This window comes from Rhizobium sp. CAU 1783 (genome assembly GCF_054551725.1).
Genome location: NZ_JBTOLM010000002.1, coordinates 1,293,294 through 1,348,106, shown reverse-complemented (window position 1 = coordinate 1,348,106; position 54,813 = coordinate 1,293,294). Strand labels below are relative to the sequence as shown.

60 protein-coding genes, 1 tRNA gene and 1 pseudogene (2 of these 62 running past the window's edge) are annotated in these 54,813 nt (G+C 62.6%); 34 read left to right on the top strand and 28 right to left on the bottom strand.

Annotation, left to right across the window (positions count from 1 at the left end):
• The 3 genes from ACX93L_RS13420 to ACX93L_RS13410 all read left to right on the top strand — a co-directional run.
• Positions 1–284 carry the end of a phosphatidylserine decarboxylase gene (locus ACX93L_RS13420; RefSeq protein WP_169589197.1) on the top strand. Its footprint begins 415 nt before the window's first position, so the window shows 284 of its 699 coding nt (coding positions 416–699); the start codon falls outside the window, past its left edge; its stop codon occupies positions 282–284.
• A 22-nt stretch (positions 285–306) separates the two neighbouring features.
• A complete protein-coding gene (locus ACX93L_RS13415) occupies positions 307–1,158 on the top strand; it encodes a CDP-alcohol phosphatidyltransferase family protein (RefSeq protein ID WP_459405287.1) in 852 nt (283 codons plus the stop codon).
• Positions 1,159–1,342: 184 nt separating this feature from the next.
• Positions 1,343–1,477: a hypothetical protein gene (locus tag ACX93L_RS13410; RefSeq protein ID WP_459405286.1), complete on the top strand. Its 135-nt coding sequence runs from the start codon at positions 1,343–1,345 to the stop codon at positions 1,475–1,477.
• A 7-nt stretch (positions 1,478–1,484) separates the two neighbouring features.
• Here the strand turns inward: ACX93L_RS13410 and ACX93L_RS13405 are convergent, their stop codons facing one another.
• A complete protein-coding gene (locus tag ACX93L_RS13405; protein ID WP_459405285.1) occupies positions 1,485–2,249 on the bottom strand; it encodes an SOS response-associated peptidase in 765 nt (254 codons plus the stop codon).
• A gap of 165 nt (positions 2,250–2,414) precedes the next feature.
• Between ACX93L_RS13405 and ACX93L_RS13400 the strand changes: the two genes are divergently transcribed.
• The 8 genes from ACX93L_RS13400 (at position 2,415) to ACX93L_RS13365 (ending at position 7,556) form a co-directional block, all read left to right on the top strand.
• Complete coding sequence (locus ACX93L_RS13400) at positions 2,415–2,834, top strand: NUDIX hydrolase (RefSeq protein ID WP_459405284.1); 420 nt, start codon at positions 2,415–2,417, stop codon at positions 2,832–2,834.
• Positions 2,835–2,899: 65 nt separating this feature from the next.
• Positions 2,900–3,331 carry a TIGR02301 family protein gene (locus ACX93L_RS13395; protein WP_459405283.1) on the top strand — a complete coding sequence of 144 codons (432 nt, stop codon included), beginning with the start codon at positions 2,900–2,902 and terminating at the stop codon, positions 3,329–3,331.
• Between the two features lie 100 nt (positions 3,332–3,431).
• Positions 3,432–3,689 carry a hypothetical protein gene (locus ACX93L_RS13390; RefSeq protein ID WP_169589206.1) on the top strand — a complete coding sequence of 86 codons (258 nt, stop codon included), beginning with the start codon at positions 3,432–3,434 and terminating at the stop codon, positions 3,687–3,689.
• Between the two features lie 20 nt (positions 3,690–3,709).
• Positions 3,710–4,483 carry a hypothetical protein gene (locus ACX93L_RS13385; RefSeq protein ID WP_459405282.1) on the top strand — a complete coding sequence of 258 codons (774 nt, stop codon included), beginning with the start codon at positions 3,710–3,712 and terminating at the stop codon, positions 4,481–4,483.
• Between the two features lie 112 nt (positions 4,484–4,595).
• Positions 4,596–5,435, top strand: coding sequence for a CAF17-like 4Fe-4S cluster assembly/insertion protein YgfZ (gene ygfZ, locus ACX93L_RS13380; protein WP_459405281.1), 840 nt, complete (start codon positions 4,596–4,598; stop codon positions 5,433–5,435).
• Positions 5,436–5,480: 45 nt separating this feature from the next.
• Complete coding sequence (locus ACX93L_RS13375; RefSeq protein WP_459405387.1) at positions 5,481–6,059, top strand: YfbR-like 5'-deoxynucleotidase; 579 nt, start codon at positions 5,481–5,483, stop codon at positions 6,057–6,059.
• Positions 6,060–6,063: 4 nt separating this feature from the next.
• Positions 6,064–6,597 (top strand): tyrosine phosphatase family protein, encoded by a 534-nt coding sequence (locus ACX93L_RS13370; RefSeq protein ID WP_459405280.1) that lies wholly within the window; start codon positions 6,064–6,066, stop codon positions 6,595–6,597.
• Positions 6,594–7,556, top strand: a complete 963-nt coding sequence (locus ACX93L_RS13365; protein ID WP_459405279.1) for an NUDIX hydrolase — start codon at positions 6,594–6,596, stop codon at positions 7,554–7,556. Before ACX93L_RS13370 ends, ACX93L_RS13365 begins: the two co-directional genes overlap by 4 nt.
• Before the next feature lie 102 nt (positions 7,557–7,658).
• Here the strand turns inward: ACX93L_RS13365 and ACX93L_RS13360 are convergent, their stop codons facing one another.
• From ACX93L_RS13360 to nadA, 4 genes are all read right to left on the bottom strand, one after another.
• On the bottom strand, positions 7,659–8,096 hold the full coding sequence (locus ACX93L_RS13360) for a hypothetical protein (RefSeq protein ID WP_459405278.1): 438 nt from the start codon (positions 8,094–8,096) through the stop codon (positions 7,659–7,661).
• A gap of 243 nt (positions 8,097–8,339) precedes the next feature.
• Complete coding sequence (gene nadC, locus ACX93L_RS13355; protein ID WP_459405277.1) at positions 8,340–9,245, bottom strand: carboxylating nicotinate-nucleotide diphosphorylase; 906 nt, start codon at positions 9,243–9,245, stop codon at positions 8,340–8,342.
• Between the two features lie 21 nt (positions 9,246–9,266).
• On the bottom strand, positions 9,267–10,859 hold the full coding sequence (locus ACX93L_RS13350) for an L-aspartate oxidase (RefSeq protein WP_459405276.1): 1,593 nt from the start codon (positions 10,857–10,859) through the stop codon (positions 9,267–9,269).
• 34 nt (positions 10,860–10,893) lie between these two features.
• The gene (nadA, locus tag ACX93L_RS13345) at positions 10,894–11,976 is read right to left on the bottom strand and encodes a quinolinate synthase NadA (RefSeq protein ID WP_459405275.1); all 1,083 of its coding nucleotides are present in this window, start codon (positions 11,974–11,976) and stop codon (positions 10,894–10,896) included.
• Here nadA and ACX93L_RS13340 point away from each other — a divergent pair.
• The 7 genes and pseudogenes from ACX93L_RS13340 (at position 11,968) to ACX93L_RS13310 (ending at position 19,187) form a co-directional block, all read left to right on the top strand.
• Positions 11,968–12,135, top strand: a complete 168-nt coding sequence (locus tag ACX93L_RS13340) for a hypothetical protein (RefSeq protein ID WP_459405274.1) — start codon at positions 11,968–11,970, stop codon at positions 12,133–12,135. The two genes, nadA and ACX93L_RS13340, sit on opposite strands and share 9 nt — an antisense overlap.
• Positions 12,136–12,206: 71 nt before the next feature.
• Entirely contained in the window at positions 12,207–14,987 is a 2,781-nt protein-coding gene (locus ACX93L_RS13335) for a DUF2339 domain-containing protein (RefSeq protein WP_459405273.1), read from the top strand.
• Between the two features lie 70 nt (positions 14,988–15,057).
• The gene (locus tag ACX93L_RS13330) at positions 15,058–15,711 is read left to right on the top strand and encodes an HD domain-containing protein (RefSeq protein WP_459405272.1); all 654 of its coding nucleotides are present in this window, start codon (positions 15,058–15,060) and stop codon (positions 15,709–15,711) included.
• An 8-nt stretch (positions 15,712–15,719) separates the two neighbouring features.
• A complete protein-coding gene (locus ACX93L_RS13325) occupies positions 15,720–16,571 on the top strand; it encodes an MOSC domain-containing protein (RefSeq protein WP_459405271.1) in 852 nt (283 codons plus the stop codon).
• Between the two features lie 466 nt (positions 16,572–17,037).
• Positions 17,038–17,148: pseudogene (locus tag ACX93L_RS13320) on the top strand (flagellin); the annotation flags it as partial.
• Positions 17,149–17,311: 163 nt separating this feature from the next.
• A complete protein-coding gene (locus tag ACX93L_RS13315; RefSeq protein WP_459405270.1) occupies positions 17,312–18,532 on the top strand; it encodes an MFS transporter in 1,221 nt (406 codons plus the stop codon).
• A gap of 403 nt (positions 18,533–18,935) precedes the next feature.
• On the top strand, positions 18,936–19,187 hold the full coding sequence (locus ACX93L_RS13310; RefSeq protein WP_459405269.1) for a hypothetical protein: 252 nt from the start codon (positions 18,936–18,938) through the stop codon (positions 19,185–19,187).
• Here the strand turns inward: ACX93L_RS13310 and recO are convergent.
• On the bottom strand, positions 19,115–19,888 hold the full coding sequence (gene recO / locus ACX93L_RS13305) for a DNA repair protein RecO (RefSeq protein ID WP_459405268.1): 774 nt from the start codon (positions 19,886–19,888) through the stop codon (positions 19,115–19,117). The two genes, ACX93L_RS13310 and recO, sit on opposite strands and share 73 nt — an antisense overlap.
• Positions 19,889–20,069: 181 nt before the next feature.
• Here recO and ACX93L_RS13300 point away from each other — a divergent pair, with 181 nt between their 5' ends.
• Complete coding sequence (locus ACX93L_RS13300) at positions 20,070–21,170, top strand: AbrB family transcriptional regulator (protein WP_459405267.1); 1,101 nt, start codon at positions 20,070–20,072, stop codon at positions 21,168–21,170.
• 6 nt (positions 21,171–21,176) lie between these two features.
• Here the strand turns inward: ACX93L_RS13300 and era are convergent, their stop codons facing one another.
• From era to rpoZ, 9 genes are all read right to left on the bottom strand, one after another.
• A complete protein-coding gene (era, locus tag ACX93L_RS13295; protein WP_459405266.1) occupies positions 21,177–22,121 on the bottom strand; it encodes a GTPase Era in 945 nt (314 codons plus the stop codon).
• Between the two features lie 9 nt (positions 22,122–22,130).
• Complete coding sequence (gene rnc / locus ACX93L_RS13290) at positions 22,131–22,853, bottom strand: ribonuclease III (RefSeq protein ID WP_459405265.1); 723 nt, start codon at positions 22,851–22,853, stop codon at positions 22,131–22,133.
• The gene (gene lepB / locus ACX93L_RS13285; protein ID WP_459405264.1) at positions 22,850–23,593 is read right to left on the bottom strand and encodes a signal peptidase I; all 744 of its coding nucleotides are present in this window, start codon (positions 23,591–23,593) and stop codon (positions 22,850–22,852) included. The genes rnc and lepB overlap by 4 nt, the downstream gene beginning before the upstream one ends.
• A 98-nt stretch (positions 23,594–23,691) precedes the next feature.
• Positions 23,692–24,096, bottom strand: a complete 405-nt coding sequence (gene acpS / locus ACX93L_RS13280; RefSeq protein ID WP_459405263.1) for a holo-ACP synthase — start codon at positions 24,094–24,096, stop codon at positions 23,692–23,694.
• A gap of 30 nt (positions 24,097–24,126) precedes the next feature.
• Positions 24,127–24,708, bottom strand: coding sequence for a DUF2062 domain-containing protein (locus ACX93L_RS13275; RefSeq protein WP_459405262.1), 582 nt, complete (start codon positions 24,706–24,708; stop codon positions 24,127–24,129).
• A gap of 120 nt (positions 24,709–24,828) precedes the next feature.
• Entirely contained in the window at positions 24,829–24,981 is a 153-nt protein-coding gene (locus ACX93L_RS13270) for a DUF3563 family protein (protein WP_169589251.1), read from the bottom strand.
• Positions 24,982–25,124: 143 nt separating this feature from the next.
• Complete coding sequence (locus ACX93L_RS13265; RefSeq protein ID WP_459405261.1) at positions 25,125–25,706, bottom strand: hypothetical protein; 582 nt, start codon at positions 25,704–25,706, stop codon at positions 25,125–25,127.
• Between the two features lie 97 nt (positions 25,707–25,803).
• On the bottom strand, positions 25,804–28,026 hold the full coding sequence (locus ACX93L_RS13260) for a RelA/SpoT family protein (RefSeq protein WP_169589255.1): 2,223 nt from the start codon (positions 28,024–28,026) through the stop codon (positions 25,804–25,806).
• Positions 28,027–28,120: 94 nt separating this feature from the next.
• The gene (gene rpoZ / locus ACX93L_RS13255) at positions 28,121–28,522 is read right to left on the bottom strand and encodes a DNA-directed RNA polymerase subunit omega (protein WP_169589257.1); all 402 of its coding nucleotides are present in this window, start codon (positions 28,520–28,522) and stop codon (positions 28,121–28,123) included.
• A gap of 299 nt (positions 28,523–28,821) precedes the next feature.
• Here rpoZ and ACX93L_RS13250 point away from each other — a divergent pair, with 299 nt between their 5' ends.
• Positions 28,822–29,403 (top strand): LabA-like NYN domain-containing protein, encoded by a 582-nt coding sequence (locus ACX93L_RS13250; protein ID WP_459405260.1) that lies wholly within the window; start codon positions 28,822–28,824, stop codon positions 29,401–29,403.
• Between the two features lie 375 nt (positions 29,404–29,778).
• Positions 29,779–31,293: a methyl-accepting chemotaxis protein gene (locus tag ACX93L_RS13245; protein ID WP_459405259.1), complete on the top strand. Its 1,515-nt coding sequence runs from the start codon at positions 29,779–29,781 to the stop codon at positions 31,291–31,293.
• An 83-nt stretch (positions 31,294–31,376) separates the two neighbouring features.
• On the opposite strand, the gene ACX93L_RS13240 is transcribed toward ACX93L_RS13245, so the two are convergent.
• The 3 genes from ACX93L_RS13240 to dapA form a co-directional block, all read right to left on the bottom strand.
• Positions 31,377–31,793, bottom strand: coding sequence for a DUF3830 family protein (locus tag ACX93L_RS13240; protein ID WP_459405258.1), 417 nt, complete (start codon positions 31,791–31,793; stop codon positions 31,377–31,379).
• A gap of 4 nt (positions 31,794–31,797) precedes the next feature.
• A complete protein-coding gene (smpB, locus tag ACX93L_RS13235; RefSeq protein ID WP_459405257.1) occupies positions 31,798–32,277 on the bottom strand; it encodes an SsrA-binding protein SmpB in 480 nt (159 codons plus the stop codon).
• A gap of 142 nt (positions 32,278–32,419) precedes the next feature.
• Positions 32,420–33,304, bottom strand: coding sequence for a 4-hydroxy-tetrahydrodipicolinate synthase (dapA, locus tag ACX93L_RS13230; RefSeq protein WP_459405256.1), 885 nt, complete (start codon positions 33,302–33,304; stop codon positions 32,420–32,422).
• A gap of 221 nt (positions 33,305–33,525) precedes the next feature.
• Here dapA and ACX93L_RS13225 point away from each other — a divergent pair, with 221 nt between their 5' ends.
• Both ACX93L_RS13225 and ACX93L_RS13220 read left to right on the top strand, forming a co-directional pair.
• Entirely contained in the window at positions 33,526–35,595 is a 2,070-nt protein-coding gene (locus ACX93L_RS13225; protein WP_459405255.1) for a lytic transglycosylase domain-containing protein, read from the top strand.
• A gap of 62 nt (positions 35,596–35,657) precedes the next feature.
• Positions 35,658–36,545, top strand: coding sequence for an alpha/beta fold hydrolase (locus ACX93L_RS13220; protein WP_459405254.1), 888 nt, complete (start codon positions 35,658–35,660; stop codon positions 36,543–36,545).
• A gap of 148 nt (positions 36,546–36,693) precedes the next feature.
• Here the strand turns inward: ACX93L_RS13220 and ACX93L_RS13215 are convergent, their stop codons facing one another.
• Together ACX93L_RS13215 and ACX93L_RS13210 are read right to left on the bottom strand one after the other, a co-directional pair.
• Positions 36,694–37,680, bottom strand: coding sequence for a porin (locus ACX93L_RS13215; protein WP_459405253.1), 987 nt, complete (start codon positions 37,678–37,680; stop codon positions 36,694–36,696).
• Between the two features lie 222 nt (positions 37,681–37,902).
• A tRNA-Ser gene (locus ACX93L_RS13210) sits at positions 37,903–37,993 on the bottom strand.
• A 643-nt stretch (positions 37,994–38,636) separates the two neighbouring features.
• On the opposite strand from ACX93L_RS13210, the gene ACX93L_RS13205 reads away from it, so the two are divergent.
• Both ACX93L_RS13205 and ACX93L_RS13200 read left to right on the top strand, forming a co-directional pair.
• Positions 38,637–39,632, top strand: a complete 996-nt coding sequence (locus ACX93L_RS13205) for a porin (protein WP_459405252.1) — start codon at positions 38,637–38,639, stop codon at positions 39,630–39,632.
• Positions 39,633–39,933: 301 nt separating this feature from the next.
• Positions 39,934–40,845, top strand: coding sequence for a tyrosine-type recombinase/integrase (locus ACX93L_RS13200; protein WP_459405386.1), 912 nt, complete (start codon positions 39,934–39,936; stop codon positions 40,843–40,845).
• Positions 40,846–41,071: 226 nt separating this feature from the next.
• On the opposite strand, the gene ACX93L_RS13195 is transcribed toward ACX93L_RS13200, so the two are convergent.
• Both ACX93L_RS13195 and ACX93L_RS13190 read right to left on the bottom strand, forming a co-directional pair.
• Positions 41,072–42,289, bottom strand: a complete 1,218-nt coding sequence (locus tag ACX93L_RS13195) for an NAD(P)/FAD-dependent oxidoreductase (RefSeq protein ID WP_459405251.1) — start codon at positions 42,287–42,289, stop codon at positions 41,072–41,074.
• A gap of 178 nt (positions 42,290–42,467) precedes the next feature.
• Positions 42,468–42,908 (bottom strand): glyoxalase superfamily protein, encoded by a 441-nt coding sequence (locus tag ACX93L_RS13190; RefSeq protein ID WP_459405250.1) that lies wholly within the window; start codon positions 42,906–42,908, stop codon positions 42,468–42,470.
• Between the two features lie 322 nt (positions 42,909–43,230).
• Here ACX93L_RS13190 and ACX93L_RS13185 point away from each other — a divergent pair, with 322 nt between their 5' ends.
• Positions 43,231–43,578 carry a hypothetical protein gene (locus ACX93L_RS13185; protein WP_169589279.1) on the top strand — a complete coding sequence of 116 codons (348 nt, stop codon included), beginning with the start codon at positions 43,231–43,233 and terminating at the stop codon, positions 43,576–43,578.
• A gap of 88 nt (positions 43,579–43,666) precedes the next feature.
• Here the strand turns inward: ACX93L_RS13185 and ACX93L_RS13180 are convergent, their stop codons facing one another.
• On the bottom strand, positions 43,667–44,119 hold the full coding sequence (locus tag ACX93L_RS13180; protein ID WP_459405249.1) for a baeRF12 domain-containing protein: 453 nt from the start codon (positions 44,117–44,119) through the stop codon (positions 43,667–43,669).
• Positions 44,120–44,483: 364 nt separating this feature from the next.
• Between ACX93L_RS13180 and ACX93L_RS13175 the strand changes: the two genes are divergently transcribed.
• Both ACX93L_RS13175 and ACX93L_RS13170 read left to right on the top strand, forming a co-directional pair.
• Positions 44,484–44,867: a PilZ domain-containing protein gene (locus tag ACX93L_RS13175; protein ID WP_459405248.1), complete on the top strand. Its 384-nt coding sequence runs from the start codon at positions 44,484–44,486 to the stop codon at positions 44,865–44,867.
• A gap of 120 nt (positions 44,868–44,987) precedes the next feature.
• Positions 44,988–46,097 carry a pyridoxal phosphate-dependent aminotransferase gene (locus ACX93L_RS13170; RefSeq protein ID WP_459405247.1) on the top strand — a complete coding sequence of 370 codons (1,110 nt, stop codon included), beginning with the start codon at positions 44,988–44,990 and terminating at the stop codon, positions 46,095–46,097.
• Between the two features lie 179 nt (positions 46,098–46,276).
• Here the strand turns inward: ACX93L_RS13170 and ACX93L_RS13165 are convergent, their stop codons facing one another.
• Positions 46,277–46,543, bottom strand: coding sequence for an SEL1-like repeat protein (locus ACX93L_RS13165; protein ID WP_169589286.1), 267 nt, complete (start codon positions 46,541–46,543; stop codon positions 46,277–46,279).
• Between the two features lie 538 nt (positions 46,544–47,081).
• Between ACX93L_RS13165 and ACX93L_RS13160 the strand changes: the two genes are divergently transcribed.
• Complete coding sequence (locus tag ACX93L_RS13160; protein WP_459405246.1) at positions 47,082–47,423, top strand: DUF2147 domain-containing protein; 342 nt, start codon at positions 47,082–47,084, stop codon at positions 47,421–47,423.
• Positions 47,424–47,499: 76 nt separating this feature from the next.
• Here ACX93L_RS13160 and ACX93L_RS13155 read toward each other — a convergent pair whose 3' ends face one another.
• Together ACX93L_RS13155 and ACX93L_RS13150 are read right to left on the bottom strand one after the other, a co-directional pair.
• Positions 47,500–48,192: a glutathione S-transferase family protein gene (locus ACX93L_RS13155; protein ID WP_459405245.1), complete on the bottom strand. Its 693-nt coding sequence runs from the start codon at positions 48,190–48,192 to the stop codon at positions 47,500–47,502.
• A gap of 138 nt (positions 48,193–48,330) precedes the next feature.
• A complete protein-coding gene (locus ACX93L_RS13150) occupies positions 48,331–48,876 on the bottom strand; it encodes an acyloxyacyl hydrolase (RefSeq protein WP_459405244.1) in 546 nt (181 codons plus the stop codon).
• A 226-nt stretch (positions 48,877–49,102) separates the two neighbouring features.
• Between ACX93L_RS13150 and ACX93L_RS13145 the strand changes: the two genes are divergently transcribed.
• The 3 genes from ACX93L_RS13145 (at position 49,103) to ACX93L_RS13135 (ending at position 51,098) form a co-directional block, all read left to right on the top strand.
• Entirely contained in the window at positions 49,103–49,276 is a 174-nt protein-coding gene (locus ACX93L_RS13145) for a hypothetical protein (protein WP_459405243.1), read from the top strand.
• A 22-nt stretch (positions 49,277–49,298) separates the two neighbouring features.
• Positions 49,299–49,475 (top strand): hypothetical protein, encoded by a 177-nt coding sequence (locus ACX93L_RS13140; RefSeq protein WP_459405242.1) that lies wholly within the window; start codon positions 49,299–49,301, stop codon positions 49,473–49,475.
• Positions 49,476–49,595: 120 nt separating this feature from the next.
• Positions 49,596–51,098 (top strand): AMP nucleosidase, encoded by a 1,503-nt coding sequence (locus ACX93L_RS13135; RefSeq protein ID WP_169589304.1) that lies wholly within the window; start codon positions 49,596–49,598, stop codon positions 51,096–51,098.
• A gap of 20 nt (positions 51,099–51,118) precedes the next feature.
• Here ACX93L_RS13135 and ACX93L_RS13130 read toward each other — a convergent pair whose 3' ends face one another.
• The gene (locus ACX93L_RS13130; protein WP_459405385.1) at positions 51,119–52,096 is read right to left on the bottom strand and encodes a lysylphosphatidylglycerol synthase domain-containing protein; all 978 of its coding nucleotides are present in this window, start codon (positions 52,094–52,096) and stop codon (positions 51,119–51,121) included.
• An 88-nt stretch (positions 52,097–52,184) separates the two neighbouring features.
• Here ACX93L_RS13130 and ACX93L_RS13125 point away from each other — a divergent pair, with 88 nt between their 5' ends.
• Together ACX93L_RS13125 and ACX93L_RS13120 are read left to right on the top strand one after the other, a co-directional pair.
• Complete coding sequence (locus tag ACX93L_RS13125) at positions 52,185–53,189, top strand: glycosyltransferase family 2 protein (protein WP_459405241.1); 1,005 nt, start codon at positions 52,185–52,187, stop codon at positions 53,187–53,189.
• A 1-nt stretch (position 53,190) separates the two neighbouring features.
• A complete protein-coding gene (locus ACX93L_RS13120) occupies positions 53,191–54,690 on the top strand; it encodes a glycosyltransferase family 39 protein (RefSeq protein ID WP_459405240.1) in 1,500 nt (499 codons plus the stop codon).
• Positions 54,691–54,705: 15 nt separating this feature from the next.
• Here the strand turns inward: ACX93L_RS13120 and ACX93L_RS13115 are convergent, their stop codons facing one another.
• Positions 54,706–54,813: the final stretch of an OsmC family protein gene (locus tag ACX93L_RS13115; RefSeq protein WP_459405239.1), read on the bottom strand. 366 nt of this gene lie beyond the right edge of the window; 108 of the gene's 474 nt are visible here — the last part of the coding sequence; its start codon lies beyond the right edge, outside the window; its stop codon occupies positions 54,706–54,708.

Below are 54,813 nucleotides of genomic sequence, written 5' to 3'. Positions count from 1 at the left end.
AAAACGAACGCAACGGCCTCGTCATCGAGACGACACATGGTGAAATCGGCGTGGTCCAGATCGCCGGCCTCGTCGCCCGCCGCATCGTCTGCTGGGCCAATCCCAGCGATCCGCTGGCCGCTGGCGAACGCTTCGGCCTGATCCGCTTCGGCTCGCGCCTCGACGTCTTCCTGCCCGTCGGCGCCGAACCGCGCGTCGCGCTCGGCCAGACGGCCATTGCCGGTGAGACGGTCATCGCCGAGTTCGGCTCCTCGAAGGGGCCGGTGGTCAGCCGCCGCAGCTGAACGCAGCACAGGAAGAACAATCATGCTGAGGCCGAAGCCGCAGAACGGTGAAACCGACGAGAACGACAAGGGGCGCGGACCGCGCCTGCGCGAAATACCGCTCCGTCTGGTCGTTCCGAACCTCATCACGGTGCTCGCGATCTGCGCCGGCCTGACCGGCGTGCGGCTGGCCTTCGAAAACCGCTACGAGCTTGCCGTCGGCATGGTGCTGGCGGCGGCCTTTCTCGACGGCATCGACGGGCGGATCGCCCGCATGATGAAGGCGACATCGAAGTTCGGCGCGCAGATGGATTCGCTCGCCGACATCGTCAATTTCGGCGTCGCCCCTGCCCTCGTGCTTTACGTCTTCATTCTCGACCAGGCCCGCTCCTTCGGATGGATCGCCGCCCTGATCTATGCGATTGCGGCCGGCCTTCGCCTGGCACGCTTCAACGTCATGGAAGACCGCGAGACCAAGGTTCCGTGGCAGTCCGAATACTTCGTCGGCGTGCCGGCGCCGGCCGGCGCCATGCTCGTGCTCCTGCCCGTCTATCTCGGCTTCCTCGGCGTTCCGCCGAGCGCGCCCGTCGCCTATGCCGGCGCCACCTACACGGTGCTGATCGCCTATCTGCTCGTCAGCCGCCTGCCGGTCTGGTCCGGCAAGTCCGGAAAGAGCCGCATCCGCCGCGACCTCGTCCTGCCGATGATTCTCGGCGTGGTGCTCTATGTCGCACTGCTGATGAGCTTCACCTGGGAGGTGCTGTCGCTGACGGTGCTTGCCTATCTCCTGTCGCTGCCCTTCGGCGCCCGCTCCTGGCACCGTCGCTACGGCACGCTGACGATCGGCGAAGAAAGTGCGGAAAGCGGGCTTTCTGAGATCGATCGGGGCCTCTGAGCTCCCAAAAGCCGAGAACCACGGCCGATTCGAAGTGAAATCGGCCAAGATTCGCAAATCTTGGTCGATTCTCTTCAAATTTGATTTGCGTCATGGCGAGCGTCACGCTTTTGTCATGTTCTGCTCAGACAGAGCAAAAAAAACAAATCACAAGAAACGACCGGAAACACTTCAGGAGCATGACATGACCACCAAGGCCCCCGCCGAGGCGAAGCCGAAGACCGAGACGCTGACGGCGAATTACCGTCCGCTTGGCCTCAAGGCCGTAATCGCCGCAGCATTGATGCTGAAGCGAAAGCCCGCAGCCAAGGTCGCCTGAGCGACCTTCAGAAGAGGCTCATCTGGCCGTTGCCGGACGCCTTCTTTTCCGGCCTGGCAATCTCCAGGCTCTCCCCGACCGGGGCCTGAACCTCCGGTCCGGTATTCGCGACCTTGTTGACGAGGTCGGACACGGGCACGGCCTCGAAGAAATCCTCCTCGGCCGGGACCAGAAGATCCTCGACATGACGCGGCTCGCCTGACTTGCAGTCCAGCCAACGTTCGAAATCCTCGGGCTTTATCACCACCGGCATGCGGTCGTGGATGCGGCCGATCGTGCGATTGGCCCCGACCGTCAGGATCGCGCCGGTATCCACCTCCGAGCCGTCTGCCGACGACCAGGTTTCCATCAGGCCGGCAAAGGCGACAATCCTGCCGTGGCGCGGTTTGATCCAGTAGGCTTGTGGCTTTTCACCGCTTTCCTTGGGCGGCCGATGCCATTCATAAAAGCCTGACGCCGGCACCAGCACGCGGCGATGACGCATGGCTGCCCGAAAAGAAGCCTTGCCGATCGCCGTTTCCGACCGGGCGTTGATCAGCAGCGGAAAATCCTTGGGATCCTTGACCCAGCCGGGCATCAGCCCCCAGCGCACCAGGAGCGCCTTCCTCTGCGGCAGGTTGCTCCCCGGATCCTGCCGATCGGAAGCAATCACGACGAGGATGGGCTGGGTCGGGGCAATGTTGTAGCGCGCCGGAAAGCCCTCGAGATCCAGAAGATTGAGGAATTCCTGCACCTCTTCAGGTGTCGCCGTCAGTGAGAAGCGTCCGCACATGGCCAATCCATGGCACCAGCGGCCGGACGGGTCAAGGTGGGGGCAAAGGGGACGAACAAACCTTGCGACGCCTTGCAAAACTGGCGATAGTCGAACCTCAGACGGTGCTTCGCGCGCCGCCTCTCCCCAGCATTCCCAAACCCATCGACAGGAGACCGGTCACCGATGCAGCCCCGCCCACGCCTCGCCTCCTCGGCGATCGTCGAACGCGAAGGACGCTTTCTGTTGGTGAGACGCCGCAATCCGCCGGCCGCCGATCTCTATGCCTTTCCGGGCGGGCGCGCCGAGCCCGGCGAAACGCCGGAGGAGACTGCGATCCGCGAGCTTTTCGAAGAAACCGGACTTTTGGGACGCGAGCCACGCCTGTTCGAAACCGTCGAACTCCTGCCCGAGGACGGGCGGCCGGAAAGTCACTTCCTGCTCTCCGTGTTCCGGGTCGAGACAGCACCCGAGACCGAGGCCGTCGCCGATGACGACGCGCTGGAGGCCGGCTGGTACCTGCCGGAGGAGATCGCCCTCCTGCCGGTGCCGGAGAGCGTTCGGGCATGCGTCGAAAGGCTGGTCAGCATCGGCGAAGCGGGCTAATGATCGGTAGGTGCTTCGGCATCCATGGCGACACGGGCAGCGGCAACAGGGCAGACGGGATGCGCATGACCAGACTTTCCGGCAGGGTTCTCCTCGCCGTCGCATGGCTTGTCTTGTCCCTCGCCCCCTCGGCCAGCGTTGCCCAGGAGGTGCAGGACGTCCCGCCGGTCGCGACAGAGCCGACGGAAAAACCGGCTCCCTACGACGCCAAGCTCGCCCGCCTTTCCGAAGTGATGGGCGCGGTCCACTACCTGCGCAATCTGTGCAACAAGGACGGCGAGCCGGAATGGCGCCAGGCCATGCAGCAGCTGATCGACGCGGAAACCGGCACCGAGCCGAAGCGCAAGGCGCAGATGATCTCCGCCTACAATCGCGGCTACCGTTCCTTTGCCTCCGTTTACACGACCTGCACGGCCTCCGCGGTCGCAGCCGAGCAGCTTTACCGTAACGAAGGGGCAACACTGGCTGTCGAAATTGCCGCCCGCTTTGGAAATTAACGAATAATTCACCTGTTTTAGTCTGAGGCCGTGTCGTTTTGGCAAAAGGCTGATAATGTTGTTAACAGGTGAGTAAGGACTTACGCTCTGAGGAATGACGATGGAACCGCGCCGCAACGAGATCGACGAGATGATCGTACACGAGAAGACGCAGGCTGCGCTGGAGTACCAGAACGAAGCCTGGGCCGACGGCATCGCGGACGGGATTGAGCCGGAGATCATCGCGGATGCAGCCTTCGCGCTGGCGATGCGGGAAACGATCCGGATTCATGGCGAAGACGGTGCAGAGGCCATCCTCGAATCGCTACGCAGCCGCATGCTGGCCGGCGAGTTTTCTCCCGAGCGGCGTTTCCAGTAACGAGATCCAGAGGCAGGACAATGCTGAGCAGGCCGGCGCCCTTGTGGCATCACAGCCTCGTGGGCCTTTCAGCCGTCGCAACGATAGTCACGTCGTTGGCTGGCAGCCCGCGGGCCGCCTGGGCGCTCTCCGACATTCCACAGATCCCCGGACAGCAGCAGACGGAAGAGCCTGACAGTTCGACGGCACCGGAACCGACCGAGGACGAGAAGCCGGACGATGATGCCGCAGATCCCGGTCTCACCGGCATTCCGGATCCCGATCCTCTGATCAACAAGCCGGGCGAAGATCAGACCGATGCCGACTCCGCCGAGCCGCAGAAGCCGCCACCGGAGGTGATCTACGACATATCGAAGGCGCCCGAGCCGGTGCGCCGCATGCGTGAACTGATGATCGAGGCGGCCGCCTCCGGCGACATCGAGCGCCTCCGCGCCTTGATGAACCCCGGCCCGAACCAGACCCAGATCCAGCTCGGCACAGACGAGAACGACCCGGTCGCCAAGCTCAAGTCGTTGTCCGGCGACCCGGACGGCGTCGAGATCCTCGCCATCCTGATCGACATCCTGTCGACCGGTTTCGTGCACGTCGACGCCGGGACGCGGGACGAGGCTTATGTCTGGCCCTACTTCGCCGAGAAGCCGCTGTCGCTTCTCACTCCGCCGGAAAAGGTCGAACTGCTGCGCATCGTCACCGCCGGCGACGTCGCGGAGATGGAGGAACTTGGCAACTACAACTTCTTCCGTCTCGGCATTTCGCCGGACGGGCAATGGAAGTTCTTTGCCGCCGGCGACTGAGCCGCGACAGCCTCCGTTCGGTAAATCAGTTGCGGTCAACCGATCGAATCGATTCCCTTTTGCGGCGCGATGTTCTAACTCTCGGACAACGACCAACCGGATGGGAGCGACAATGCCCTCTGCCCTCTTGCCCGACCGCGCGCTGATCCAGGTTTCCGGCGGCGATGCCGAGCATTTCCTGCACAATCTCGTGACCACCGACATTGCCGGCCTGCCACAGGGCGAGGCGTGGCCCGGCGCGTTGCTGACACCACAGGGCAAGATCCTCTTCGACTTCCTGATTTCGCGCGATGGCGAAGGCTTCCTGATCGATACGGCCCACGAGCAGGGCGAGGCACTGATCAAGAGGCTCAGCATGTACAAGCTGCGGGCAGCGGTCGTCATCGCGGCGCGCGAAGAGCACGGCGTTTCGGTGAGTTGGGGCGAGGATATCGACGAGGAAGGCTTCGTGGATCATCGCTTCGCCGTCGCCGGGATCCGCGTGACCCGTCGTCCGGGCGGAGCCGCGCCTGCCAACCTCAAAGGCTATGATGCGCTGCGCGTCCTTGCCGGCATTGCGGAATCCGGGCGGGACTTCGCGCTCCAGGACGCTTTCCCGCATGACGTCCTCTTCGACCTGATGGGCGGCGTATCCTTCAAGAAGGGGTGCTATGTCGGCCAGGAGGTCGTGTCCCGGATGCAGCACCGGGGAACGGCGCGTCGTCGTATCGTGCTGGTGAGTGCAGATACAACGCTGCCCTCCCCCGGCACCGAGCTTACGGCCGGGGGAAAACCTGTCGGCACGCTCGGGACCGTTGCCGGCGCGCGGGCCCTCGCCATCCTGCGGATTGACCGGGTCGGAGAGGCGCTCGCCAGCGGCACGCCGATCCTCGCCGGCGAAACCGTGGTCATTGTCACCCTTCCGGCATGGTCGGGGCTTGCCTTTCCCGCCACGTCCACCGAGGAGGGCTGAAGCGTGAGCGAGGCGGCGATCCCTTCGGCCCGGGCCTGGCAGCGCATGCTGTCCGGCCGCCGGCTCGACCTGCTCGATCCCTCGCCGCTCGACGTCGAGATCTCGGATATCGCCCATGGCCTTGCCCGCGTCGCGCGCTGGAACGGCCAGACCTTCGGCGACCACGCCTTTTCCGTCGCCCAGCACAGCATCATCGTCGAGGCGATTTTCCGACGCCACAATCCGAAGGCCACGCCCGACGAGTTGCAGATGGCGCTGCTGCATGACGGCCCCGAATATGTGATCGGCGACATGATCTCGCCCTTCAAGGCGGTGGTCGGCGGTGGATACAAACTGGTGGAACGGCGGCTCGAAGCGGCGATCCACCTGCGCTTCGGCCTGCCGGCACACCCGACGCGGACGCTCAAAGACCAGATCAAGAAGGCAGACAAGGTTTCGGCGTATTTCGAGGCGATCGAACTTGCCGGCTTTTCCGAGGCCGAGGCCCGCAAGTTCTTCGGCCAGCCGCGCGGGATCACGCGAGACGTGCTGCCGATCGAGCCGCTGCCGGCTTTCCAGGCACAGGCCCTGTTCATGGAGCGTTTCGAAGCGATCGAGCGCCTGCGCGGCAGTGGGAAAAGGTGACGCCATGAGCCTGATCGTCGTTTCCCCGCTCTCGCGCATCGCCGAACTCGCCGTCCGCCACAAGGCGCGGGAGATGATCAGCCTGATTGCCGAAAAGCAGGATTTTCATCGTCCCGCGGTGATTTCGGCCGGGCGCCATCTCAAGCTCGGCGTCAACGACATCACCTTTGCCGGCACCGGAGACCTGATCGCGCCACAGGAGCGCCACGTCCTGGAAATCATCGATTTTGCCCGCAGCTGGGATCGTTCGGCCCCCTTGCTGATCCATTGCTGGATGGGCGTCTCACGGTCGCCGGCAGCGGCACTGATTGCCAGTCTTGCCGTCGCTCCCGATGATGACGACGAGGCACTGGCGCAGAGGCTCCGCGCCGCCTCGCCCTATGCGACGCCCAATTCCCGCCTCGTCGAGATCGGCGACAGCCTGTTGTCTCGCGGCGGTCGCCTCGTCGCGGCGGTGAAAGGGATCGGGCGGGGCGCGGATGCCGACGGCAACGCGCCCTTCACGCTTTGCCTACCCGAGGCGGGCGGCACGCCATGAGCACGTCGGTCGAAATCGGCCTCAATGCCGCGATCGTTTCCGTCACCGGCGGCAATCCGCGCATCCTGGTGGTCGACGACCCGGCAAGCCGGCTGGACGGTCTGCCCTTCGGCCCCTTCGATCCGGTTCGCCACCGCACCATGGAAATGTCGCTGCGCACCACGGTCACGGCCCGCACGGCGCTGCACATGGGCTATATCGAGCAGCTCTACACCTTCGGCGACCGGGGCCGCTACAAGATGGCGGGAGACGTGGGTCCCCATGTCGTTTCGGTCGGCTATCTGGCGCTGACCCGGATGGACGCTGCCGGCGAGGCAAGCCTCGACGCAGCCGGGGTGCACTGGCGTGACTGGTACAGCTACCTGCCGTGGGAGGACTGGCGCCATGGTCGTCCGCCGGTGATCGACCAGGTGATCCTTCCGGCGCTTGCCGAATGGGCCGAGGAAAACCCGGCCGAGGACAAGGTCGAGATGCGCCCGTCGAGGCGGTCGCGGCTGAAGCTCGCCTTCGGCCTCGACGATTTTCCCTTCGACGAGGAGCGCGTACTCGAACGCTACGAACTGCTCTACGAGGCGGGATTGGTGGAGGAAGCGGTTCTCGACGGACGAGCGGCCCGCCGGCGGGTTTCGGTGCCGCTCGGGATCGCCATGCGCTTCGATCACCGGCGCATCGCGGCGACCGCGCTTGCCCGACTGCGCGGCAAGATCAAATATCGGCCGGTGGTCTTCGAACTGATGGCCGAGGAATTCACCCTCACCGAATTGCAGACCACGGTCGAGGCGATTTCCGGCCGTCACTTGCACAAGCAGAACTTCCGCCGGCTCGTCGAGGGTGCAGAACTGGTGGAGCCCACCGGGGGAACGCTTGCGACCGGTGGCCGGCCGGCGGCGCTCTTCCATTTCCGCCGCCAGATTCTCGAGGAGCGCCCGGCGCCCGGGCTGAAGGTCGGCGGTCGCTGAATCGAGTGGTTGGCCGGTTCTATCGCCACGGCGCGCGAGAAAGGGGCGCAGAGGACGGGCGGGACGCCTTTGCCGACCAGCCCCTTCGCGGACGGCACCAGATCAGAGCGTGATGTCGGCCTTCTCGACAACCTCGGCGTCGCCGGTTTCGGCAGTTCCATAGGCGGAATAGGCGGCAATCACCTGACTCATTTCGTCAAGCACGTCGAAAATGCTGACAGTGTCGTCGTCGCCGTAACTGTCTGCGGCAACGCGGTCGACGGGCCCGACCTCATCGTCGTGAGGCCGGTCTTCGGACTGGGTTTCGTCTCCGGCATGGGCAAGCAGCATGGCGATCATGTCGCCGGTGATCTGGCCGGAAACGCCGCTTGCAGCGTTTTCGTTCTCGACGGTCGGGTCCTGCGTGCGCTTGCGCGCTGCCGACTGTTCGGCAGCCGCCCGCTCCTCGGCGGAGACAATACCGTCCCCGTTGGTGTCCAACCCGGCAAGCGAAGTCGAATACAAAGCGTTGCCGCTGAGCGACGAAGATACACTGGTCATACAAACCTCCGCAAATATCGGCTCAAATGTCTGTATCCGCAGTACGCAATACCAAGAACAACGGGCATCTCCGGGCTAGGAGATTCTCGAAAACCGGTCAAAACCAATAATTATCTATGATAAGTATTTTGCGTATCTTCTAAAATATTTCAATACCTTGAAAGACACAGGAATTCCGTCACCCGTTGTGACGGACGACACGCAGATCGGCAGTTACATCCGATACGAAATAGCTAACTTTCGTCAGTCGATATCCACATCCAGGCCGATATCGAGCGTCGGTGCGGCCATGGTGATCTTCGACGTGGAGATGAAATCAACGCCGGTCTCGGCGATTGCCCGCACCGTCTGAAGATTGACGTTGCCGGATGCCTCGAGCACGACACGGCCCGCAGTGGCGACATAATCCGCCTCCGAAAGCCCGTGATGGGCACGGTTGATGCCGACCGCTTCGGCCAGCAGCTCCGGCCCCATGTTGTCGAGCAGGATGGCATCGGGACGCGCGGCGAGCGCCGCGCGCATCTGGTCCAGATTGTCGACTTCCACCTCGATCTTCACCAGATGGCCGGCATAGGCACGGGCAGCGCTGATCGCTGCCGCCACGCCGCCCGCAACGGCGATGTGATTGTCCTTGATGAGGACCGCATCGTCGAGCCCGAAACGATGGTTCGAGCCGCCGCCGAGGCGCACCGCGAACTTTTCGACGGCCCGGAGGCCCGGCAAGGTCTTGCGCGTGCAGGTGACGCGGGCACGGGTATGGGCGATCTCGGCGGCGAAGCGGGCCGTGTAGGTCGCGACGCCGGAGAGATGCATCAGGTAATTGAGCGCCACGCGTTCGGCAGAGAGGATGGAACGGGCCGGCCCTTCCACGCGGATGAGCGCGTCGCCAGCTCTCACCAGGTCACCATCGCCGACCCCGGCATCGAAGACGACCGAAGGATCGACCAGGCGAAAGGCGGCGCGCGCCAGCTCGACGCCGACGATCACGCCGTCCTCGCGGCTGTTCAGCGCAGCGCGCGCCCGCTTTTCGGGCCCGATCGTCGCATAGGTGGTGATGTCGCCGGCCCGCCCTAGATCCTCGAGAAGGGCCGCCCTCACCTGTTCTTCGGCCATCAGCGGAAGCAGAACGGGACGGAATGGTTCGGTCATCGGTGGTTCCTCCGTCTCGGGTCAGCCGGCGATCTCGGCCGCAATGCGATCGGCATCCTTGAGCGTCATAAAGGTGCGGTGGCGGAACGCCTCCACCGGCTCCGGACAATCGGAACGGTAGTGGCCACCGCGGCTTTCCTCGCGCAGCAACGCCGCGGTGGCGATCAGCTTCGCGGTTGCCGCCATGTTGGAGAGGCGAACCCGCTTCGTGCCGCGCTCGAGCTTGACGATATGGCGGATCAGCCCCTTCAGTCCATCGGCATCGCGGATGACGCCGGCATGGGCCGACATCTCGCGGCGGAGCCGGGTCAGGTCGGGGCTGTCTTCCAGTGTGACGAGGTCATCGTTCTCGCCGGCATTCTTCGGCCATTCGTAGAGCGTGGACTCGGGCAGCATGCCCTTGATGCTCTCGGCAATGCGCGCGGCGAAGACGACCGCCTCGAGCAGCGAGTTGGAGGCGAGACGGTTGGCGCCGTGGACGCCCGTCGAGGTTACCTCGCCGGCTGCCCAGAGACCGTCGATCGACGTCTTGCCGTCCGCATCCACCAGCACGCCCCCCATGTGATAGTGCACGGCCGGGACGACCGGGATCGGGTCGTGGACCGGGTCGATGCCGGCCGCCTTGCAGGACGCGTAGACGGTCGGGAACAGGTCGGGGAAATGGGCGCCGACCGCCCGGGTGCAATCGAGGAAGGCGCCGCGGCCCGCCTTCACCTCGGCAAAGACTCCACGGGCGACGATATCGCGGGGGGCAAGCTCGGCATCGGGATGCAGGTCGGTCATGAAACGGTGGCCGGCCCGATTGACGAGGATCGCGCCGTCGCCACGCAGGGCCTCGGTCGCAAGCGGTGCCGGATCGTGGCCGATATCGATCGCTGTCGGGTGAAACTGGACGAATTCGGGATCAGCGATCACCGCGCCTGCCTTGGCGGCCATGCCGACCCCGGCGCCGCGCGCCTCGGCCGGATTGGTGGTGACCTGGTAGAGATGCCCGATACCGCCGGAGCAGAGAACCACTGCCCGGGCCGGGAAGGCGACGCGGGTCTTCGACAGGCCGGCATCCGGCCGGGCGACGACGCCGGAGATGAACTTGCCTTCGGTCACCAGTTCTTCGACGACATAACCTTCCATGATGCGGATCGACGGCGTCTTGCGCACGGTCGCGATCAAGGCTTCCATGATCGCACGGCCGGCCTGGTCTCCCTTGACGCGCACGATGCGGCGCTCGGAATGGGCGGCTTCGCGCGACAGCAGGAGATGGCCTTCGAGGTCGCGGTCGAAGGGCACGCCATAGGCGAGCAGGTCACGGATGCGATCCGGGCCCTCGGAAATCATCAGCCGAGCCATCTTCTCGTCGACGATGCCCGCACCGGCAGCGAGCGTGTCGGCCAGATGCTTGTCGAAGGTATCGCCCGGGCTCATCGCGGCGGCAATGCCGCCCTGCGCCCAGGCCGAGGACGCGCCATGGCCGATCGGTGCCGCGGCAAGCACGGTCACAGGACGGGGGCTCAGCTTCAGGGCGCAAAAAAGGCCCGCCAGGCCTCCCCCGATGATGACGATGTCATCGATGCCCTGCCAGGACTGGGGGCGCATGGATTCGGTATTCGTGGCCATTCGGGCATTCTCCGCCAGCAGGAGCCGGGTCTTGTCAGTTCTTCAGATTGATCATGCGCTCGACGGCAAGGCGGGCGCGACCGGCGATCGCCGGATCGACGGTGACCTCGTCCGTCATGAAGAGCAGGCTGTCGAGGATCTTCGGCAGCGTGATGCGCTTCATGTGCGGACAGAGATTGCACGGCTTGACGAAGTTGACGTCTGGAACCTCGGCCTGGATGTTCGAGGCCATCGAGCATTCGGTCACCAGCAGGACGCGGCCGGGGCGCTTCGTCTTGACATAGTCGATCATGCCGGAGGTCGAGCCGGCATAGTCGGAGACTGCAAGCACGCTCGGATGGCATTCGGGATGGGCGACGATCTCGATCGAGGGATCGCTTGCCTTGTATTCCAGCAGTTCCTCGGCGGTGAAGCGCTCATGCACCTCGCAGTGGCCCTGCCAGGTGAGGATCTTCTTCTTCGTCTTTGCCGCAACGTTGAGCGCCAGAAACTCGTCCGGGATGCACAGGACCGTATCGGACTCCAGGCTGTCGACGACCGCGACCGCATTCGACGAGGTGCAGCAGATATCGGTCTCCGCCTTCACGTCCGCCGAGGTGTTCACATAGGTCACCACCGGAACGCCGGGATAACGCGCCTTCAGGGCCCGGACGTCGGCGCCCGTGATCGATTCCGACAGCGAGCAACCGGCCCGGCTGTCGGGGATCAGCACCGTCTTCTGCGGATTAAGCAGTTTCGAGGTCTCGGCCATGAAATGCACGCCGCACTGGACGATGATCTCGGCATCGACCCGGGTGGCATCGCGGGCCAGCTGGAGCGAATCGCCCTTGATGTCGGCGACGCAGTGGAAGATCTCCGGCGTCTGGTAATTGTGGGCGAGGATGACGGCTCCGCGTTCCTTCTTGATCCGGTTGATCGCGTGGATGTAGGGCGCGAAAACCGGCCACTCGATGGCCGGAATGAAATCCTTCACCCGCTGGTAGAGATGCTCGGTTTCCTTGGCAACGGCCGGCGTGAAGGAAAGGTCGGGTCTTTCGAGGACGCCGAAACGCTCGGCGGCGGACGCCTCGAGGCGTGCGCCGGTGGTCGTGATGGAGGGGTCCGGGAGATGTGCCATACCGATGTCCTCGCCAGTTGGCTTCCCGCTTATGCTCAAGTTGAGCAAAAACAGGTTCAAAGAAAACCGGCAGCTGCCGGTGACGCTGATTTAGAAAGTTTTGTGACAGATTGCAAGGCTGTTTGCGCACAAGGTCAAGGCGACCTGCCTATTCAGTGACCATCCTCTCTTCCCGGATCGTGGAAAAAAGGTAGTGTTGCCCGACATGTGGCAAACTGCCGGGGAATCCCATGCTCGAACTCTTTCTGCTGATCCTGGTCGTGATCCTGTTCGTCAACAACAGGACCGCCTTCAAGCGCATCGACGCACTGGAGAAGGATCTCGGCAGACTGTCCGAGCAGTTCGTGCGCCTGACCGCCGGCGCGAGTGTGGCGACGCCCGAAACGCCTGCGGACCACGCGCTCATCGAACGCGCCGGGACCCCGGAGGCCCAGCTCAACATCGTCGAGCCCGAGAGCCAGGCAGTTCCGGAAATGGCCGCAGCGTCGGTCGCGGCCGAGGCGGTGACAGCGGAAGACGCTCCCGCCGCGCAGACGGCAACGACCCCCGCGCCGGCCAAACCGAAGGAAAGCCTGGAAAACTATCTCGGTGCCCGCTGGGCGGTCTGGGCAGGCGGGCTTGCCCTTGCGCTCGGAGGGCTTTTCCTGGTGCGCTACTCGATCGAGAGCGGGTTGCTCGGACCGGGCGTGCGGCTTTCGCTTGCCGCTCTCTTCGGAATGCTCCTTCTCGCCGGCGGGGAGATCATCCGACGCAAGGCGCTGCCGCAGGCCGCGGCCCTTTACGACAATGCGATGATCCCCGGCATCCTGACAGCGGCAGGTGCGCTCTCGCTCTTCGGCGCGATCTATGCCGCACACGGGATCTACGGATTCTTCGGCCCGACGCCTGCCTTCGTGTTGCTGGCGCTCGTCGCCTTCGCGACACTGGCGCTTTCGCTTCTTCACGGCCAGGCGCTGGCGGGCCTGGGGCTTCTGGCCTCGCTCGCGACCCCCGCGCTGGTCTCGAGCACCGCGCCGAGCCCGTGGACACTGTTTGGTTTTCTCACCCTCTCGCTCGTCTCGACGGCTACCGCCTCGCGGCTGAGGCGCTGGCGGATCGTGCCGGCGCTCGCAAACGGCGGGCTTGGTCTCTGGGCGCTCGCCTATATCCTGCTGAGCGGATCCTCCGAGCTTGTGCCGGTCACCCTCGCCCTGATTGCTATGATCGCCAGTGCCCTCATCGTCTGGCCGGCAAGGGCATTCGACACCGAAATCGCGGCGGAACGTCTCAGCTGGGACACGCTCGGCCTTGCCTTCGTCCGTCCACCGGTCGAAATCTGGCTCTCGGTCGCGCTCGCCTCCCTGCTGCCCGCCCTTGCCATGCTTCTACCGGACCCGGCAGGTGACATTCATCCGTTGTTTGCCACCGCGGCCGTGATCGCGGCGCTGGCTGCGGCGGGCTCCGCCGGCCGCGGGGCCGCATGGCCGAGCGTGATCTCCGCCGTCGGCGCGGTGCTCGGCCTTGCCCTTTACGCGGCCCTCACCTCCGATCTTCTGCAGGACTTCGATACCGGCCTCGGCGGCGACATGCCGCTTGCGGGCACGGACGGACAGTCGATCGCGATTTCGCTCGGCCTCGGCGCGGTCTTCCTCCTTTGCGGGCTTGCCTTCATCAGGCGGCGCGGCGCGACCGACCCGGCGCTCTCGACGCTATGGTCCGGAATCGCGGCCGCCCTGCCGACGATGGCCGCCGCCATCAGCTTCGTGCAGTTCGGCATCTATGACAGGGACTGGACGCACGGGCTCTATGGCCTCGCAGTCGGGATCGGCCTGATCGGGGCGACCGAGTTCTTTGCCCGCGCCGGCCTTGCCGGCATGCTCCGGCGCGGGCTCGACCTGTTGCTGGCCGGTTCGTTCGCCGCGTTTGTCTTCAGCCTGCACATGCTGACCGACGGGATCACCACCACGATCCTGACCGCCCTCCTCGGCTTCGCCTATCTGATGGCGACCCGCCTGCGGAGCTGGAGCGGCCTGCCCTGGATGATGGTCGCGGCGCTGGTGGTGGTGCTCCTGCGCATCGCCATCGATCCAACCCTGGTCGGCCCCGACCAGCTTGGCCGCACGCCGGTCTTCAACGCCCTGCTGCCCGGTTACGGCATTCCGGCGATCCTTGCCCTTCTGTCGGCCTTCGAACTGCGCGCCTGGCCGGGCGTGCGGGTGCGCAATGCCCTGCAGGGGCTCGCCGCACTTCTCGGGCTACTGGCCGTCACCATCCTCGTGCGCCACGCCATGAATCACGGTGTGCTGGACGACAGCGTCCCCACGCTCGGCGAGCAGTCGATCTACACGCTGCTGGTGACCGGTCTTTCCGGCATCCTGATGACACTCGACCTCAAGTCGCCGAGCCCCGTCTTCCGATATGGCTCGATGGTGGCGGGCGTCATCTCGATGGCCAATGTGCTGCTGCTTCATCTGGGCGGGCTCAACCCTTATTTCACCGGGGAGAGCACCGGCTCCTGGCCGCTCGTCAACCTCCTGGCGATCGGCTATCTCCTGCCGGGCCTCGCCTATGCCGGCCTTGCCTATTATGCACGCGACAAGCGCCCCCTGCCCTATGTCAGCGCTCTGGCGGTGAGTGGCGCCATCCTCGGTTTCGCCTGGGTGACGCTTTCGGTCCGGCGCTTCTGGCATGGGGAGTTCATGGCGGACTGGAAGGGGTTCGAGCAGGCAGAGACCTACAGCTATTCGGTGGCGTGGCTGGTGATCGGCGTCGGGCTGCTGGCGCTCGGCTCGCGGTTCGATGCGAAGAGCCTCAGGCTTTCTTCGGCCGTTCTGGTGCTGATCTCGGTGGGCAAGGCCTTCCTGATCGACATGAGCCATCTCGAAGGCGTGCTCAGGGCCTTGTCCTTCATCGGCCTCGGCGGCGTGCTGATCGGCATCGGGCTGTTCTACCAGAAGATCCTGACCGGGCGGAAGGCGGAACCGCCCTCAGGCGACGACGGGGACGAGAACACGTCGACGGAAAACGCCTGACCGCGGTTGCCATCCCGGGGCTCCCTCCCCTAGATGAACGCTCCGATAGTTCACCGCACCCGGATCCTCGATGACGAACGGCTTCGACGAAACACGCTTCGCTCCGCACGAGGCCCTGGCCCGCGATCTTCTGCCCCATGCCGTCCAGGGCGACGACGGCTCGCACGATCTCGCCCATATCCACCGGGTCTTCCGCAACGCCATGCGGATCCAGGCGAGCGAAGGCGGCGACGGGCGCATCCTTGCGGCCGCCGTCCTGCTGCATGACTGCGTCGCGGTCGAGAAGAGCTCGCCCTTGCGTTCGCAGGCCTCCCGGCTGGCCGCGGAAAAGGCAAGTACCGTGCTGGCCGCCCTCGGCTGGGCCTCGAGCGACGTCGAGGCGGTCGCCCATGCCATCACGGCCCACAGCTTCACCGCCAACATCGCGCCCGAAACGCTCGAGGCGAAGATGTTGCAGGATGCCGACCGGCTCGACGCGATCGGGATGGTCGGCGCCGCTCGCTGCTTCTATACCGCCGGGCGCATGGGATCGGCCCTCTACGATCCCGCCGACCCGCTGGCGCAGGCCCGGGAACTCGACGATCGCGCGTTTGCAATCGACCACTTCGCGGCGAAGCTCTTCAAGCTTTCCGACAATTTCCAGACCAAGGCAGGGAGCCTCCTTGCCCGCGAGCGACATGACCGTCTGACGACGGTCCTGGCGCAGTTCATCGACGAGATCTGAGGTCCGCCATGCATATCACCGAACTCCACGTCTATCCGCTCAAGAGCGCCCGCGGCATCGCACTTCCGTCCGCCCGCCTCGACGCGCTGGGGATTTCCGGCGACCGGCGCATGATGCTCACCGACCCGTCGGGGCATTTCATCACGCAGCGGGAATTGCCGGAACTCGCACGACTGACCGCGCTACCCCAGGCGACCCATCTCCAGCTGACGCTCTCCGACGGCCGCGACATGATGGTCGCGCCGCCGCATCCGGACCGTCGCATGGACGTGGCCGTATGGAAATCGGTGGTCAGTGCGGCTGTCGCCGAAGACAGCGTCAACGAGCGCCTTTCCGAGTGGTTCGGGCGCCCCGTCAAGCTGGTCTTCTTCGACGGCGTGGCATCCCGCAAGGCAAGCGCCGAATGGGCCGGCCCTGACAGTCCCGTCAGCTTTGCCGACGGCTATCAGGTGCTCGTCACGACCACCGGCTCGCTGAAGGCGCTGAACGCGGACATGGCCGCACATGGCGAAGGATCCGTCGGCATGGAACGGTTCCGGCCGAACATCGTGGTCGACTGCGACGAAGCCTGGGCCGAGGACGGCTGGGCAAGCATCGAGATCGGCGGCATTGCCTTCGATCTGGTCAAGCCCTGTGCTCGCTGCATCATGACCACGCAAGACCAGGAAACCGGCTCCCGCGAGGGTGCCAATCCGATGCCGGCCATGGGGCGCATCCGGATGTCAGCCGACCGTCGTGTGCCCGGTCCGCTGTTCGGCTGGAATGCCGTTCCGCGCGGTGAAGGCGTCCTCAATATCGGCGACACGGTGCGGATCACGGAAAAAAGGCCGGACGGCTGGGCGATCAAGAAGCGCGGTTGAGACACGCCCCAACCGTACCCTTCGGCGCCCGGCTGGCCCCATAGACCGTTTCAGAAATGATTACGGCGGACAACTATAAATACCAGACAATTTCTTGCAGTCTTAATTCTTGTTTTACTAAATATCGCTAGATGGATATCAGCGAAACGATGCGCCATGACTGGGCGACGGGTTTCTCCCGGCTCGCGATTTTCCCAAGCGTCCCAGGGCAGACCCCATGACTTCGTTCCCCTCCGTCAGCAACTATGCCGGCATCTTCGATACATTGAGACTGATCGGCTCCGATGCGGAAGCCGGGCCTCGTCGCGTTGCCGATCCCGTCTCCCGCGAGAATTCCGGCCAGCAATGGACGATAGACCTTCCAGGCACCCGGCCCGAATCATGGGCGGCGTGGAACGATGCGCTCGAAGATGACCTGCCGATCGAAGAAGATCATCTGTCCTATGAAGGTCTCGAACCCGATCTCGGCGAAGCCTCCATTCGGCTCAAGGCCCTGCTCGCAAGCCAGCAACTCGGCATTCAGTCACTGTCCATCGCCAATGCCGATGCACGCGCCATCCTGAGGCTGTTCCAGTAAGAGAGCGTACCCCGTGCCGCCGGGAAAAAGGGCGGCTCGATCATTCAATTTTGCTGCGCAATGACTTGGATTCAATCAATTTGGTTGATTAAAGCTTCACGAGAATGCGTTTGGCTGTGGCGCGGCCTCATTCTATCTTTCAGTCTCCTAAAGGAGACGATTCATGGCCTCGACCGCCCGCACACCCATGCCCTGGCTGCTCATCGCGAGCGGCTCGCTCATCGCAATGCTGACCTTCGGGCCGAGGTCCGCCATGGGCTTCTTCCAGTTGCCCATGCTGGCCGATACCGGCTGGGATCGTTCGACCTTCGGCCTCGCCATGGCGCTGCAGAACCTGTTCTGGGGCATGAGCCAGCCGTTCTTCGGTGCGCTCGCCGACAAGTACGGCACCGGCCGCGTCCTGACCGTCTCGGGTGTTCTCTATGCCATCGGCCTGCTGCTGATGGCCCATGCCAATGCCCCGATCTGGCTGCATATCGGCGGCGGCGTCCTGGTCGGTATGGCGATCGGCGCGGGCTCCTTCAGCGTCATCCTCTCGGCCTTCGCCCGGCACGTCACGCCCGAGCAGCGCTCGATGGCGTTCGGCATCGGCACCGCGGCCGGTTCGGCGGGCATGTTCCTGTTCGCACCGCTCAGCCAGGCGCTGATCAGCAATGTCGGCTGGTCGGACGGTCTGGTGGTGATGTCTGTCATGATGCTGATCGTCCCCCTGCTCGCCTTCCCTTTGCGCGGCAACTCGAGCTCGGGCAGCCAGTCACAGAACCAGTTCCAGCAATCGGTCGGCGAAGCCTTGCGGGAGGCGCTCGGACACAAGAGCTATCTGCTGCTGACCACCGGCTTCTTCGTCTGCGGCTTCCAGGTGGCGTTCATCACGGCGCATTTCCCTGCCTATCTCGGCGATATCGGTATCGAGGCGCGCTATGCGGTGATCGCGATGGCGCTGATCGGTTTCTTCAACATCATCGGCTCGCTTGCATCCGGTGCGATCGGCCAGCGCTATTCGAAGCCGTATTTCCTCGCCCTGATCTATATCGGCCGCTCGATCGCGGTGACGGCCTTCCTGCTTCTGCCGCAGACGCCGGCGTCGGTCATCCTGTTCGCGGCGGTAATGGGCCTGCTCTGGCTGTCGACGGTGCCGCCGACCAATGCGCTGGTGGCGATCATGTTCGGAACGCGCCATCTCGGCCTTCTTGGCGGGCTGGTCTTCCTGTCGCACCAGATCGGCTCGTTCCTCGGCGTGTGGATGGGCGGCTATCTCTACGACCGCTTCGGTTCGTATGACAGCGTCTGGTGGCTCGGGGTCGCACTCGGCCTGTTCGCCGCGGTGGTGCATTGGCCAATCGCCGAACGACCGGTGGAACGTGGCCTGCCGGCCGCTGTCTGACGCGCACGCTCCAGGATGGCTTTTTTAAGGATTGCGGCAACGGCGATTGAATTTTGCCGCAATCCACCCCATTCAGGAGCATGAAAGAATTTTATTTTATTTTTCTTTCCATACCTGTTGACGGGAGAATGTCGGGCACCTACCTTTGTCCTGCCCGGTTGAAAACCGAAGCATTGTAACCAACGAGGCTTTCACGACGGAAGCCGTTGCCAAAAAAGGAGGTCTGCGAGAATGAATATTATTTTCCATCATGCCGTCCGCCCTTGGCATAAATCCCCCCTCGGTGTGGCGACGCTCAATCGCCGAAAATGCACCTGTCGAATGTGACGCTGCGCAAGCACTGAATTCAACAATCGACGCATCATATTTAAGTCTGCGCACTGGCGCGGGCGGGGAAACCGTTATGGAAAAGCAAGTTATCGAATATGCCGGCATTCCCGTCGGTATCACCATTCCCGATGGCGACAGGCTGAAGTTCATCGCAGTCAAGTATCCGGTCATCGAACTGGATGGCGGCACCTATCGCAGTGTCGGCGAACTGCAGCGCGCGATCCACCAGCACCTGCAGAACTCGGAAGACGATCAGGGCATGTTTCGCGTCGCCGCCAACGGCGCCACCGGCGCGGCTGCCCGCAGGGTCTTCAACGCCGCCTGACAGAAGCCCTCCCGGGCCGCGCCGGCCTCGAGACCGCGCGGCTCGTAGACGTGACGATTGAGGAAGAAGCCCGTCAGTCGGAAAGCGGCCGCAAGGCTCTCCTCGTCGGCGGCGCTCGACGCGCCGGCGCCAAGAAACCCCGGAAGCGCCAGCATGCGGTCTGCCCAGGGGGCGCCTGCCTCCCTCGAAACCGCCCTTCCGGTCTTCGGCGACACGAATGCCAGATCCTCGCGCCTGCCCGTGGCGGCACACTGGTCGAGATCCAGGCCGAAGCCGAGATCGTTCAGCACCGCCAGTTCGAAGCGGATGAACAGTTCGCCGGCGGCAGCCGGTTCATCCAGATGGTCGAGGATGACGTCGAGCGCCTCAAACAGATGCGGATGCGGTTCGCGTTCCGGCAGGAGGCGCAGCACGGCGGCGAGAGCCTGCACCCCGTAGACCGCCGTCGCACTTTCCATCAATCGGGAGGCGCGCAGCCTAACCGGCTCGACGCGAAACTCGCCGAGATGTTCATCAAGCCTCGCCCGCCATGTGACTTCCACGCGGTTTCCGGGCTGCAACACCGGCTGCATCGCCCGCGAACGACCACCCCGGATCATGCCGAGATGACGCCCGCGATCGCGCGTCATCACCTCGCCGATGACGCTCGTCTCGCCGTGACGGCGAGCCCCCAGGAATATCGCTTCGTCGGTCCATTGCATGGTTCAATTCTATCGCATTTTTGCATTTCGGCACAGCCTGAACTGAAACACAGCCGGCGCATCCGGCAATGGGACGCATACGAAATGTGATGCTTCACAACTCGTCGACCCTGCGTCACACGAATCGGTATAGTCGTGACATAACCCACCTGAGTCCCGTCAGCACAAGAGCCGATCGCCCATGCCCGTCACCACCACCGGCTCTCCGGAACCGACGCCCGATCCTGGTTTGCTCACCCGGTTGCCGCTCCTGGTGCGCTGGCTCATTCTTCTCGTCATCTCGGCCTTCTTTTCCGCCGGCCTGCAGTTCATCCACCTGCCGGGCTCGCTGCTGCTTGGGCCGATGGTCGCGGCCATCATCGTTGCAACGAACGGCGCTCGGCTCTCCGTTCACAAACTGCCCTATGTCGCGGCCCATTCGCTGATCGGCTGCGTGATCGCCCGTTCGCTCGACGCGGAAATCGTCCGGACCTTCGCGGCCGACTGGCCCCTCTTTCTATCGATCGTGCTGGCCGTCATCGCTTCCAGCAGCGTCATGGGCTATTTCATGGCAAAGAGCGGCAGCCTGCCTGGGACAACCGCCGTCTGGGGCACGTCGGCGGGTGCCGCCTCGGCGATGATGCTGATGGCCGAAGCGCATGGCGGAGACGTCAGGCTCGTCGCCTTCATGCAGTATCTCAGGGTGGTCTGCGTGGCTTCGGCGGCGTCGCTGGTCGCAGCCTTCTTCTTCCATGCGAGCGGGGGGACAGCACCCGAAACCGTGTGGTTCCCGACGTTCGACCCGATCGAACTCGCCAAGACGCTCGCCGTCTCCTTCATCGCCAGCATGGTCGGCGCGCGATTGAAGATGCCGGCCGGGACCATGCTGCTGCCGCTGATCGCGACCGCCGGCCTTCACGCCGCGGGTTACATCACGATCGACCTGCCGCCATGGCTGCTGGCCGTCGGCTACGGGGTTCTGGGATGGAAGATCGGCCTCAGCTTCACGCGTCGCATCCTCAGGCACGCAGCCCACGCCCTGCCACAGATCGTCGCGTCGATCGTGGTGCTGATCGTGTTCTGCGGCGGGCTTGCGGCGCTGCTTACCACCACGCTCGGGATCGATCCGCTGACCGCTTATCTCGCGACAAGCCCCGGCGGGCTCGATTCGGTCGCGATCATCGCCGCGTCCTCGCCGGTCGACCTATCCTTCGTCATGGCGCTGCAGACCGCACGACTGTTCCTCGTGCTTTTGCTCGGCGGGCCGATCTCGAAGTTCGTCGCCCGCCGCATAGAGCGCTGAGCGCTCTCAGTTCCTCGGGAATTCGAGGCCCATCTCGCGGAAACGTTCCGGGTCGTCGCCCCAGTTTTCGCGGACCTTGACGAAGAGGAAGAGATGAACCGGCTGTTCTAGGATCTCTGACAGTTCTTTGCGCGAAGCGGTCGAAATCGATTTGATCGCATCCCCGTTCTTGCCGAGCACGATCTTCTTCTGGCTGTCGCGCTCGACATAGATGACCTGCTCGATGCGCACCGAGCCGTCCTTTCGCTCTTCCCACTTCTCGGTCTCGACATGCGAGGAATAGGGAAGCTCCTGGTGCAGGCGCAGGAAGAGCTTTTCACGGGTGATCTCGGCGGCGAGCTGGCGCATCGGCAGATCAGAGATCTGGTCTTCGGGATAATACCAGGGACCTTCCGGCAGGCGGGCGGCAAGGAAATCCATCAGATCGCTGCAGCCCGAGCCGGTCGTCGCCGAAACCATGAAGGTCTTTTCGAACGGAATGGCCTCATTGGCGGCAGCAGCGAGTTTGAGCAGGTCTTCCGGGCGCACCCGGTCGATCTTGTTGAGCACCAGGATCTTCGGCTGCTTGACTTCCTTCAGGCCTTCGAGGATCGCCTCGGCATCGCCGCGCAGGCCGCGTTCGCTGTCGATCAGAAGCAGGATCAAATCCGCATCCTTGGCGCCGCCCCATGCGGAGGTCACCATGGCGCGGTCGAGCCTGCGGCGGGGCTTGAAGATGCCGGGCGTGTCCATGAAGACGATCTGCGCGTTGTCATGGATCGCGATGCCGCGCACGATGGCGCGCGTCGTCTGCACCTTGTGGCTGACGATCGACACCTTGGCACCGACGAGACGGTTGAGCAGCGTGGACTTGCCGGCATTGGTCGGTCCGATCAGGGCCACGAAGCCGGAATGCGTGGGCTTGTCGCCGGCAGCGGCGCCTTCGACGGAGGGGTTTTCAGTTTCGCTCATCTTTTCCAATCAGCCTGCGTCCGGGGACTTCGACCAGACGCCTTCGCGTTCGAGAACTTTCGTGGCGGCCACCTGCTCGGCAGCGCGCTTGGAACGATCGGTTCCACTTTCCGGCGCAATGCCGGGAATTTCGACGATCACCGTGAAACGGGGATCATGATCCGGTCCGGAGCGTTCGGCAATCCGGTAGGCCGGGGTCTTTGCGTATTTCGCATGCGCCCATTCCTGCAGTTCCGTCTTGGCGTCGCGCCGGGCGCCGTCGGCGCGGCTCGCACGCTCTCCCCAAAACTTCAGGATGAAGCCACGTGCCGCTTCCAGTCCCGCATCCAGATAGATCGCGGCGATCAGGCTTTCCACCACGTCCGCGCGGACGTTCAGCATGGCCTTGCCGGTCAGCTTCTTCACGTCCGCGCCGGTGCGGATGAAGCGGTGCAGCTCCAGTTCATCGGCGATTGCCGCGCAGGTTTCCGCACTGACCAGCTGGTTGAAGCGGACCGAGAGCTCACCTTCGGTCGCCTTGCGGAAGGTGGTGAACAGCAGTTCGGCGACGCACAGGCCGAGCACGCGGTCGCCAAGAAATTCCAAGCGCTCGTAGTCGCCGCCCTTGGACGTCGGCGTCGCGCTCGAATGGGTGAGCGCGCGATCAAGCCGGTCCCGCTCGGCAAAGGCATGACCGATCGCGGCTTCGATCCGCGCCCGATCCTCTTCGCCGAGCCCTTTCGTTCTCTTCATTCAACCACCTTGAACAGGCGATCCCAACGCATGTTGGACGGCCATTTCCAGATTTCGCGGAACGAGGTGTCGTTGCCGAGCGAGAAGAAGATAACCGAAGCGCGGCCGATCAGGTTCTCCTCCGGCACGAAGCCGACGTCGAAGCGGCTGTCGAGCGAGTTGTCGCGGTTATCGCCCATCATGAAGTAGTGACCTTCCGGCACGATGAATTCGCGCGTGTTGTCGCCGCGGGTGTCGGGCGCCTGATCAAGCGTGTCGTAACTGACGCCGTTGTCCATGGTCTCACGGTAGACCGGCACGTCGGTGCCCGGGTCGAGGCTGTAATCGGAGGTGAAACGGCCGTCCTCGGCGCGCGGAACCGGCTTGCCGTTGATGTTGAGCACACCGTTGATGACCTGGATGCGGTCGCCCGGCAGGCCAACGAGACGCTTGATGTAGTCGACCTTCGGGTTCGGCGGGAAGCGGAAGACGACGATGTCGCCGCGCTCGGGCTGGCTGCCGAAGATGCGGCCCTCGAAGAGGTCCGGCGAGAAGGGCAGCGAATACTTGGAGTAACCGTAGGAGAACTTGTTGACGAAGATGTAGTCTCCGACGAGAAGGGTCGGCATCATCGAGCCCGACGGAATGGTGAAGGGCTGGAACAGCACCGTGCGGATCACCATGGCCAGCAGCAAGGCCTGGATAACGACCTTGATGTTCTCCCACAGGGCACTGTGCTTCTTTTCGGCTTGTTCGACCACGCTTTCACTTCCTCTTCTGGCAATTCCTGCCCTGTCTAGTCGGTTCGCGCCCCTGCGGCAACGGCAGAGGCACGGAATTCCCCTTGCAAGTGGGCCGTTCAGGCCTCGACCGGTCGGGCCTCGATGATCACGAAGGCCTGCGCCAGGGGATAGTCGTCAGTAATGGTCAGATGAATGACCGCTTCATGGCGGGGCGGCAGCATTTCCTTCAAGAACTCGGCGGCGCCGCCGGTCAACTGCATGGTGGGCTTGCCGCTCGGCGCATTTACCACGCCGAGATCCCGCCAGAACACACCCTGGGCAATTCCGGTTCCGAGCGCCTTGGCCATCGCCTCCTTTGCGGCGAACCGCTTGGCATAGGTTGCGGCGCGGTTCTTGCGGCCATCCGCCTTACGGCGTTCGACCTCGGTGAAACAACGCTGGGTGAAGCGTTCGCCATGACGTTCGAGCGACTGCTCGATGCGGCGGATGTCGATGAGGTCGCTGCCGATGCCAAGGATCATAGGGCTTTCCGGTCTGGTTGGATCGTCTGGTCAGGGGGCGGGATGGATGGCCGCACCGGCGCGCAGGCGCGCGCCCTCGGCAAGACGCAGGCGGCGCCGGTCGCGATGGCGTCGCACGAGAAGGAAGGTCAGGCCGTAGGCGAACAGACCGCTGACGAGCGCCGGCGGGATCGCGCCGATCAGCATCGGCTCGATCACCGGACGCCAGAGATCGGCCCAGCCGACGCTGCCCAGCAGATGATGAAGGTCAAGATGATGATGCCCGGCGGCGAGGTCGCCACCCAGCATCCAGGTGCCTATCTTCCAGGTTGCGGCCCAGATGAAGGGAAAGGTGAGCGGATTGGCAAAGGCGGTCGCGAGGGCTGCGGCGATCACGTCGCCGGCGACGACCCAGGCGATAACCACGGACAGGACGATGTGAAATCCGAGAAACGGCGTCCACGCCGCCATCATGCCGGAAGCAATGCCAGCCGCAACCGCATGCGGCGACGCGCTGAGGCGCAGGATGCGCATCCGGTAATAGTGAAAAGGTCGCGAAAAACCCTTGGCCGGCCAGACGAGGCCGCGCATCTTCTCAAGCAATCCGGCGGGTCTGCGGCGGCTAAACAACATAGGTCACATGTAGGGGATCATCCCCCATGCAGACAAGAGCGGGGGCCGGCCAATTTGCCGCGCCCCGTCCCTCATTCAAAGGCGCGCCGACAGCGCGCCCGATCCATTCGGCAACCTGGCTCAGAAACCCTTGCGGAACATGCCACGCTCGATTTCGCGCTGGCGGAATTCGAGGTCGACCATGTCGCGGGCACCGTTGAGATAGGCCATCTCGCGTTCGGCAGCGGTGGGAACGCGAAGGGCACGGGCGATATTGCGAAGCGGCTTGAACATTTCTCTATCCTCTTTGTCTCTGTACTTGAGCCAAAGATAATTGTGCGGCGCACAATTTACCAGTTCAGATAAGGATGCACTGGCATGCAAGCGTTGCATGGCGAGCTAAGGAAGGTTTAACGATCAAGAGGGCGCATTAACCGCTAGTTCCCGGACCGGGCCGCCTGAAGAAGCTTCCCGCGGATCTCATCGTCCCAGATCAGGGTCAGGCAAGCCTCTATGCCGGTGCGGTCGAGACGGAACCGCCTGTCGTCGGAGCCGAGCCCGCCGCCGGGCAGGCCGTCACCGTCCTCGCACATCTCGATGTCGCGGGTGATGTCGAGCAGCACGGACCGGTCGCCCTGGCGGCGCAAGGTGAACTCGCCGCCGTCGCATTCGATCGCGCAGGAAAGAACGCCCTGCCCTTCGGGCTCGGGACGGCAGCCGCCCGACAACTGAACCGGATCGCTCACGCCACGAAAACCGAATTCGAGATTGACGATGCTCTCGTCATAACCCTCTCCGTCGGGACGATAGGCAAGCACGGTCATGGCCGTCACGTTCTGACGGGGATGGGCGTCGAGGTGCGGCTGGTCGTAGTGACGGGTGAAACAGGCCCAGCCAAGCTCGCCGACCTTCAGCGCACGGCCATAGAGGAACCTCTGTTCCCCTTCACCGGCTTGAACCGTGCAAGGCAGCAAGCCTGCCCACAACAAGAGCAGCAGTCGGCCACACCCCATCCGCATCGTCAGAAATCCCCTCGCCTCTTCGCCACACAGTGCACGAGGCCTCACCGGGTATCAAGACCGCGACGCCCCGAGATGGAGACACCGCAGGCCCGGCTCAGTCGTAGACGCGCTTGACGGTCGAGATGCAGTCGAGCTCCTTCATCTCGACGATCAACTGGTTCAACTGGCGCAGGTCCCAGACCTCGACGTCGATCGCCATCTCGGTGAAATCGGCAGCAACGCGCACCATGGAGAGCGTGCGAATATTGATGTCGAGGCGCGCGACGGTCTGGGCGACGGTCGCAAGGGTTCCTGGCTCGTTGATCGCATTGATCAGGATGCGAGCCATGAAGCGGGACTTGTTGGCCTCGTCGAGATCCCAGCGCACGTCGATCCAGCGTTCGGGCTCGTCGTCGAACTTCTGGAGCGTTGAGGCCTGGATCGGATAGATGGTGATGCCCTTGCCGTCTTCCATGATGCCGACGATGCGGTCGCCGGGCACGGCACCGGCCGGTGAGAAATGCACCTCGGCATTGTTTCCGAGCCCGCGGATCGGCAACCGATCCTGGGCGTCCGCCCCGCCTTCGTCCTTGCCGCGCGGTTTGCCGGGGATCTTGAAGACCATGCCATTGGCGCTGTTCATCGCGAACCAGCCCTCGTCGGTCGAGGGCTTCACCGTCACGCGTTCGTCCTGGTAATCCGGGTAGACGGCGCGCAGCACGTCGATCGACGACATCTCGCCACGACCGACGGCAGCGATCGCGTCCTCCACATCGCGCTGGCCGAGCCGGTGCAGCACCGGACGCAGCGTGTCTCGCGAAAAGATCTTGCCGGCACGCTCGAAGGTGCGTTCCAGAATACGGTGACCGAGGCCGGCATACTGCTTGCGGATCGCCATGCGGGTCGCGCGGCGAATGGCGGCGCGCGCCTTGCCGGTCACCACGATCTCTTCCCAGGCCGCAGGGGGGACCTGCACGCCGGAGCGGATGATTTCGACCTCGTCGCCGTTCGACAGGCGGGTGACGAGCGGCATGATCGAACCGTTGATCTTGGCACCGACCGTGGTGTCGCCGATATTGGTGTGCACCGCGTAGGCGAAGTCGATCGGGGTCGCGCCGCGCGGCAGCGCGATCAGCTTGCCCTTCGGGGTAAAGCAGAAGACCTGGTCCTGGAACAGTTCGAGCTTGGTGTGCTCGAGGAATTCCTCGGGGCTGTCGCCCTCGGCCAAGGCCTCGATGGTGTGGCGCAGCCATGAATAGGCATTGCTTTCGCGGGACAGCAGTTCGCCGTCGCCGCCACCCTCGCCGTCCTTGTAGAGCGCGTGGGCGGCGATGCCGTATTCGGCGATCTCGTGCATGCGCCGGGTGCGGATCTGCAGCTCGATACGCTGGCGCGACGGGCCGACGATGGTCGTGTGGATCGAACGGTAGTCGTTCTGCTTCGGGGTCGAGATGTAGTCCTTGAAGCGGCCCGGCACGACGCGCCAGCGGGTGTGGACGATGCCGAGCGCACGATAGCAGGCAGGAACGTCGTCGACGATGAGGCGGAAGCCGTAGACGTCGGAAAGCTGCTCGAAGGACAGCGACTTCGACTGCATCTTGCGGAAGACCGAATAGGGCTGCTTCTGGCGGCCCTTCACCGAGGCGTTGAGCAGGCCGTTGGCGACCAGCAGTTCGCGCAGTTCGTCCTCGATCTTCTTGATCAGGCCCTCATTGCGCTGCGAGAGTTCGGCGAGACGCTGGGTGACCGTCTCGTAGGCTTCCGGATTGATATAGCGGAAGGACAGGTCCTCCAGCTCGTCGCGCATGTCCTGCATACCCATGCGGCCGGCAAGCGGCGCATAGATTTCCATCGTCTCCTCGGAGATGCGGGCGCGCTTGTCGTCGCGCATGTGCTCGAGGGTGCGCATGTTGTGCAGGCGGTCGGCCAGCTTGACGAGCAGAACGCGGACGTCGTCGGAGATCGCCAGCAGCAGCTTGCGGAGATTTTCCGCCTGCTTGGCCTTCTTCGAGACGAGGTCGAGTTTCTTCAGCTTGGTCAGGCCCTCGACCAGACGACCGATATCCTCGCCGAACAGCTCGTCGATCTCGGCGCGGGTCGCCGTCGTGTCCTCGATCGTGTCGTGCAGCAGGGCAACCGCGATCGTCGACTCGTCGAGGCGCATTTCGGTTAGGATGGCGGCAACTTCGAGCGGATGCGAGATATAGGGGTCGCCGCTTGCGCGTGTCTGCTTGCCATGCTTCTGCATGGCATAGACATACGCCTTGTTCAGGAGAGCTTCGTTGGCATCGGGCTTGTATTTCTGAACCCGCTCAACGAGCTCGTATTGCCGCATCATCCGAGGCTGCTCCATAAACGAAAAGCGCGCCAATCAACGCGGATTGGCGCACGAGACCGAACTTCCGAAACTTTAAAGCCCGATTACTTGACGATTAGTAATCGTCGCTCTTTTCCGGCGGAACCAGGCCTTCGATGCCGGCCAGCAGGTCTTCTTCGGACATCTGGTCGAAGGTCAGGGTTTCCGGCAGGTCGTCCTCTTCGTCGCCCTTCGCCGATACGGCGGAAGCGGCGATCAGCGAACCGGCATCCTGCTCCGGCTCGTCGACTTCGACGTGCTTCTGCAGCGAGTGGATGAGGTCTTCCTTGAGATCGTCAGGCGAAAGCGTCTCGTCGGCAATTTCGCGCAGGGCGACGACCGGGTTCTTGTCCTTGTCGCGATCGACCGTGATCGGAGCACCCTGCGAGATCTGGCGCGCACGATGGCTGGCGAGCAGCACGAGCTCGAAACGGTTATCTACTTTGTCGATGCAGTCTTCAACGGTGACACGGGCCATTGCCTGTCCTTTGCGCTGGGGAATTTAAGGATTTAGCAGCCCGATACAATCAATGGAAGGCAAATTCAAGTTTTTCATCAGCCTCAACCGGGGGCTGACGGGAGAGCGCCACGAAAAATGCCGTCTCAAAGCGCTTGATTCAACTTATGCGTGCTTGGAATATCGCTTCACCTGCCCTAAATGATTCCGTATATGAATATTTCATAATTTAAGTGGAGTATTCATGAGCAATACGGCAAGGTTTTGTTTTGATTGTCTTTTGCCACTGACTCCTATTCCGAACAAAGGATATTTGCGCGATGTTCGATCCCCGGGAAAAGATAGCACTGTTCATCGATGGCGCTAACCTCTACGCCGCCTCGAAAAGCCTCGGCTTTGACATCGATTACCGCAAACTTCTCAAGGCCTTTCAGAAGCGCGGATACCTTCTTCGCGCGTATTACTACACCGCCTTGATCGAAGACCAGGAATATTCCTCCATTCGCCCGCTGATCGACTGGCTGGACTATAACGGCTACAAGGTCATCACCAAGCCGGCGAAGGAATTCACCGACTCGATGGGCCGCCGCAAGGTCAAGGGCAATATGGATATCGAGCTCGCCATCGATGCCATGGAGCAGTCCGAGACGGTCGATCACCTGGTGATCTTTTCCGGCGACGGTGACTTCACCACCCTCGTCGAAGCGCTCCAGCGCAAGGGCCGCAAGGTCTCCGTCGTGTCGACGATGGCAACCCAGCCGCCGATGATCGCCGACGACCTGCGCCGCCAGTCGGATCATTTCATCGACCTGATCTCGCTCAAGGCAGAAATCGGCCGCGATCCGAGCGAACGTCCGCCGCGCGTCGTGGAGCCGGTTTCCACGAACGATATGGGCGAGTAATCGCCCACGGACAGGGGAATTGCCCCACACCCCTCAAATTTGAGGGGGCAAATGCGGCGCGACTCAGGAAAGCGCCAAGGCGTCATCTGACACGCGACACATCCAACCATCTGAATGTTATCGCTTTTCTTCGGCTGAAGGTTCATTCTCCGGATAAATCCAGACACCCTTCCGCGCCTGACGAGGCCGACTTTCCGCGTGGCTTCGCCGTCCAACATTTGATTATTATCATTCTCTTCATCAAATTACGTCTAATACTTCATTCTTCGTTAATCGCGAACGCAAAGAGCGCAGCGACCGCGGTTTACTCTCCTCCGGGGGCAACCTATCTGCACGGCCATACAGCCCCCCATATATTTATAGGTCACTTCAGAAATGTCCGGTAACAACAGCTCCGCTTCCCACCTCAAAGATCGCCTCAGCTTTCTCGGCCTCGACGTCGAGGAGCGTCAGCGCCTCGCCAGCCTGCAGCCGCAGATCAAGGCCACGATCGGACCTGCCCTCGACGAATTCTACGCACGCGCCAAGTCGCATCCGGAAACCGCACGCTTCTTTGCAAGCGACGCGCACATCGCACACGCCAAACAGAAGCAGGAAGCGCATTGGTCGCTGATCAGCTCGGGCAAGCTCGACGCTCAGTATGTCGAGGCGGTTTCGACAATCGGCCGCACCCACGCTCGGCTGGGCCTGGAACCGCGCTGGTACATCGGCGGCTATGCGCTGGTGCTCGAAGGGATCATGGAGGGGGTGATCGCCGAGGAGCTTCGCGGTTTCATGCAGGGTCGCAAGGCCAAGCGCCTCACTGAGAACCTGACCACGATCATGAAAGCCGCCATGCTGGACATGGACTATTCGATCTCGGTCTACCTGGATTCGCTGGCCGAAGAGCGTTCGCGGGTCGAGGAAGAGCGGCACAGGCTCGAACAGGAACAGGAGGTTGCGCTGGCGGCGATTGATACGGCGCTTGACCGCTTGAGCAACGGGGATCTGACCGCAACCATCGACAGGGAACTGTCCCCCAAGTTCGATAATCTGCGCACCAACTTCAACCAGGCGGTCAATGCGCTAGGCTCGGCCTTTACCGAGATCTACACCGAGGCGTCGCGAACCGCATCCAACTCACGCGAACTGACATCGGCAACCGACGAGATGGCAAAGCGGACGGAGCAGCAGGCGGCTGCCCTCGAGGAGACGGCTGCAGCGCTCGAACAGATCACCACCGTCGCCAAGCAGACTGCGCTGCGCACCCAGGAAGCCCGAGAAGCCGTGACAGCTTCCGCCGACGAAGCCGTGCGATCCGGCAAGGTCGTGGAGCAGGCCGTCGAAGCGATGGGCGACATCGAAGCATCGTCGAGGAAGATCACCCACATCATCAGCGTGATCGACGAGATTTCGTTCCAGACCAATCTTCTGGCGCTCAATGCCGGTGTCGAGGCGGCGCGCGCCGGCGAAAGCGGCCGGGGCTTCGCGGTCGTGGCACAGGAAGTGCGTGAACTTGCCCAGCGTTCGGCAGCGGCGGCCAAGGAGATCAAAACGCTGATCGACCGCGCCTCGCAGGACGTCGCACGGGGCGTGTCGCTGGTTCACAAGACCGGCGAGGCACTGACGACGATCGGCGAGCAGGTCCATGCGATCAACGGCCACATCGCGGCGATCACCACGTCATCTCAGGAGCAGTCGGCCGGGATCAGCGAAATCAACGCGGCCATCAACAGCATGGACCAGATGACCCAGCAGAATGCTGCGATGGTCGAGGAAACCAACGCCTCTACCCACACGCTGCTCGACGTTTCTCATCATCTGACGAGACTGGTCTCGCGCTTCACGGTCTCGAAGGAAATGTCGATGCCACGGCAGTCGCAGGAATATCGCCAGCGCTACGCCGCGTAAGGCGCCGAACCCGGCGCGGTCGGCCCAGGTCGGCCGCGCTGACACTTGGCAAAAGTGCAAACTTTGCCAAGTGCGTGAACCGCCTAAAGCGCCTCAAAGCTGATGGGCTGGGCGCCCTGCCAGAGCACCATTTTGCCCATGGCTTCGAGATTGTCCCGTCCCTCGACGATCGTCAAAAAATGATTGCCCGCAAGCGCGCCCATCTTGCTGGCGAAATGCGAGCTGCCATAGGCAAAGAGAAGCTCCGTCTCGCTGTAGCCGCCGGGGTAAAGCAGGATATCGCCGCGCGACGGATGGCAGGTGTGGTTCTCGAAGCCCGCGCCGAACTGAAAATCCCCGAGCGGAACCCAGACAGCCTCGCCGCTCCAGCGGGAATGGATCGTCTGGTTGCTGAACGGCAGGAAGGTCTTGAAGATCCGGCAGGTCTCGGGCGCCTTTTCGCTTTCGAAACGGGCCGTGAACTGGAACGGGCCGACGGTTACCTTCAGCATGTCGCCCATGCGCTCAACCGCCGGTCTTCAGAAGACGGGTCTTCTGGCGGTTCCAATCGCGCTCCTTCTCCGTCTCGCGCTTGTCGTGAAGCTTCTTGCCCTTGGCGAGCGCCAGTTCGAGCTTGGCCCTGCCCTTCTCGTTGAAATAGATCTTCAGCGGAACGAGCGTCATGCCTTCGCGATTGATGGCAGCGCGCAGCCGGCTGATCTCGCGCTTGTTGAGCAGCAGCTTGCGACGGCGGCGCGGTTCGTGGTTGAAGCGGTTGGCCTGGAGATATTCCGGCAGATGGGAATTGATCAGCCAGATCTCGTCACCCTCGTCGGAGGCGTAGGATTCGGCGATGTTAGCCTTGCCTTCACGCAACGACTTCACCTCGGTGCCGGTCAACTGAAGACCGGCCTCATAGGTGTCGATGATCTCGTAGTTGAAGCGCGCCTTGCGGTTTTCCGCGACGATCTTGTTGACGGTGCGCTGGCTGCCTCTGGGGGCCATGGGTGACATTCCGTTCCGCCCGACATGCTTGTTCTTGCCGGTCGGCGGGCATCCGTCCGGCTCTTGTCGCTCTTATGTAGTATAGCAACCGCCGGAAGGGAAGAAGCCGGGGCAAGGCCGCTGCCGACCCCGGCAATCAGATTTAGCCGATCAGGCCGGCATGCTTGAGCGCCGCGTCGATCGCAGCTTCGGTCGAGGCTTCGAGCGTCGGCAGCAGCGGCAGGCGCACCGTGCGGCTCATGCGGCCAAGCTTCGACAGGGCGTATTTCACGCCGCAAAGGCCGGGCTCCATGAAAATCGCCTTGTGCAGCGGCATCAGACGATCCTGGTATTCGAGCGCCTTCTTGTAATCGCCGGCGAGCGTTGCCGCCTGGAACTCGGCACAGAGCTTCGGTGCCGCGTTGGCCGTGACCGAGATGCAGCCGAGACCACCATGCGCGTTGAAGCCGAGCGCGGTCGCATCCTCGCCCGAGAGCTGGATGAAATCCTTGCCACAGGTGATGCGCTGGTCGGACACGCGTTCCAGCTTGCCGGTCGCGTCCTTGACGCCGACAATATTCTTGTAAGCCTTCGCCAACGACCCCATGGTCTCCGGCGTCATGTCGACGACCGAGCGGCCCGGGATGTTGTAGATGAAGATCGGCAGCTTCACGGCTTCGGCGATCGCCGCATAGTGGGCGAAGAGGCCCTTCTGCGTCGGCTTGTTGTAATAGGGCGTGACGACGAGCAACGCATCGGCACCGACCTTTTCGGCGTGCTGGGCGAGTTCGATCGCTTCCTTGGTGTTGTTCGAGCCGGCGCCGGCGATCACCGGAACGCGTTTGGCAGCGACCTCGATGCAGAGTTCCACGACCCGTTTGTGCTCGTCATGGGAAAGCGTCGGCGATTCACCCGTGGTGCCGACCGGCACAAGGCCCGTCGAACCCTCGGTGATCTGCCATTCCACATGGGCTGCAAAGGCTTTCTCGTCCACTGCACCGGCTTCGGTGAAGGGCGTGACGAGTGCGGGAATCGATCCCTGGAACATGCAACAAAACTCCTCAAGGCCGGCATCCACGCTTCGGCCGTATTCCTTGGTTACAACGCGCGCACATTACTTTGCCGACAGGAGCGCGACAAGCCGACAGGCCGGGCTTTTATGTCAGTTTTCGGCCGCATCAAAGGCCGTATTTTTGCCTTCCGGGTAAGATTTCGTTAATCTGGCCGGTGACTAATGGAGCATATGCGCATTCTCCGGCGGGTAACCCAATGAGAAGATCGGATATTCTGGCAACTGTCTTCGGTGCCATGGTCGCCGCCGGCTTCGGCGTGGCCGGCGATGCGGTGTGCAACACCGGCGTGCCTATCCCCTCGCCGAAACCCGCACTCCCCTCCGCTGCGACGGCGTCGCCACCCTCGCTGGAGGTCACGGGGGCCATTCCGCGCACGGCCAGGATGAATGTCGCCAATCCGCTGCTGAAGACCGGGCTCGACGCCCTGTCAAACAAGGACGGGGCGCGGGCAATCGCCATTCGCAACCAGCTTCCGGAGGGCCTCGACCGGCACATGCTGACATGGTCGATCGCCATGTCCGGGCTTGCCGACATCCCATCCTCAGAGATTGCCAACGCGCAACACGAGTTGAAGGGCTGGCCGGGGCTTTCAGCCTTCCGCGCCAATTCGGAACGGGCACTCTATCGCGAGAACCCCGCGCCCGCCGACGTGCTGTCGGCCTTCGGCACGACGTTGCCGGAAACCGCGGAAGGCGGCATCATCCTCGCGCGTGCCTATCTCGCAACCGGCGACAAGGCGAATGCGGCCAAGGTGCTCCGCAAGTTCTGGCATGGCGAGGCCCTCGACACGGCGCTTGAGGGCCGCATTCTCAAGGAATTTTCCGGCATTCTCGGCGCCAGCGACCACAAGGCGCGGATGGACTATCTGCTCTATCGCGGCCGCACTACCCAGGCAAAGCGCTTTTCGACGCTCGGAGAGGCGCAGTCTCTTTATAATGCCTGGACGGCCGTGCTGGCGAAATCTCCCAAGGCCGGCGCATTGCTGAAGGCGGTGGATCCGCGCTGGCACAATGACCCGGCCTATCTCTTCGCCCGCATCGAACTGTTGCGCCGGCAGGACAAGTATGAGGACGCGGCAAAACTTCTTGCAAGCGCGCCGCGCGATCCGGCAAAGCTCATCAACACCGGCGAGTGGTGGAACGAACAGCGCATCGTGGCGCGTGGCCTTGCCGACGACGGCAAGTTCAAGGCGGCCTACCAGCTGGCGGCACGCCACACCGCGACGGACGCCGTCGATGTGGCGGACGCGGAATTCCACGCCGGATGGTATGCGCTGCGCGGCCTCAAGGACGGGGAGACGGCGGCGGCGCATTTCCGCAAAATCCTGCAGGTCTCCGACCGGCCGCTTTCCGCCTCACGGGCCTGGTACTGGCTCGGCCGGTCGTCCGAACTGACCGGAGACGGGAAATCCACGGAATATTTCGCCAAGGCAGCACGCTTCCCGAGCACGTTCTACGGTCAACTCGCCCAGGCCCGGATCAAGGGCGAGAGGCTTGCCATCCCCTATCCCCAGCCGACAGCGGAAGAGCGGGAGCGTTTCGCCACACGCGAAGCCGTCCAGGCAATCGCCCGCTATGAGGCCGCGGGGCATGGCTGGCGCGGCGACAGCCTCTACCGGGCCCTTGCCCAGCAACTCGACAATCCCGGTGAACTGGCGCTCCTCACGGCAAAAGCCGAGAACAACGGCAATCATCAGCTTTCGCTGCGGATCGGCAAGACGGCCTATGCGCGCGGCATCAACGTGCCGGCGCTGGCCTTCCCGATCGGCGTCATCCCGGCAGGCGCCAACATTGCGGGCTCCGGCAAGGCGCTCGCCTATGCGATCGCGCGACAGGAAAGTGCGTTCAACCCGGCCGCGGTCTCACCCGCCGATGCGCGCGGGCTCCTGCAGTTGATGCCCGGCACCGCCAAGAATGTCGCGGTTCGTCATGGGCTTGCCTATTCGAAGGAAAAGCTCACCAGCGATGCCGGCTACAATGCCACGCTCGGCGCGCACTATCTCGGCGAGCAGATCGACGCCTTCGGTGGTTCCTATATCCTGACTTTCATCGCCTATAATGCCGGGCCGAAACGCGCGCCGGAATGGATCGCGCGTTACGGCGATCCCCGCGGCAAGCCGATCGACGAGGTGGTGGACTGGATCGAGCGCATCCCCTTCCCCGAGACCCGCAATTATGTGCAGCGGGTCATGGAAAACTACCAGATCTACAAGAGCCGGCTCGGCCAGAAGGCCGACATCGTCCACGACCTGCGCTACGGACGCTGAACCGCCTTTGGCGGATCGTCCAAACTGGGCTACATCTTGATCGGCCATCGCAGGAGGATCGGATGACGGCGAGTTACGACCAGGGTTTTGTCGAGAACAGGGTTGCTACAGCAGACGGTCTCACTCTCTATGCCCGCATCTACGGCGCCGACCGTGGCGGTCTCCCCGTGGTCTGCCTGCCTGGCCTCACGCGAAACTCGCGCGATTTCCATCAACTCGCGGTTCTCCTATCCAGCAGCGCCACCAAGCCGCGCCGTGTGATCACCATCGATTCACGCGGGCGCGGCCGTTCCGACTGGGACGAGGACAAGAGCCGCTACACACTGCCGATCGAGGCCGGCGACGTCATTAGTGTCCTCGACGTAATCGGGATCGATCGCGCGGGCTTCATCGGGACCTCGCGCGGCGGGCTGATCCTGCATTTTCTTGCCGCGAGCCACAGGGACCGGATTGCCGGCGCCGTGCTCAACGACATCGGCCCGGTCATCGAGCTTGAGGGATTGCGGCAGATCCAGGCCTATCTTGGCCGAGACCGGCGCCCTGATGACGTCTCGGAGGCCACGACGATCCTGAAAGAGATCCACGGTCCTTCCTTTCCGGCGCTCGGCGAGGACGACTGGCGGGACATGGCGGATGCGATCTATCGCGAGAGGGACGGACGGATCGCAGCGGACTTCGATCCGGCCATCGCCGAACAGGTAAAGGCACTGGACCTCAGCCAGCCGGTGCCGGATCTGTGGCCGCTTTTCGAGACGCTGAAGCAGGTTCCACTGATGACCATCCGCGGCGCGACTTCGCAGCTTCTGTCGGCCGAAACGCTCGATGAGATGATGCAGCGGGCACCGGACATGGAGGCATTGACCGTCCCGGGTCAGGGTCACGCCCCGATCCTGCATGTGGGCGATATTCCGCCCCATATTGCCGGCTTCCTCGATCGCCAGCTGAAATAGCCGAAGCGTTCGGCCCAACGAGGCTCTTTTCTCCGAGGCTCCAGAACGACGGATGCCGATCTGCGGTAATCGCCGTTTCCAACAATGGCCCAAACGGAAAAAGCCCGGCTTTGCAGCCGGGCTTTCCCTATAAGATCCGGAGATCCTATTAGAACGAACGGGTCAGGCGAACGTAGCCAGACCAGGTGCCGTCATCGTTAGCAGCGTCGCTGTCGAGGTACATGACGTCAGCCGAAGCCTTGAGGCCTTCTGCGAGCTGGTACTCGACGAGAACGTCGGCAGCCCAAGCGTCCAGGTCGTTAACGAAGTTGACGTCGCCGTAGTACAGAGCCTGACCGGTCAGGGTCAGCTTTTCGGTGGCCTTGAAGGAGTAAGCTGCGCCAACGCCCCATTCAGCCGTGTCAACGCCAGCACCGTCGAAGTGGGTGTAAGCGTTGTCACCCGACGAGTAAGCGCCCATCAGGTAAGCGGTGCCCTGGCCGAGTTCGGCAGCAACAACGCCAGCGATGGCGATTTCTTCAGCTTCGATGTCGTAAGCAGCCCAAGCCGTTGCGGTGACAGCACCGAACGAAGCGGAGGCGGTTGCTTCGATACCGACCTGGTTTTCCGGGTAGAACTCGGTCAGGTCGTCAACGCCGAGACCAACGGTGAAGGCGTCAGACGAGTAGGTGTACGAAGCGGTGTTGAAGCGGGTGTCCGTGTAGAACAGATCCGATTCACCCGGGCCGTCGAAGTCGTCGATGAAGGTGGCAGCGTGACCAACCTTGAAGCCGCCGACGGTGATGTAGGCCTGGCGAGCGTAGAAGCTCTCTTCCGCATCATCAGACTGAAACTGAATGAAGGAGCCGATGGTACCGAGTTCGGAGTCGTTCTTGGCAGCAACGGTCAGACGGGTGCGAACTTCAGAAGCGTAATCTTCGTCGCTTTCGAAGTAAACCGACGCACGAACTTCGCCGCCGATCTTGAGGCAGGTTTCGGTGCCCGGGATGTAGAAGTAGCCGGTGCCGAAAGCGTCGCAAACGCGAACGTATTCCATCGGCTCGGGTTCAGCTGCAACGATAGCGTCGGCAGCCTGTGCGCCGGAAACCACTGCGAGAGCAGCGGCGGAGCCGAGAAGAAGGCTCTTGATGTTCATATTGACCTCCAGTCAAGTTGAACTGAGGATCGTCAATCGTCCTTGAACTAATCACGTCATTTCAATGTCGTAGTGAGAGCGTCCGCCAAAAAGACAGCGTGAGAAAAATCAAGTCGGTGATCTTTTGAGCGCGCAGCGCTGTCTCTGGATAGAGGCATACGAGGTCCAAGCGCAGGAGCTGCGTCGGCACAACGAACAAATGAACTGGATCTTTCAGGGGAGTGGCGGAGAGGAAGGGATTCGAACCCTCGATACGCTTTTGACGTATACTCCCTTAGCAGGGGAGCGCCTTCGACCACTCGGCCACCTCTCCGGTCCGGCCTGATTATTTGCTTGGCCGACCGAATGCAAGGGCTTTTCGGCGGCCGATGTAATTTCCGTGACAGGATTCTGCCCACCAACTCCCTCCTATATATAAGGAGCAAGTTCCAAGCCTGGCTGTCAGCCACCTCGCCGGGCCCGACGTGACGGAATCGCGTCGAATCGTGGCCACCGATTCCGCAGATTCGCTCAGCGACCGGGCCAAAGCGCATCTCAAACGCTCAAACCACCAGCCAACCCAGACGATTGTTTTGTCTCTTCGCTGACGCCATGCGGGTGAAAATTGGCCTGGAATGTGTTCCAAATCAGGAATCGCAGCTTGGATCATGGCTTCGCGATTCCCGGAAACAGGCTGCTAAGTCCCTTTTTCGTAAGGCCTTTCTTAACAATAGGTAAACGGAAGGGGCGGTCCAGTGGCCGCTTTGTGTCCTTTCAGCAACAGAGCCATGGGAAGGGCTACGGCTTTCCTCCCTTTCGACCGTTTGGTGATTGCATGACGGACCGCGTCTTGTATTTTCAACCTCGGAAGCGAGGCGGTGGATCGTCCGTCTTCTGAAACCGACGGGGATGGGGCAGGGAATGCTGTCCTTCAGCCAAAGAACCCAGACCCATACGAAACTTGACTGGAGGTCAATATGAACATCAAGAGCCTTCTTCTCGGCTCCGCCGCTGCTCTCGCAGTGGTTTCCGGCGCACAGGCTGCCGACGCTATCGTTGCAGCTGAACCCGAGCCGATGGAATACGTTCGCGTTTGCGACGCTTTCGGCACCGGCTACTTCTACATCCCGGGCACCGAAACCTGCCTCAAGATCGGCGGTTATGTTCGCGCTCAGATCGACATCGAACACGACGCTGTAGAAGACGAATACGTCTGGGACGCATGGACCCGTGGTCGCGTCGAAGTTTCGGCCAAGAACGACTCCGAACTCGGCACCATCGGCTCCTTCATCGCTTTCCAGGCTGAAGGTAACGAAGACAACGCTGTTGGCTCCGACTTCTACCTCGACGAAGCTTACATCACCGTCGGTGGCTTCAAGGTCGGTTACCTCTACAACTACTGGGATACCGGTCTGGCTGGCGAAGTCGACAACCTCGGCTCGAACCTCCTGAACTCGGCTGGTTACGAGTACAGCTCCGACGCCTTCAAGGTCGGCCTGTTCATCGACGAGCTGAACGACTCGGCCGGCGAACTGAACGACGGCGTTGGTGTTGAAGCTCTCGTTTCCGGCACCTTCGGCCCGGTCACGGCTGCTCTTCTCGGCTCCTACGACTTCGCAAGCGAAGAAGGCGCTGCTCGCCTGATCGTCGAAGCTGAAGTTGGCCCGGGCACCCTCGGCATCGCCGGCATCTACTCGAGCGGCCTCAACAGCTACTACGACGACGCTCAGTGGACCGTTGCCGCTTCGTACGCTGCCAAGCTGACCGACAAGCTGACCCTGACCCCCGGCGCCCAGTACTACTGGGATGTTGACCACGTTGACGGCGTCGACGCTTGGGAAGTCGGCCTGACCCTCGACTACGCTCTGGCTGAAGGCCTCGCTCTGAAGGCTGACGTCCAGTACGGCGACTCGGAAGAAGTCGGCGTCGACGGCGAGTGGGACGCATTCGTCCGCCTGCAGCGCTCGTTCTAATCCGACCCAAATCGGATGAACGGGAGGTCCGGCCTTCGGGTCGGACCTCTTGCCAGGTTGGCTAAACCGCTGATCTGGCAAGAGAATGAAACACTACGAAGTGCATTCGAGCGCTGGGAACATCCTAATAGGAGTGTTGCCGGCTTGCATCTGTTTATTCTGAATGATGCATTTTACGACGCTGCGCACCTTTATGCTCTATATTTTTTATAATCCATAACTAGTTTGGAGTGCGACGGGACGGACAGGCCGGCCCGATCGATATCGAGGCATACGCGTGAACCAGATTGTAGCGGATACGATGCAGACCTTCGGCGCAAACGCCGACGTCCCGCTTTATTCGGTTCACTACCAGTACAATTCGGGAAACAAGTTCACCGAGGTACGGGAAACATCGCTTCGACAGCTTTTCGAGAAATATGGTGACATTCTCTGGCTCAACGGCAGCCACAAATACAACGTCACCAATTTCATCGGCGAGCTGCACGACCTCCTGGATATTCCGAGCTTCTCCACCTTTTCCCAGGAGATGCTCGACGAATTGATTGGCAAATTGCGCAAGCGCGGTAACAGCAACGCCACCATCAACCGAAAGATGGCGGCCTTAAGCAAACTGCTGCGAAAGGCGTACAAGATGGGAGACGTGTTCAGCTTACCGGAATTCAAACGGCAAAAGGAAAAGGCCGGGCGAATCCGTTTTCTCGACAAGGATGAGGAAAACGCGCTTTTCAGCGAGATGCGCGCGCATTCCGACCTCTATTATCGCTACTGCCTGTTCCTCGTGGACACCGGCGCACGCCTCAGCGAAGGCATCGACATGCGCTGGGGCGACATCAGCGCACATAGGGTCACCTTCTGGGTCACCAAGTCGGGCCGCAGCCGCTCGGTGCCGCTGACGCAGCGGGCTGCAGCTGCAATCGCGGCCTCCGACCGCCGCTATCCGGGTCCCTTTACCGAGATCGACCAGCAGCGTTTCCGCCAGGCCTGGCACATTGCAAAGGAATCGATCGGGCTTGGCGACGACAAGGATGTCGTTCCGCACGTGCTTCGCCATACCTGCGCCTCGCGCCTCGTCCAGGGCGGCATCGATATCCGCCGCGTGCAGATGTGGCTCGGGCACCAGACGCTTTCGATGACCATGCGTTACGCGCATCTTGCCTCACACGATCTCGATATGTGCGTCCCCGTACTGGAGCGCGCTTCCGCTCGCTGATGCCGCCTTTTTTTGAGCTGCACTTGTTAGCGCTAACACTTTCGTGATCGATCCGTGATGACGCGTGATCGACCTGATTTCGGGAGGGGTCGGGACCAGCCGACAAAGGAAAAGGCCACCGCTTCGGCCGAAGCGGTGGCCTTTTCTATCGATGGACTAACGGTAGTTCCCGTTCATTCCGAGCGTGACATCGGTCGAAAGGTAGCAAACCGGCTCGGAGCTGCGCTTATGCCAAAAGCGCCTTCAGGTCCGACCCCGGGTCGGCGATCACGTTCCGCGGCGCGTTTCGGCCGAGTTCCAGAAGCTTCTTTCCGGTGACATAGGCCTTTGCGTCATTGATGGCATCGACGGCGATGAACTCGCCCTTGCTGTAATACCAGATGGAAAGGCTGTTTTCCCGACCGCCTGGACGCAGGATCGTTTCGTCATAACCGAGGTTAAAGCCGGCAATCTGCAGCTTCACGTCATACTGGTCGGACCAGAACCACGGCTTCGGACGGTAAGGCTGGTCGCCGCCGGCCATCACGGCGGCGGCCGCTTCCGCCTGGTCAACGGCGTTCTGCACCGATTCCAGCCGGATCCTCTGTCCCTTCCATTCGAATACGGCGCAATCCCCCATGGCGAAGATCGCCGGATCGGAGGTGCGGGCCATCGCATCGACGAGAATTCCGTTCGCCGTCTCTATCCCGGCACGGGCGGCAATCCCGTCATTCGCAACAACGCCTATGCCGGCGATCACGATGTCGACGTCCATCCGCGTTCCGTCGGAGAGTTCGGCGGCGACGACACGACCATTCTCACCGATCAGCGCGGCAAGCCCGGTCTTCTCCCGGATGACGACGCCGTGCGCGCTGTGGATTTCGCGCATGGCATCCGCCGTCTCCTTCGCCGCGACGCGGGCAAGAATGCGGTCCGCCATTTCGATGACGGTGACTTCCAGGCCGAGATGGCGCGCAACGGCTGCCGCCTCCAGCCCGATATAGCCGCCGCCGACGATCAGCAGCCTGCGCCCCGGCGTCATTTCCGTGGCGAGACGATCGGCATCGGCCTTGTTCCGCACCGTGTAGACACCGTCAAGTGCACCACCGATTGCATCCGGCAGGCAGCGTGGCGTCGCACCTGTAGCGATCGTCAAGGTCTCGTAGCCGAGCCGGCTGCCGTCGAAGAGTACAACCTCTTTCGCGGCACGGTCGATCTCCTCGACCGGCGTCGAAAGACGGATCTCGACACTGTTGTCGGCGTACCAGGCTTCCGGGCGGAACAGCAGGCGGTCGAAACTCATCTCGCCGAGCAGGTATTTTTTCGAGAGCGGCGGGCGCTGATAAGGAAGGCAGTCCTCGGCGCCGAGAATGGTGATCGGCCTCATGTCCTTGAGGCCCCGCAGTTTCGCAGCCAGCGCAAAGGCCGCCTGCCCTGCACCGATGATGACCAGTCTGCCTGCCACGTGACGCTCCGATTATCGATCTGGGAAACCGCGCTTCAAGCCGGATGGGCCGCGCGAAAAGATTGGCCCAAGGGGTAGCGCGCCTGCCCCTGCCCGTCAAGCAATCGTACCGGCGATTGCAGGGCCGCCCAGGGCCCGCCCCTCCCCGCTGAAAGGAGGGCCGGGCCGCAGGCCGGGCTCAAAGGTCGAGGACCAGATGAGGCCGACCGTTGGAGGTATGGCGGGGCGAAACGCCCTTGCCGTCGATGGTGGCGTTCACGCGCTGGCGAAAGGCGGAGAAGCTGTCGAACGTCACGACATCGACCGGTTCGTCGAAGTGAAGCGTAATGTCGTAGTAGCTGCTCTGCGACAGCCGCGTCAGGGAAAGCACCCTGCCCTGGAACCGCTGGCCGAGATACTCGCCGGTCACGACCGCGCCGACCGCGACAGGCGCGATTTCGGCATTGTCGCTTCGGGCGGCCAGCGCCGAAAGCGTGTTCCAGTCGCGCACGCCGTGGCTCTTCGCAACGAGTTCAAGTGCAGCGCTGTGGGTGACAGGTGTCCCGTTTCCGGCCATAGCGTCACGCAGACGCCGGGCCTGGGATTTCAGTTCATCAATAGTCAATGTGGCCATGGACATGGCAAACCTCTTCTCTCGTGGCATGCAAGCATATCGAAGGGGGCCCGCATTGCCCTTACCGCGCATGCGCAGACAAGGGTTTCATTCCATGTTTCAAGAGGACTTCACCAAGGGGATACCCCCGCGGGCGGCCGGCGCCTCAACCGAAGGCACATATGGAAAGACAGGCCCGTTCTGTCAAGGCCGGTCATCTCGCGCGGTCGAACGGTTGCGTCCGCGACCGATCCGCGCGGATCGCTCAAGATTTATCGGCGACGTTCAGGAAGCGTCAGGGAAGTTGCGCTAAATTGGGACCCTAAAAAACAAATTTGGGGAGGGTGTCATGCCCTTGCAGGTTCTACCGGACGTCAAACAGAACATACCGCAGGATCAGATCTACGAGAAGTTCACGATCGACCGGCCCGGCAAGATCATCTTCGTCGGCCATCATCTCAGCACGAAGAACAACCTGCGCTGCCTTATCCGCACCATTTCCCTCTACGGCGCGGAAGTCGAGGTCAGCCCGCATGTTCCGGTGCCGGCGAACTTCTTCCTCGAGATTCTCGGTATCCGGGACGAGATCGGCTGCACCCTGATCCGCCGCGAAGCTGAACGGGTGACGGTCGGTTTCAACATGCTGATCGATCCGGAGTTCCTGCACCACGTCGTCAGGCTCTCCTTCGAACTCTGACACGGATCATCGCAATCACGCGTTTGAAGAGGCCTCCGGCATAACGCCGGGGGCCTTTTCTCGTCAGCCGGAGCGGCAACCGCCCCGTTCAGTGAAGTGCCGCCAGATGCTTCTCGATTTCGGGGACCGTCAACTTGACCAGATCCTTGTCCACCTCGGCATGGATCACGCCATCGGGCAACGAGGCCAATTCGGCCCTGAGGATGCCGAGAGCCTTCGGCGGGGCGACCAGCATCATCGACTTGATCTCATGGGCATTCACCATCTGGGTCACCTTGTCGGCCACGCCCTTCAGGAAATCCGCCTCCGCCTGGACATGCCAGTCGGTGTCTTCCATGGCGCTGCGGCCGGTGCCCTGCGACTGGTGCACGCGTCCGGGGCGGTCGGAACCGATGTCACGGCTCGCTTCGTCGGGCTGGGACATATGATCGACGACCGCCAGATTGACGAGATCGGCATCGCCTTCGTTACGCAGGAACAGTGCCTTGGCGCCGTCGCTCAAGATTACCCAGGATTTGCGACCGATATCGAAGCGAGTCATGTCTTTTCTCCTTTTGGTCCGGAGCTCCCAGCTCCATTTTTAATTCTAGGCCTGCCCGTGAACCTATTCAAGAAGACAAGCCGGGTGGCGCCTGCCGGGGTATGCGGCAGAAGGCAGCACGCCGGCCCACAGCTCGCTGCACCGCCGCGCAATAGCGCCTGGGATCCCGCCGGCGTCACCGCCGCATTCCGCCCGTGCGCCGCCCTACACGGAGCGACAGCCGGGTCCGGACGCGCGCCGTTTTCGCCTTTTCTCTGGAAAAGCGCCGCTGCCTAAAAGTTTAACGGCCGCATTGACCTGAATAAAAGGGTTTTGCTTCAGCTTCACCTTAAACAACGCCGACAGGCGAACAAAGGGGAATGCCATGCAGGATGCGACACATCTGGCGGCAGTGAGTTCGGAAATGTACGAACGCAAGTGGGAACGGTTTTACGTCCGACGCCCGGCTCGTATCATGGCCGTCAGCCCCGGCCTCAGCGGCATCACAATGCGCAGTTGCGAGGTGGTCGACATCTCGCAGGGCGGCGCGGCTCTCGAGATCACCACGACGATCGGCCTTTCCTCCCACTACTATCTGCAGGTCATCGGCCTTGCCGACCGCATCGGTTGTGCGGAGGTCTATCGCAACGGCAGCCGCGTCGGCGTGAAGTTCATCTGCCCCATTCCAGAACACGTGCTACACGCCATCGTGCGCGCGGACTTCATGATGGGTGAAAAGGTGAAACCAGGTCCGCGCGCGATGCGCTGACAACCGCAGGAAGGAAATGCCTGCAAAGCCGGAAATTCAGAAACGGCGCACTCTTGCACGAGGCGCGATTGGACCTATTGTGGGGCCGTTTTTGAAACTTTCCAGGATTCCAGCAAAACAATGTCCGGTTTTTCGCGCTTCACGCCACTGATCAGCGCCCTTCCCGCAACCGTGCCTTTCGTCGGGCCCGAAGCCATCGAGCGCCAGCGTGGCCTGCCCGTGCGTGCGCGCATTGGCGCCAATGAAAGCGGATTCGGGCCGGCCCCTTCCGTGCTGGCGGCGATCCGGGCGACGGCGGGTGAGATCTGGAAATACAACGATCCGGAAAACTTCGCGCTCAAGGCGGCCCTGGCGACGCATCTCGGGCTCGCGCCGGCCAATCTGGTCGTCGGCGAAGGCGTGGATGACCTGCTCGGCCTCATCGTGCGACTGGTGATCGAACCGGGCATGCCGGTCGTGACCTCATTCGGTGGCTACCCGACCTTCAATTTCCACGTCAGCGGCTTCGGCGGCCGCCTGGTGACAACTCCTTACGTCAATGACCGCGAAGATCTCGATGGCCTGCTTGCCGCCGTCCGGCGTGAGAACGCGCCGCTCGTCTATCTCGCCAATCCCGACAACCCGATGGGCAGCTGGTGGGACGCGGACAGCGTCGTCGCCTTTGCCCGCGCCCTTCCGGAAACGACGCTTCTGGTGCTGGACGAGGCCTATTGCGAGACGGCGCCGGCCGGATCCACACCTTCGACCGCTGCGCTGATCGACCTGCCGAACGTTCTTCGCACCCGCACTTTCTCGAAGGCCTATGGTCTTGCCGGGGCACGCGTCGGCTATGCCTTCGGCGCGCCGGAGACGGTGATCGCATTCGACAAGATCCGCAACCATTTTGGGATGCCGCGGCTTTCCACGGAAGCAGCGCTCGCGGCGCTGGCCGATCAGGCCTATCTCAAGGACGTGGTTTCCCGGATTGTCGCGGCACGCGAGCGGATTTCGACGATCGCGACCGCCAATGGCCTCGCGCCGCTCGCATCCGCTACCAACTTCGTCGCGATCGACTGCGGACGCGACGGCATCCATGCCCGCGCCATCGTCGATGGTTTGATGCAGCATGGCGTCTTCATCCGCATGCCGGGCGTCGCGCCGCTCAACCGCTGCATCCGCGTCTCCACCGGCCTGCCCGGCGATCTCGATCTCTTCGAGGAAGCGCTGCCGAAGGTGCTCAAGTCGCTCTGAAACGAAGCGGCAAGGCACAAATAAAAGAACCGCGCCGGCCTTGTCCCTGCCGGTCGCGGTTCGGATGTGTTGGCCCGGTCCCCGTCCAAAGGTCCCCCGCCACGTTCCCCCTCTTCACGAGGTTGTTCTTGTCTTCAGCCCCGGCGTCACGCCGGGGGAATTCGTCCAGGCTTCAAGCCTCAGTGCATGGTCATCCATTCGCGGGCGGAGCGGAGCGCTTCGGCCAGCTCGGTCTTGCTCATCGTCGAGGCCAGGTCGGCGCGCAGTTCCGCAGCGCGTTCGCAGCCCTTGATCGCGGCAATATTCAACCACTTGTGCGCCGAGACGAGGTCGACCGGGCAACCACGGCCAGTCGCATACATCAGCCCCATGTCGCAGAAGACATCGGCGCGAGTTTCGCCACCCATCGTGGCCATTTCGGAATTGTGCATTTCAAAGCGTGCCATCGGTTTTGTCCCTGTCTAGCCTAACGGTTTAAACTGTCCCTGTTTTGCTCCCTTTCGGGCGCTCCTTCCGGATCCCGGCCGTCTGTCGCGGCGCTTGTCGATCCTTCCGGTCCGGCGGGTTTTTCCCTGCTCGTTTGATGGGTTCACTATGCCAAACCGCTTTCAACAGGCGCTTAAAATGCATGATTAATTTGCCGAAAACAAAGTACAAATGCTTGGTAAACTTGGCTTTTCGTTAAGCATCGAGATGCCTGCAACTCAAGGATTTCCGTTCAAAATTTACGAAAGTTTCAGGGTTGGATTTAAACCGAACAATAACCACGAAAAACACTTGGGATTCTGGTGCCAGTTAGAAAAGCCCGAAAAACCGGTCGTTCGCTCGATTGGGCAAGGGCCAAAACAGCTATTTACCTTTACGTCCGCGTAAGATAATTTCCCCGTGCTGATCGCCCGAGTACCTACTATGGGTTACGGGCAGGCCGGCTTTAGAGGACCGGTTCGTCAGCACACGGGCTCATTTCGGGAGGAGAGTTACACAATGCGCATGTTCATCGTCGCCGCGGCAGCCGCCCTGGCATTCTCGACGGCTTCCGTACAGGCTGCCGAACCGATCGAAGGCAACTGGAAGACGGCAAGCGGTGCAACCGCTCAGATCGCCCCCTGCGGCGGCAGCTTCTGCGTGACGCTGAAGACCGGCAAGCACGCAGGCAAGCAGATCGGCAAAATGGCCGGCGGCGGTGCCGACTACAAGGGCAACATCACCGATCCGGAAACCGACAAGACCTATTCTGGCTCGGGCAGCGTTTCGGGCAATTCGCTCAAGATGAAGGGCTGCGTGCTGGCCGTTCTTTGCAAGTCGCAGACCTGGTCGCGCCTCTGATTTCTTTCCAGCGCTTTGAATGCCAGAAGACCCGGCAGGTCGCCCTGCCGGGTCTTCTTTGTTCCAGCCTTGCCGGTCAGCGGGCCGTCTGGCCGAAGAGGACCTTCTTGGCCTCGTCGTCCTGGGCGATGTTGCTGCGCTTTTCCTGACCTACGGCAATGCCGCGTTCGACGGCCGGACGCGCCATCATCCGCTCGAACCAGGCCTTGAGGTTGGGGAAGTCCTCGAGGTTCTGGCCCTGGTTCTTGTGCGGCACGATCCAGCCGATGCAGGCGATATCGGCGATCGAGTACTCGCCCGCCAGATAGTCGCGGTCGGCGAGACGGCGGTTCATCACGCCGTAGAGACGATTGACCTCGTTGGTGTAGCGATTGACGCCGTATTCGATCTTCTCCGGCGCATACTGGCGGAAGTGATGGGCCTGGCCGGCCATGGGACCGAGGCCACCCATCTGCCAGAAGAGCCATTGATCTACCTCGGCGCGCGCGCGCTCGTCGGAAGGATAGAGCTTGCCGTATTTGCGGCCGAGATATTGCAGGATGGCGCCGGATTCGAAGAGGGAGATCGGCTTGCCGCCCGGACCGTCGGGATCGATGATCGCCGGCATGCGGTTGTTCGGGGCAATCTTGAGGAAGTCCGGCTCGAACTGCTCGCCCTTGCCGATGTTGACGTATTTCACTTCATAAGGAATGCCGAGTTCCTCGAGCATGATGGAGATCTTCCATCCGTTCGGCGTCGGCCAGTAATAGAGTTCGATCGGCTTGGTCATCGAAATTTCCCTTTTCAAGGCTTTGAGCAACATCGGACGCGGCACGGACCCTGCCACCGAAAACCGACGCCCAGAGAAAGTGGATATTGCAAAGCAATATTCAAGCGCAGCACCTGCAAGTTTGCTGTGGAGAGACGACTACCAGCGGATCGGCTTGGACACGCGGAACTGGATCGTCTCCATGCCCGGATTGTCTTCACCCAGACTGGCGTTCGAGCGATGGTCGTAGAGAAGCGAGAACTGCCAGTCGTTCGGCGCCTTCCAGCCCAGTTCGACGGCTGAGCGAAACTCCACCGGATGACCGAGCTCGACTTCGTCTCCCTGCATGTAGATGCCCGGGGCAAACGAGAAACCGGCGAAGAGATCCAGGTCGTCAATGCTGAAATCGATCTGCTGGTAGAACCCGACGCCGATCCAGGCCCCCCCCCTGCTGGTCACAGACAGGTCAATCATCGGATGGAGCCGGTCGAAGAGCCGGTCCCCGTAAATATAGGTGAGCCGGGTCTCCCAGCCTCTGGCCTCCTCCTGATGCAGGATGACGCCACTGGAAAGTGCGAGACGGTCTCCGTCGTCGGGCCGATGCATTTCGAAGCGGTTGCCTTCCGCCTCACCAGACGGGAGGCTCATCAGCCAGAACAATGCCGCAAGCCGTCCGTCCATGCCGCCCCCATCGGCGACGATCACCCGCCGCACATATCCACAACGTCATGCATCATCGATACGGGCCTGTTCCGGCCCCAAGCGCAAGCAGAGCTTATCCCGCCGGCCGAAAGCATGTCCAGAGTGGAGAGGCCATTCTCGCCGCAATCCTGAGCTACATTCTGAACCCCGGATGAACCGTCTTCTCAGGCTCGGTTCAGTCCACCCCGTTCATAACGGCATCATCGCAAGACGAGCAGGGATCGAAGCAATGGAAAAACTCGCAAGACGCATGACCATCTTCACACTGTCCATGGCTGTCTTTGCACTGTTCGTCGCCGAACTGGTGACCGCCACCAACAATGGGACCTCGCGACGCGCGCTCGTCAGCGGCACGGCTGCCTGCTCGGTAACAGCCAATCCGCTCTGCGTCGCAGCCCTCTGAACCGCCGCCGGAGGAGTTCGACATGCCCGCCACCGTCCGCCATATCGCTGCCCTCTGCCTGCGCGGACTGCTGGTGTCGAGCCTTTTTCTCGGCCCGCTGGTCGCCATCGGCATCGCACGCTCGGAAGAGATCAAGATCGCCAAGAACGGAGCCGGCCTCGTGCTTTTCGTCAGCCTTCAGCGCCAGTCGTTGAGCTGACGCCCGCGCTGCAGAACCACCGGCCGCCGCCGAATTCGCCGCAGCGCAGCGACGATTTTCCTGTGAATGACAGCCTTGCACCGTCGTTTGCTTGTCAAGGAGTCTTCACTATAATGCGTCATGAGCAAGCGAATCCATTTTCACTCCCCCATCAACTTCATCAGCCCCGAACCGTTCGAGCCCCAGGCCTTCACGAACGCTACAGAGGCTGTCGAAGCGCTGACCGCGCTCTACGAGCGCAACACCCGCTTTCTGATCGACGGCTTTTCGGCCCTCGCCAAGGGCGCGCCGATCTCCGGCCGCTATCGCGCCTTCTACCCGCAGGTCGCCATCGAGACGACGAGCTTCGGCCATATCGACACGCGCCTCGCCTACGGCCACGTGACGGCGCCGGGCGTCTACACGACCACGGTGACGCGCCCGCATCTCTTCCGGCATTATCTGCAGGAACAGCTCAACCTCCTGATCCGCAACCACCAGGTTCCGGTCGTCGTGTCGGAGTCGACGACCCCGATCCCGCTGCATTTTGCCTTCGGCGAAGGCGCCCATGTCGAAGCGGCCGCGAGCGGCCTCGTCGACATGCCGTTGCGCGACCTGTTCGACACGCCGGACCTGACCGTCACCGATGACGAGATCGCCAACGGCGAATACGATCCGCGGCCGGGCGAACCACAGCCGCTGGCGCCGTTTACCGCCCAGCGCATCGACTACTCGCTCGCCCGCCTGTCGCACTACACCGCGACCGGGGCGAACCATTTCCAGAATTTCGTCCTCTTCACCAACTACCAGTTCTATATGGACGAATTCTGCGCCTATGCCCGCAAGCTAATGGCGGAAGGCGGCGGCGGCTACACCGCATTCGTCGAGCCGGGAAACCTCGTCACGCTGCCTGGCCAGAGCGAGCCGAGCGAGGGTGTGGCGCTCGGCCGGCTTCCGCAAATGCCGGCCTATCACCTCAAGATGAAGGGGCATGCCGGGATTACGATGGTCAATATCGGCGTCGGACCATCCAACGCCAAGACCATCACCGACCATATCGCGGTCCTGCGCCCTCATGCCTGGCTGATGCTTGGCCACTGCGCCGGTCTCAGGAACAGCCAGCGGCTCGGTGACTATGTTCTGGCGCATGCCTATGTGCGCGAGGACCACGTGCTCGATGACGACCTGCCGGTCTGGGTGCCGATCCCGGCGCTCGCCGAGGTGCAGCTGGCGCTCGAGGATGCGGTCGAGGAAATCACCGGCTACGAGGGCTTCGAACTCAAGCGCATCATGCGGACCGGAACGGTCGCGACCATCGACAACCGCAACTGGGAGCTCCGCGACCAGCGCGGACCGGTCAAGCGGCTTTCACAGTCGCGGGCCATCGCGCTCGACATGGAATCGGCGACGATTGCCGCCAACGGCTTCCGGTTCCGGGTTCCCTACGGCACGCTGCTCTGCGTTTCCGACAAGCCACTGCACGGCGAACTGAAGCTTCCCGGCATGGCGACGGCCTTCTACAAGACGCAGGTCAGCCAGCATCTGCAGATCGGCATCCGGGCACTCCAGAAGCTCGGCGCCATGCCGAAGGAAAAACTGCATTCCCGCAAGCTCAGAAGCTTCTTCGAGACTGCCTTCCAGTAGGGGCGGGGCGACCCTATCCATCAACGAACTGCGGTGCGGAGGCGGCGCAGTTCGTTGAGTGCGAGCGAAAGCACGGTACCGATCAGCGCGGACAGCATGATCATCAGATGCATGTTGATGCTGGCGCGCGCCAGGACGTCCATTGCGTCCCGCGCGGTCGACGCCCCGAGGGAAAGCGCACCAGCCACGATGCCGGCCGAATAGGTCCCGACGCCGGCCGGTGCATGGAAGGGCAGGACCGACGAAAGCTCGCCGCCGATCGCGCCGCCGAAGGTCGCCGTCAGCGGCCCGACACCCATCAGCCCCAGCGCCCAGGCAAAGACCAGCACCTTGACGCCCCAGTTCAGCACCGTCGCGAACCAGGCCCGCAGCAGGGCCGCGAGCGTGGCCGGAAGCCCTTCCACAACTCCGTCCAGGATACGCGCGAGCTTTCCCTTCAAGCGCGGGCGCAAGGCGCGAAGCAGCGGTTCCTTGACGAGGAAGGCAGGGATCGGGGCGAGCAGGAAGACGAGCCAGAGCAGAACGGCGAGCATCTTCTGCTCGGCCGCCACGACCAGCCCGAGACCGCCGGCGGCCAGCAGGGCGTGGAGATCAAGCAGCCGCATCACCAGCAGCGCCGAGGTGCCATGTAGCAGCGGGACGTCAAATTCGGAACGCATCAGAAGCGGAAAGCTGGTCTCGCCGCTGCGGAACGGCAGCATGATATTGAGAAGATTGTGGACCTGCGCGAGATGAAAAAGCTCGATGAAGCGGCCCGAGGTTTCGCGGGGAAAGTAGTCGTAGAGCCGCCAGGCACGGACGAAATAGGTCGCGACCAGGAGGCCGATCGCCAGCGCGACGGTCCCGTAGCCGATGGATTTCCATTCCGCGACGATCGAGCCCCAGCCCCACAGGTAGTGGACAAAGGCGGCATAGGCCAGGATGGCGGCTGCGGCGATCAGGGACAGGCGGTGGCGCACAAGGGCCGAAGGCCGGCGGTTTTCCTCGTCTGTCTGCATGGCCCCGTGGAAGTTCCGAATTGCGCTCACTGCGGTGTTCCTATAACAACCGGCACAGCAAAAGCCAGCCATTTCCGGAGTATCCCCCTTGTCCTTCGAGCGTCTTTCTTCCCCCACCCAGGACGGCACCGCCGTTTACGAGGTCGAACTCTCGCTCGTCATTCCGGTGATGAACGAGGAGGAAAGCCTGCGGCCGATGATCGATCGGGTGATCGAGGCGATGAAGGGGTTCGAGAAGAGCTGGGAGCTGATCCTGATCGACGACGGCTCGACGGACCGAACGCTCGCCTATGCACGGGAGTATCTCGGCCGCGAAGGGCTTGATCTGCGCATCATCGAGTTCCAGCGCAATTTCGGCAAGGCCGCCGGCCTTCAGGCCGGTTTCGACGCGGCGCGCGGTCGCCTGATCGCCACGCTGGACGGCGACCTGCAGAACGACCCCTACGACATCCCTTCGATGGTCGCCGAACTCGATGCCCGTGATCTCGATCTGCTGTGCGGCTGGCGCAAGGCCCGGCAGGATGCCCTGGTGCTGCGCAAGATCCCGTCCTGGTGCGCCAACTACCTGATCGGCTCGGCGACCGGCGTGAAGATCCACGACAACGGCTGCGGCCTCAAGCTCTATCGCTCGGCGGTCATCAAGCAGGTCCGCATTCTCGGCGGCATGCACCGCTTCATTCCCGCCTGGGTCGCCTCGGTGGTTCCGAGCTCGCGGATCGGCGAAGTGGTGGTCACCCACCATGCCCGCCAGTTCGGCGAGTCCAAGTACGGCATCTCGCGCACAATCCGCGTGTTCCTCGACCTGCTTTCGGTCCTGTTCTTCATGCGCTTCCGCCAGCGCCCGGGCCATTTCTTTGGCACCATCGGCCTCTTCATCGGGGCCGTGAGTTCGCTGATCCTGCTTTATCTCGCCTGGGTCAAGTTCGGGCTCGGCGAAGATATCGGCACGCGACCGCTGCTGCTGGTCGGGGTCATGCTGTTCCTTACCTCGATCCAGATGATCACCACCGGCATTCTCGCAGAAATGCTGACGCGCTCCGACGACACGGCGAAGAACTACATCGTGCGGAAGACCTATCAAAAGGAAGCATGACGTGGTTGCAGCCCTGCGCCAGAGGCCCTGGCTGCTTTTCGCGTTGTTCGGCGCCTATTTCGCCGTGAACATCGTCGTCCGCCTCGTCGTGCCCCATTCGCTGGAACTCGACGAGGGACAACAGCTGTTCCTCGCCCAGTGGCTCGCCTTCGGCTATGACAGCCAGCCGCCGTTCTACAACTGGCTGCAATACGGCGCAGAGCAGGTCTTCGGCCCAACGCTCCTGTCGCTGTCGCTCCTGAAGAACCTCCTGCTCTTCTGTTCCTACCTGCTGTTCGGACTGACAGCGTTCGGCGTCCTGCGCTCCCGCGATCTCGCCATCGTCGCGACACTCGGCCTGCTCACCATGCCGCAGCTGAGCTTCGAGCCGCAGCGCGACCTGACGCATACTGTCGCCGTCATCTTCGCCGCCTGCCTCTTCCTCTATGCGCTCACCAGCGCGATCCGTTCGCCGAGCATCGTGACCTACGGGCTGACGGGCCTTGCGATCGGGATCGGCTTCGTCGCCAAGTACAACTTCGTCCTGCTTCCGGCAGCCGCCCTCATCGCCATGCTGATCGAGCCGGAATTCCGCCGCCGCCTGTTCGACTGGCGCCTCCTCGTGACGGTCGCGTTCGCAGGCCTCGTGGTGCTGCCGCATGGCCTCTGGTTCCTTGAGCACCTCGAACTCGCCACCGGCCGCACTATCGGCAAGCTGACCTCAGAGGAAACCGTCAGCCGACTTAGCCAGGTCTCGGCTGGACTCGGCTCCCTGGTGCTGGCCATCATCGGCTTTGCGGCAATCACGGTGATCCTCTTCCTTGTCGCCTACAAACGCGATCTCGTGCAGGCTTTGCGTGCATCGAGCCCGTGGAGCCGACTGATCGGCAACATCATGCTGATCTCGCTGTTCGGGCTGATCCTGCTCGTCGTCTTCGGGGGCGCGAGCAACATCAAGGACCGATGGCTGACGCCGCTTTATTTCGTCCTGCCACTCTATCTCTGCCTCAAGCTCGAGGCGGCAGGCCTTGCCACGGATCGCTCGTTGCCGCGCTTTCTGCCGATCGGCGTTGCGGGCCTGGTGCTGATCCCGCTCGTCCTGCTCGTCCGCATCCCGATCCACGGAATGACCGGCCATTACGAGAAGATCAACGTTCCCTACCAGGAGGCCGTCCGCACGATCCTCTCGGCGGATGCGAACCGGCCTGCGATGATCCTTGCCAGCGACCAGCAGATGGCCGGCAATCTCCGCCTGCAGGCCGCCGACATGCCGGTCATGATTCCCGGCTACGAGGCGTTCGAGACACCGCTTTCGCTCAACGCCAACCGTCCGCTGCTCGTGGTATGGCGCGCCCGCGGTGGCGCAGATCTTCCGCTGCCGGGCCACCTGGCGGAATGGCTTTCCGTCCATGGCGGGCTGAAGGCCGAAGAGATCAAGACCATCGCCCTGCCCTATATCTTCGGGCGTGACGGCGACCTCTATCACTTCGCCTACAGCTACATATATCCGAAGGCGAACTGAGCGGGCATGTTCCGCTCAGCCAGTGATGATCACCGGTTCGCAGCGGACGGGAAAATTGACCGAATTGGCGATGAAACACTTTTCGTGGGCGTCATCGTGCAGTTCCTCCGCGACCGCCGGGTC

Coding starts and splice junctions, on each gene's coding strand:
- ACX93L_RS13415 (WP_459405287.1), top strand. CDS start 307: ATGCTGAGGCCGAAGCCGCAGAACGGTGAAACCGACGAGAACGACAAG.
- ACX93L_RS13410 (WP_459405286.1), top strand. CDS start 1,343: ATGACCACCAAGGCCCCCGCCGAGGCGAAGCCGAAGACCGAGACGCTG.
- ACX93L_RS13405 (WP_459405285.1), bottom strand. CDS start 2,249: ATGTGCGGACGCTTCTCACTGACGGCGACACCTGAAGAGGTGCAGGAA.
- ACX93L_RS13400 (WP_459405284.1), top strand. CDS start 2,415: ATGCAGCCCCGCCCACGCCTCGCCTCCTCGGCGATCGTCGAACGCGAA.
- ACX93L_RS13395 (WP_459405283.1), top strand. CDS start 2,900: ATGACCAGACTTTCCGGCAGGGTTCTCCTCGCCGTCGCATGGCTTGTC.
- ACX93L_RS13390 (WP_169589206.1), top strand. CDS start 3,432: ATGGAACCGCGCCGCAACGAGATCGACGAGATGATCGTACACGAGAAG.
- ACX93L_RS13385 (WP_459405282.1), top strand. CDS start 3,710: ATGCTGAGCAGGCCGGCGCCCTTGTGGCATCACAGCCTCGTGGGCCTT.
- ygfZ (WP_459405281.1), top strand. CDS start 4,596: ATGCCCTCTGCCCTCTTGCCCGACCGCGCGCTGATCCAGGTTTCCGGC.
- ACX93L_RS13375 (WP_459405387.1), top strand. CDS start 5,481: ATGCTGTCCGGCCGCCGGCTCGACCTGCTCGATCCCTCGCCGCTCGAC.
- ACX93L_RS13370 (WP_459405280.1), top strand. CDS start 6,064: ATGAGCCTGATCGTCGTTTCCCCGCTCTCGCGCATCGCCGAACTCGCC.
- ACX93L_RS13365 (WP_459405279.1), top strand. CDS start 6,594: ATGAGCACGTCGGTCGAAATCGGCCTCAATGCCGCGATCGTTTCCGTC.
- ACX93L_RS13360 (WP_459405278.1), bottom strand. CDS start 8,096: ATGACCAGTGTATCTTCGTCGCTCAGCGGCAACGCTTTGTATTCGACT.
- nadC (WP_459405277.1), bottom strand. CDS start 9,245: ATGACCGAACCATTCCGTCCCGTTCTGCTTCCGCTGATGGCCGAAGAA.
- ACX93L_RS13350 (WP_459405276.1), bottom strand. CDS start 10,859: ATGGCCACGAATACCGAATCCATGCGCCCCCAGTCCTGGCAGGGCATC.
- ACX93L_RS13340 (WP_459405274.1), top strand. CDS start 11,968: ATGTGCCATACCGATGTCCTCGCCAGTTGGCTTCCCGCTTATGCTCAA.
- nadA (WP_459405275.1), bottom strand. CDS start 11,976: ATGGCACATCTCCCGGACCCCTCCATCACGACCACCGGCGCACGCCTC.
- ACX93L_RS13335 (WP_459405273.1), top strand. CDS start 12,207: ATGCTCGAACTCTTTCTGCTGATCCTGGTCGTGATCCTGTTCGTCAAC.
- ACX93L_RS13330 (WP_459405272.1), top strand. CDS start 15,058: ATGACGAACGGCTTCGACGAAACACGCTTCGCTCCGCACGAGGCCCTG.
- ACX93L_RS13325 (WP_459405271.1), top strand. CDS start 15,720: ATGCATATCACCGAACTCCACGTCTATCCGCTCAAGAGCGCCCGCGGC.
- ACX93L_RS13315 (WP_459405270.1), top strand. CDS start 17,312: ATGGCCTCGACCGCCCGCACACCCATGCCCTGGCTGCTCATCGCGAGC.
- ACX93L_RS13310 (WP_459405269.1), top strand. CDS start 18,936: ATGGAAAAGCAAGTTATCGAATATGCCGGCATTCCCGTCGGTATCACC.
- recO (WP_459405268.1), bottom strand. CDS start 19,888: ATGCAATGGACCGACGAAGCGATATTCCTGGGGGCTCGCCGTCACGGC.
- ACX93L_RS13300 (WP_459405267.1), top strand. CDS start 20,070: ATGCCCGTCACCACCACCGGCTCTCCGGAACCGACGCCCGATCCTGGT.
- era (WP_459405266.1), bottom strand. CDS start 22,121: ATGAGCGAAACTGAAAACCCCTCCGTCGAAGGCGCCGCTGCCGGCGAC.
- rnc (WP_459405265.1), bottom strand. CDS start 22,853: ATGAAGAGAACGAAAGGGCTCGGCGAAGAGGATCGGGCGCGGATCGAA.
- acpS (WP_459405263.1), bottom strand. CDS start 24,096: ATGATCCTTGGCATCGGCAGCGACCTCATCGACATCCGCCGCATCGAG.
- ACX93L_RS13275 (WP_459405262.1), bottom strand. CDS start 24,708: ATGTTGTTTAGCCGCCGCAGACCCGCCGGATTGCTTGAGAAGATGCGC.
- ACX93L_RS13270 (WP_169589251.1), bottom strand. CDS start 24,981: ATGTTCAAGCCGCTTCGCAATATCGCCCGTGCCCTTCGCGTTCCCACC.
- ACX93L_RS13265 (WP_459405261.1), bottom strand. CDS start 25,706: ATGCGGATGGGGTGTGGCCGACTGCTGCTCTTGTTGTGGGCAGGCTTG.
- ACX93L_RS13260 (WP_169589255.1), bottom strand. CDS start 28,026: ATGATGCGGCAATACGAGCTCGTTGAGCGGGTTCAGAAATACAAGCCC.
- rpoZ (WP_169589257.1), bottom strand. CDS start 28,522: ATGGCCCGTGTCACCGTTGAAGACTGCATCGACAAAGTAGATAACCGT.
- ACX93L_RS13250 (WP_459405260.1), top strand. CDS start 28,822: ATGTTCGATCCCCGGGAAAAGATAGCACTGTTCATCGATGGCGCTAAC.
- ACX93L_RS13245 (WP_459405259.1), top strand. CDS start 29,779: ATGTCCGGTAACAACAGCTCCGCTTCCCACCTCAAAGATCGCCTCAGC.
- ACX93L_RS13240 (WP_459405258.1), bottom strand. CDS start 31,793: ATGGGCGACATGCTGAAGGTAACCGTCGGCCCGTTCCAGTTCACGGCC.
- smpB (WP_459405257.1), bottom strand. CDS start 32,277: ATGGCCCCCAGAGGCAGCCAGCGCACCGTCAACAAGATCGTCGCGGAA.
- dapA (WP_459405256.1), bottom strand. CDS start 33,304: ATGTTCCAGGGATCGATTCCCGCACTCGTCACGCCCTTCACCGAAGCC.
- ACX93L_RS13225 (WP_459405255.1), top strand. CDS start 33,526: ATGAGAAGATCGGATATTCTGGCAACTGTCTTCGGTGCCATGGTCGCC.
- ACX93L_RS13220 (WP_459405254.1), top strand. CDS start 35,658: ATGACGGCGAGTTACGACCAGGGTTTTGTCGAGAACAGGGTTGCTACA.
- ACX93L_RS13215 (WP_459405253.1), bottom strand. CDS start 37,680: ATGAACATCAAGAGCCTTCTTCTCGGCTCCGCCGCTGCTCTCGCAGTG.
- ACX93L_RS13205 (WP_459405252.1), top strand. CDS start 38,637: ATGAACATCAAGAGCCTTCTTCTCGGCTCCGCCGCTGCTCTCGCAGTG.
- ACX93L_RS13200 (WP_459405386.1), top strand. CDS start 39,934: ATGCAGACCTTCGGCGCAAACGCCGACGTCCCGCTTTATTCGGTTCAC.
- ACX93L_RS13190 (WP_459405250.1), bottom strand. CDS start 42,908: ATGTCCATGGCCACATTGACTATTGATGAACTGAAATCCCAGGCCCGG.
- ACX93L_RS13185 (WP_169589279.1), top strand. CDS start 43,231: ATGCCCTTGCAGGTTCTACCGGACGTCAAACAGAACATACCGCAGGAT.
- ACX93L_RS13180 (WP_459405249.1), bottom strand. CDS start 44,119: ATGACTCGCTTCGATATCGGTCGCAAATCCTGGGTAATCTTGAGCGAC.
- ACX93L_RS13175 (WP_459405248.1), top strand. CDS start 44,484: ATGCAGGATGCGACACATCTGGCGGCAGTGAGTTCGGAAATGTACGAA.
- ACX93L_RS13170 (WP_459405247.1), top strand. CDS start 44,988: ATGTCCGGTTTTTCGCGCTTCACGCCACTGATCAGCGCCCTTCCCGCA.
- ACX93L_RS13165 (WP_169589286.1), bottom strand. CDS start 46,543: ATGGCACGCTTTGAAATGCACAATTCCGAAATGGCCACGATGGGTGGC.
- ACX93L_RS13160 (WP_459405246.1), top strand. CDS start 47,082: ATGCGCATGTTCATCGTCGCCGCGGCAGCCGCCCTGGCATTCTCGACG.
- ACX93L_RS13155 (WP_459405245.1), bottom strand. CDS start 48,192: ATGACCAAGCCGATCGAACTCTATTACTGGCCGACGCCGAACGGATGG.
- ACX93L_RS13145 (WP_459405243.1), top strand. CDS start 49,103: ATGGAAAAACTCGCAAGACGCATGACCATCTTCACACTGTCCATGGCT.
- ACX93L_RS13140 (WP_459405242.1), top strand. CDS start 49,299: ATGCCCGCCACCGTCCGCCATATCGCTGCCCTCTGCCTGCGCGGACTG.
- ACX93L_RS13135 (WP_169589304.1), top strand. CDS start 49,596: ATGAGCAAGCGAATCCATTTTCACTCCCCCATCAACTTCATCAGCCCC.
- ACX93L_RS13130 (WP_459405385.1), bottom strand. CDS start 52,096: ATGCAGACAGACGAGGAAAACCGCCGGCCTTCGGCCCTTGTGCGCCAC.